Origin of the sequence: Paenibacillus eucommiae (genome assembly GCF_017874215.1) — a bacterium.
Taxonomy (GTDB): Bacteria; Bacillota; Bacilli; order Paenibacillales; family NBRC-103111; genus Paenibacillus_AI; species Paenibacillus_AI eucommiae.
Genome location: NZ_JAGGLB010000010.1, coordinates 173,014 through 230,684, shown reverse-complemented (window position 1 = coordinate 230,684; position 57,671 = coordinate 173,014). Strand labels below are relative to the sequence as shown.

Here is a 57,671-nt window from a genome sequence, read left to right as displayed (position 1 = left end):
CGTCCTTGCAGCTAAGGTATGCCACGCTAACGAAGCAGAAGCCATTGTTCGATCAGGTCTGGGCGCTAGCCAAAGAGACGTTTGACCTAAAAACCGGATTCAGCTACCGCTACAGCCCAAAGCAGGACAAAACCTACACGGTTAATGCGGCTGTAGATGATTTACGTATCATACGTGCTCTGTATGAAGCGGGACAAGCATTTGCTAACTCGGCTTACACGAAGAAAGCTGACAAATACGGCAAACGTTTCTACAGCAACAATGTGAAGGATGGATACGTCCACGATTTCTATGACGAAGCTTATCGTATGGCAAATTCATCAATCACTTTATGCTATATCGACTTGAAAACGTTAGGGATGCTGCCGGTTTCTAACGGTAAACGACAAAAAATGCTGGAGCAAATGAGAACCATTGTACAAAACGGATATATATCTGATGAGTTTCCTTTTTATGAAGCTCGCTTTCACTATGATACGGACGATTATGCTTCAGGCCCCATCCATACCGTAGAGTCATTGCTTACGATTCTGCATCTGGCAGAGGTGAAGCAAGCGAAGCCGGAAAGTATTAGCTACTTGAAGGAGCACGTGCAGGCGGGAACACTGTTCGGCCAATATACGAAAGAAGGAGTTCCGGCCAATTCGATTCAATCGACGGCCATTTATGCCATCACGGCTATGATAGGCTCCGAGATCGGAGATTACTCGCTATATGAGCAAAGTATTCAACGAATGAATGCTTTTCAAGTTGAGCAGTCCGATAGCCCCTTCTATGGAGGATTCGGAGATACAGACAGGAATCAGGCCTATTCTTTCGATAACTTGATGGCATTGCTCGCATATTCGTATTAATGAAACGAAGGTGGACACCGAGATGACAGAGAAGTGGAAAGCTCAATGGTTGCGCAGCATATGGATCCGGGCCAGTCGCTATATTTCCCCATCGATGTTTGCTGCGATTGGTGTTTTATTGATTACTGGGTTCGCCTTGTTCGTTCCCCCCTATGTAGGGATGGCTGACAACGGAGATTTCTTTCGGATCATATACAGCAATGGGCTTTACTTCAATGAACCGGATTATGACAATTTGCGCTTTGGGTACTTTGTGAAGCAGTATGGCATTTTTCAATACTTTAATGAGAATCCAACGGTTGTTGTTTCTTCCCAGTCCTTATTTATTAAAGCTGCTATTTTCCTGAATAAACTCCTCTTTAGCTCGGTAGTGTTCGATATCCGCTTTCAGGCTATGATGTTTACGCTGCTGCTCGTGATTGCGGTCTATCTCTTGATCGAAGCTGTCACCTGGAAGGTCCCGAAGAAACGTGGCTATGTGATAGCTGCTGTGGCGATATTCATATTCGGTGATACGGCCTACACAGCGTATTTCAATTCTTTTTATGGGGAAAGTATCGTCTATATCATGGTGCTGCTCATGGCAGCGTCTTGGCTGCTGATGTACCGGAACAGGTATAATGACTATGTCATGCTGGGCGTATTTGTCATCAGTACCCTTGTACTGACAATGTCCAAGCAACAAAATGCGCCTGTTGGCATTATTGCAGCCTTGATGGGACTGGCGCTGATTTTTATCCGCAAAGGAAAAAGCTATCGTCTATGGACATCATTCTCGCTCGTTCTTCTATTTCTTTCAGGGATTGTCGCTTACACGATGATATCTAAGGAATTTGTGTATATCAACCAATACCACGCAATGACCCGCGGTGTACTTATGCAGTCAGCCAATCCCGAGGATGCGATGAAATCCTTTGACATCAACGAACAGTACGCCATATTAAAAGGTGCGATATACTATGAGCCTTTCAGTACTGTAGATGTTAACTCTAAAAAGCTGGAGGAGCATTTCTACAGCAAGTACAGCTTCACATCGATATTAGCCTATTACTTGGTTCATCCTGATCAGTTAGGCTCCATTTTTCAAATAGCTGCAAAAAATTCTTTTACAATCCGGCCCGATGCAATGGGTAATTACGAAGCTATAGCTGGGAAGGAGTTTGGGGAGCACACTGGCTTTTTCTCCATCTACAGCTGGTTCAAGCAAGCAGCCACACCAAAAACGTTAGGCTTTATCGTGATCTGGAGCCTTATTGTGGCAGGTTTGTACACGCCGTCCTTCCTTAGAGCTGTAAGAGAGAAAAATCCTCGAAGGGTGCAGAGACTGATTTTGTTGGTGACTATGATTCTGACCGGCATCTCAGGTATTATTGTTTCCATTATTGGTGCTGGAGATGCAGATTTGGCGAAGCATTTGTTTTTATTTACATTAGCTTTTGATGTGGTATCGTTCTTGACCTTCGCGGACATTGTTAGCAGGCGGTTGTTCCACGATGAGGAGGAAGCCGTAGAGCAAGAAACCCGCATCTCTCCGGGTAACAAGGGGGTGAGCCCGCTTGCAGCGCAAAAAAGTGTATAAAATCGGGGTGCTGCTGCTTTGCTGGATGCTCCTGCTGCCTTCTTCTTTGGGTCATGCAGCTGAGCGGCAGCCTACCCGGGTACTTCTTCTCTATGACAGCTTGGGAATTGGAACATCCCGGGAGGGAAACGTGGCGGTTCTCCAACGATTATTGGCTTCGTATCGAACCCAGGTCTCGATCATGAGTGCGGATCATTATAAAAAAGGGAGCATGCAGTCTTATGAGAAAGTTATTCTCGTGATTAATGCTTCCGATTTGGAGATAACGAACACGGGAATTCATGAGGATATAGAAATATTTAAAGGCAGCTATATGCATATAGGCAGCAATCTTCTGAAGCGCGAGCCGGATGCTTATGTCCCTTCTTTTGAGAAGGGAATTGCTCAAGAACTTGCCCTAGCCGATGCTTTAAAGGAATGGCTGGGAATTGAGTTGCCAGGTCAATCGTATGTCGTGATTAAGGAGCTTTATCCGTTCTCGGATTTGCAGCTTCTGACTGAAATGGCCGATCGGTTATATGAAGCCGGCATTCCTTTTATCGCAAGTATCCGCCCTGTTTTTGATAATACCGAATTTCCGGCCATGAAGCGGTATTTGAATGTGTTGAAATATGTTCAGTCCAGAAATGGCAGCATATTTGTCCACGCACCCGCGGTGCTGGATGGCGTTAGCCGAAACGGAGACATGCTTGGAACGAAAATGTCCGGATTTATTTCCATGCTGGCCGGCGAGGGAGTAGCCCCTTTGGGTATAGGTACGGAATTGTTTTGGTCGTATGACTTGCAGTATGCAGAGCATGGTTTGTCTTTTTTTGATTCAGCAGTACTATTTCCCGACAAGCTGCCTCTTTATATGGAGAAGACCGAAACCTCCATGCCGTTTTCTTCCTCCTTGTACAGCATACCTATAAGTGATCTGCCGAAGCTGGAACAGAAGTCAGGTCAGTCTGAGGCTTTTCCTATGGATACAGCCGTAACGCTTGATTTCATTGACGACAAAGAACAGCTTGCTGCTGCTGTGCAAGTATTAATAGATTCCCGAATTCATTATGCCGACTTTAAGGAGTCCAGTCATGAAGTGCGTAACACTCAGGATGTAATCTCTTCATCTAATGGGGTTGTATGGATTAACGACAAGATGCTTCATTTAGACCCTAACCCTAACCCGGATGATGTCGGAGATGATTATAAGTATCAGCCCGAGGTTCAACAAAGCTTGACAGGCCTTTTTATGATTCAGAATTTGATTTATATTGTCATTATTATTGTATCCCTAGTAGTCTTCGGAGCTTTGTTGGTCGTCGGTCGTCGCTTGTACAAAAGAAAATACATGAAATAGAGGTGCCTTCCCTTGACGCTTGCTGACTATTTGATGGCTATAGCCGTCATCTGCATCTGGTTCCTTCTGCTCGTGAATATCGTGCTTATTATTGCCGGATACTTGTATTATATAGAAGAAGAGGGGAAGTCCCCTCCGGAAATTATCGGAGAAGAGCCGTTCGTTACGATTATGGTGCCTGCTCACAATGAAGGCAGGGTGATCGGGAAAACGGTAGAGGCGCTCTTGGCTCTCGACTATCCCCATAACCGGTATGAAATTATAGTCATTAACGATAACTCATCCGACAATAGCGCTGAGCTTCTAGCCAATATCCAGTCCAGATATTTCACAAGGAATCTAATCATTATCAACACGGATGCGAAGACAGGGGGCAAAGGAAAGTCCAATGCGCTGAACATCGGCTTTGCCCAAAGCAAGGGAGAATTGATAGCGATTTATGATGCGGACAATACACCGGAGAGAATGGCACTGCGTTATCTTGTGGCCGAGATTACTCAAGATTCGACGCTCGGAGCTGTTATTGGAAAGTTTCGCACCCGAAACCGGGATGTCAATTTGCTGACACGTTTTATTAATATAGAAACATTGTCGTTTCAATGGATGGCGCAGGCAGGACGATGGAAGCTGTTCAAGCTGTGCACGATACCTGGCACGAATTTTATTATGCGGCGGCATATTGTGGAAAGCATTGGTGGTTGGGATGTCAAGGCAATTGCTGAAGATACCGAAATCAGCTTCCGCATTTATATGATGGGGTACCGGATTAAATTTCAGCCTCGGGCAGTCACTTGGGAGCAGGAGCCACAAACCGTCAAAGTCTGGTTCAAGCAGCGCACGCGTTGGGCGAAAGGGAATATTTACGTTATTGTGAAAAATAGTATGTTATTATTTCACCCGTCTGCCAAGGCTATCCGATTTGATATTATTTATTACATCTCGATTTATTTTATGCTGCTAATATCGCTTGTGACGTCTGATCTGCTGCTTGTTCTTCATGCTCTGGGTTACGTCCATACGACGATTGCCAGTCTCAGTACGTTCCTTTGGTTTCTTGCCATCTTGCTATTCGTTGTAGGCATCTTCGTCACCTTGACGACCGAAAAAGGGGAGATGACCTTCTCCAATCTGGCGATCATCTTGCTTATGTATGTATCCTACTGTCAAATGTGGCTTGCCGTGGTCGTGTATGGTATGTATCACTACGTGAAAGACGTGATATTTAACCGGGAAGTCAAATGGTATAAAACCGAACGCTTCTAACCTGAGAACGTTCGAAATGATAACAGCCGACGGGAGAATGAAATCATGATAAAGAAAATCACAATTGTGCTCCTTCTTCTCGCTTTGGGTATAACCCACAACGGGCAAGAAGCTGCCGCGGCTCCTGACATCGACGGATCGCGGATGATCAAGTCCATCTTCACGGAAACGGGGACATCTTTTTCCGGCACGTTAAGTTCGAAGCAAAAGAGTTTTCAACTGCTCAATTACTGGGATGTTCAGGAAGTCAACCTGAATCTGGATTATGTCGTCACCCCGTTATCCCAAGAATGGATTACAAGTGTTACATTACTGATCAATGACAAACCGTTTCATTCCTTCCGGCCCTCCCTTACGGAAACTAAGAAGCAGCATCTCTCTATCACCGTTCCTAAGGAGTGGCTCAAAAAGGGAGACAACAAAATTGATATCCAAGGCTACATCAGCACCGTAGCTGAACAGGCCTGTTCGAGGGACAAGGTTCCCGACCAATGGCTTCAGTTGTATAACACATCGAGCGTTGATGTGAAGTTTACGACGCAGCCTCTGAAAGGAACGATTGCAGATTTCCATCAACGATTTGCCGGGGCAGATGCGGTGAATTCGGGAAGTAGCATCATAACTGTACCTGACCAGAGCGATCCTGCCGAATTGGAAGCGGCTGTGTATGTGCTATCCGGATTTGCCAAAGCTATTACAGCGGATGACATAGAGCTTCCACTGCTTCCTTACAAGCCTGACTATTTGAAGAATAAAAAGCTTGTCGTGCTGGTAGGGCTGTATGACCGTTTGCCAGCTGATGTCAAGGCCAAGCTGGGCTATTCGGAAACCAGTACCAAGGCCTGGATACAGCTGCTGAATGTCGGTGAACAGCCGACCCTTGTCGTAACTTCCCAGAATCCGGAGCTGCTTGCAAAAGCCGGCCGCCTGGTAGCCAATCCAGATCTGATGGTTCAATTAGGAAGTGATACAAAGGTGCTGGATGCGAACACGAATGTGGACACGCCGAAGCCATCCTTCGAAACCAGTGTGCAATTCACCGAGAACGGGGATGAGCTGAAAGGTCCTTATTATCAGGAGCAAACGTATTATATCGCCATGCCTTCTAACCGTTCCATTGCGAATTCAGGTCGTATAACACTGGATTACAGGTATGCCCAGAACCTGGACTTTAACCGTTCTCTCGTTACGGTATCCGTTAATGAAATGCCTGTCGGCAGTAAACGTTTGACGAAAGAAATGTCCAATGGTGACAGCGTAACATTCCCGATTCCGAGTGATCTGAATGTTTCCGGAAACTACTCGGTTAAGGTAGCCTTTGATCTGCAGCTTATCGATGCAGTCTGTACGCCAAATCAAGAACAGACGCCTTGGGCGTTCATCACTAATAAGTCCATGATTGATTTCAGAACGAAGGATCGGACTGACCTGTTTTTCAACCATTATCCTTATCCGTTCTTGCGTGATGGCGTTTATAACCATGTTGCGGTGGTACTTCCTCAAGAGCGCGATGATTTAACGTACCGGACGTTCTCCAATCTGTTTAATTTGCTCGGGCGGCATGTAAATGGCAACACAGGTGATGTGAAAATTTATTCAGACACAGCCGGGGCCGAGGAGCTGAAGGATCGGAATATTGTAGCTGTCGGAACCTACAAAGATAATAAGCTGATCCGGGATCACAATAAGAGCCTTTTCTTCCAGTACGATGAGACAGGGCAAAGCATGCTATCGAATGAAAAGATGAGTATCGAGACGGAGTATGGCAATCACATCGGCACTCTGCAGCTTATGGAGTCACCGTTCGCATCTGGAAACGGGCTGCTCGCTGTAACCGGAGCCAGTTCGGAAAATTACTATTTAGCCTCGAAACTGCTCGCCAATGAGCAGGCCAAATGGCGCATCCATGGCGACGGAGTCGTGACAGATAAAGACGGAAATATTAATGCTTTTCGTTTCAAAAAGCAAACCGGGGAAAGAACAGATACAGTCCTGACTGATGTTATGAAACGAAGCGATGTGCTCGGGTTTATGACAGTGGCTGGTTTAACCGCGTTATTAATCCTTGTATCGCTCATCCTGTTCATTCGCAAGTATCGGAAGAAAAGAGGTGGAACCGGTGAAGGTAAATCGTAATAGCCTGATATCGGATATTGCTTTCTTGCTATTTCTTGTGCTTTGTATGATCTGTATAGCTTTTACAGCAAGTGATCCCAACTCTTATGTCCAGCAGCTTATTTTCCTGAATGTGGCGTTCCTTATTGTGATTGTTACTTATTTTACGACAGTGACGACAGGGCTTGTTCTGAATGTAATGTTCATATTCGGCTATGGCATGTTTATAATGTATCAAACAGTATCGAGGGGAGACACCATCGGGCTGCCTACGTATTTCTGGATGATCATGACACCGCTTCTTACCATAACGATCTGGGTGTTTACGATGGCGAGCCAAAAGCTTCAAACCGAGAATGAAATGCTGCGCGGCCAAACAGCGAGGCTCGCTACTTTGGATGAAAGCACGGATCTCAAAAACGTGATCTCGTTCACCCGGGATATGGACGTATTCGCTGGCATCTCGACCCGCTATAAGATTCCGCTCACTCTGCTCGTAATCAAGGTCAAGTATTGGAAGGAAATCAGACTGATGATTTCCGACGAAGAATTGCCTGATGCGATTCGCGATATTTCCCGCATTGGCCAGTCCAGCATTAGGACCAATGATACCTTGTACTTACTCGATAAAGAAGATGCTACTTGGGGATTGCTGCTTTTTACTGATCAGGATGGTGTGAAAACAGTTATGGAGAGGATTCGGCAGAACCTTAAGGAATTCAATATGCATGAATTTGCGAATAAGTACAAAGTGGATTTAAATCTTAAGATGGGATCCTTGGAATATAACCACGAAACAGTCGAATCCGCCTTCGATTATATCGTGCAGGCAAAGAAGCAGCTTGAATATGATGTTTAATGGTGTTTAATGTAGGAAGACTGAATAGGCCTCCCGGCTAGGGAGGCTTATTTCCGATGAACTTGCATGGAAGGTATATCTATGGTGGAAGCCTGTAGCGAATAAGCAATCCAGGTTGAAAGAGCAATCCCGTAGCAGATATAGCAAATGTAGCAGCCCGCCTTCCCCGAATGGAGCGTGTGCTTGACTTAACGATGTTTTTCATCGTTAAAGGAAGAATTCCCAGTCAATCAGTCACGTTAACGATGATTTTCATCGTTAAAAGAGGCCGGATGGCCTTTCTGGGTGTATAAAAGGTACTTTAACGATGTTTTTCATCGTTAAAGTACCTATGTGGACATGCCCACCTGCCTTTAGCGATGAAAAACATCCCTAAAGTGCAGTTCATCTCGCACTCTTCATCCCCAGAGCCTGCAACTGCCAGGAAATCCCCTCTAATCAAGAGAAAACCTTGATTGCAGTCCGTTTGAGCTTTCGGCTACGAACATCATGGATGGTTTTTCACCAAAGGAAGCATACCGTCTCTACATACAATAACCCATTAGCACAGACATAATTTGGGGTCAGAGTCTCTAGCAAATTGAGCATTTCGTTGATATACTAGATTTGCGTCTGACGCTCCTTTTTGTTGTTTGGTAATACTTACAACGATACTTTTTTTGTATTTTCTTACATTTTCAAGCTGTAAAACGACATTTTTTTGGCTTTCAAAAGGAGATGAAAATAAAGTTGGCAATTGTGAAAGCTGGAATGCACAAGTGGCAATTGAGTCTTATAGCTTTGCTGCTGGTTTTCTTTTTAACGGGCTGCAGTATTTTACAGGGTGGCAAGGATGTAGAGAAAAGCGGGCCTGCGGTCACAGCGGAGGAGGGAGCTGGAGGAGAGGTATATGCGGGGGAGAAAAGCAAGGCGGTTTCTTTCGTATATACGGCCCAGAAGGTTTTGACGCTCACCTTTAATGGTATGGGAGATGACAAAACCATGAATGAGCTGCTGGACGAGCTGGATAAGTATCACATCAAGGCTACATTCTTTCTTCCAGGAAACAGGGTTGCGGAAGAGCCGGAAATTGCCAGAGAAATTGTTGCCAGAGGCCATGATGTAGAGAATAATACATTAAATAGAGCAGATTTGACCCAGGTCAGCTATCAAGAGGCTCACAAAAAAATTCAAAGAACCAGCCAGATTATTGAAAAAGAAACAGGAGTTAAGCCCAGATATGTAAGAACGAGATCCGGTGCTTTTAACGATGATATTCGCCTTGCTGCTGCGCAATGCGGACTAGAGGCTGTTATTTCATATAGCTTGAATCTTCAGGACTGGCATAAAGACAGCTCGCAGGTGGTAAGCGGCTTTGTGAGAAAGCATGTAACCCGTGGCGGCATTATCGCTTTAAATACGGAGGATAACCCACAGGTGGTAGCAGATATTGCGATTATAGCTAAAGCCGTCTCCGAAGTCGGATACAAGCTTATACCGCTAAGCAAGCTGGTGGCAATCGGAAGCGAGCGAAAGCCTTTGGAAACGATACCTGGATATGATGCTGCACAAATCAACCCGGATTTTAAGAAAGCGGAATACGATCTTGTGTATAAAGGAAATGGCGACAAAAAAGAGATTTCCCTCACATTTGACGATTGGGGTACAGATTATACGGTAACGAAGATATTGGATATTTTAGAGCAGTACAGCATTAAATCCTCGTTTTTTTTACGGGCTAACGGTCCTGAGAAAAATCCTAATTTGGCAAGGGCCATTTTGGAAGCGGGACATGAGGTCGCCAATCATACTTACAGTCATCCCGTCATAACGACTTTAACTCCTGAGCAGCTTCAGGACGAGGTAGTTAAGGCTCATCAGATCATTACGGAAGCTATTCAGCAGAAGCCTGCTATGCTGTTCAGACCGCCAACGGGCGCTTTTGACGAAGCATCCGCGCAAGCCGTTGCTGCGACGGGCTACCGGACTATTGCCATGTACGATGTGACGACCTATGACTGGGACACAAGCAAGAAGGCAGAGGACATCGTTAGAGAGATTATTGAAAACACAGAAAACGGGAGTGTAATCCTGCTTCACATGCTGGATGATATCCACACCATAGAGGCGCTGCCCGCTGCAATTGAAGGCTTGAAAAGCAAAGGGTATACCTTTGTGACGATGTCGAAGCTGCTAGGTATGGAGCCGTAAATCAGAGGGCGGAGCTGAAGGATTGTGAATGTATACCAAAGATTAGTAGACAAGCAGGATAAGCTGGCTGTAATCGGCATGGGGTACGTGGGACTTCCCTTGGCTGCAGCCTTTTCCAAAAAGGTTAAGGTCATAGGCTTTGATGTCAACAGCAAAAAGCTGGAAGGATATAAACGGGGGATAGATCCATTTGGGGATGATTCCTTAAGAGACTGTACTGTAGCATTTACTTCTGATGAAGCCAGGTTAATGGAAGCCATTTTTTTCATCATAGCCGTCCCTACGCCTGTCCAGCCCGACAAGGTGCCGGATTTGCAATTTGTAATAAATGCCAGCAGGAGCGTTGGGAAAAGCTTACGCAAGGGTGCTGTGGTGGTATACGAATCGACCGTTTATCCAGGGGTTACGGAGGACATCTGTGTGCCTATTCTGGAGGCGGAATCAGGACTGAAATGCGGAAGCGACTTCAAAGTCGGCTATTCTCCTGAAAGGATCAATCCGGGTGATCAAGTACATCGCCTGGAAAATATCGTTAAAATCGTCTCTGCCATAGATGAGGAAACACTTGAGATTATAGCCAGTCTGTACGAGCTGATCATCGAGGCGGGCGTACACAGAGCTGAGAGTATCAAGATTGCTGAAGCTGCCAAGGTCATTGAGAATGCACAGCGGGATATCAATATTGCTTTTATGAACGAGCTGTCCATGCTGTTTAACAATATGGGGATAGATACCAAGGCCGTTTTGCGGGCAGCAGGCACCAAATGGAACTTCCTGAATTTCACACCCGGGCTTGTGGGAGGGCACTGCATCGGCATTGACCCTTACTATCTGACTTATAAAGCGGAGAATACCGGATATCATTCCAAAATAATTCTTGCAGGCCGGCATATTAACGATGGCATGGGCAAGTATGTTGCCCAGCAGATTATCAAAAGCGTCTTTAAACTGAAAGAAGACATTAAGAATGTCAAAATTGGCTTCCTGGGCCTTTCATATAAAGAAAATTGTGCAGATTTCCGAAACACTAAGGTGACTGATATTATATACGAGCTAAGGGATTATGGAATTACTACACTCGTAGCTGATCCTGTAGTGAATGCTGAGCAGGTTTACGAAGAGTATGGGATAGAGCTTTCTGAATTATCGTCTCTGAAGGACTTGAGTGTAGTTGTTGTCGCAGTTCCCCATAGCCGTTTCACTGAGATGGGTGTTGAGGATTTCGATAAGCTTTATAGTAGACATAGTAAAAATAGCATTAAAATTATGATAGATATTAAAGGAATCTACAGTAGGTCCGAATTTGAGAATAACGGGTATTATTACTGGAGCCTGTAATCATAGAATGGAGACTACAGCCGTGGCAAAAGAAAAGAAGAAGATAGAAGAGGTGCTGTCCAGCTTAAGGAAGGATAGACGTACACTTTCCAATGTGCCGGATCCCGAGCAAATCAGGATGACGGCCGACCGAAGAGGAATTAAAGGCATAGAGCCAGATAAAGCCGAAGCAGATTTGGAATATCTTCAAAACATGCAGATGCTCAGCTTAAGGTATGTGGCCGATTTTGACGTATGGCTCGTAGGGATGAGAGCGTCGAAAAAGTCCGAGATCAAAGGAAGAGCTGTTGATATATCCTCGACGGGGATCTTGGTTGAGCTTGAACATAACGATAGCAGCAGCTTCAAAGCAGGGCTGCAGTATCATATCAGGTTTGAAATTCCCTCCGGCACGATGCCGGAAGGATTTGAGTCTAAGGTGAAGATAGACGGTACCTTGGTCCGGGCCTTCACCCGTCAAAGTGAAGACAGTGAAAAGCTGATGGTGGCTTTCGAATTTGAAAAATCCCTCCCCAGCTATTTTCAGAAAAAACGCTGGGGCTATTCCGTATACATGGCAAGCAGTCTGCTGCTTGTGGCGGTTGCGATTATTATGCTTATGCGCGTTGAGAGTGTGATCTACTTTAAGTATAATTCGCTCTTATATTTATACAGTATTACAGCTGCTGCATTCTTGCTGTCCCGTTATTTGTACGGGGCTTTGTATAGAGATGTGCCTGTGAATCCCGACTACACGCCCGGTGTGACTATTATTATCCCATGCTTCAATGAGGAAGAGTGGATTCATAGAACGGTACTCAGCTGTATGAATCAGGATTACCCGTTAGACAAGCTGGAAGTTATTGTGGTGGATGACCGCTCAACAGATAAATCTGTAGAGCAAATAGAAAAGGTGATGGCGCTGCTGCATAATGAGGCAGAACGATTTTCCACCAAGGAACGTTTGCGCATGTATGTACTGCCGGAAAATGGCGGGAAGCGGGTAGCTTTGGTCAAAGGGGTGGAGATGGCCAAGCATGATTTGGTGGTTTTCGTCGATTCTGACAGCTTCCTGGAGCCTACAGCGATCAAGCATCTTGTACAGCCCTTTCAGGATCCGCTCATGGGTGGCGTGGCAGGACGCACTGATGTTGAGAATAAATATACGAATTCGATAACAAAGCTGCAGACGGTCCGCTATTATATTGCATTTCGAATTATGAAGGCGGCGGAATCGTGGTTTGATAGTGTGACCTGCTTGTCAGGGCCCTTGTCCTGCTATCGTAAGGATTTAGTGCTAAAGCATGCCCAGGCATGGCTGGACCAGAAGTTCCTCGGACAGCCTGCGACCTTCGGCGATGACCGGAGTATGACGAACTTTATTTTGAAAACCCATCGTACGGGCTATCAGGATGCGGCGATTTGCTCCACTATTGTACCTTCACGCCTTGACGTTTTCTTAAAGCAGCAGATGAGATGGAAGCGTTCCTGGCTTCGGGAATCGTTAAGGGCAGGAGCTTTTATATGGCGTAAAGAGCCCTTCATGGCCCTATACTTTTATATTGGTCTCATTGTTCCCATTGCTGCTCCAATAGTCGTGCTATACAATCTGGTCTATGTTCCTTTGGTATACCATATATTTCCGGGCACTTTTTTGATGGGGCTTTTATTGATGTCAATGCTTATGAGCCTGGCCCATCTGTTGTTTCGCAAGAGCAAGCTGTGGATATTTGGTATGGTGTTCTGCGTGTTCTATGAGGCAGTGCTGCTGTGGCAAATGCCTGTAGCCTGGGTAACCTTCTGGAAGTCGACTTGGGGGACGAGAGATACGCCGCAGGATATAGAGGCACAGAACAAAAAGACACAAAGAAAGCAAAAAAAGCAAAAAAACAAAATAGGACTGCCTTTTTGAGATCAACGATCTGCCGGAGGGTGAGGGATGGCTGAATGAGGAACAAAAAGCGGAGCACCGCCCTTGATTATCATGTGAAAAATTTTAATAAAAAAATCAAAACCGTTGTGCAGAGTGTGGTTCTGTTTGTTTTGGCGGTGCTTGTTTTTCTAGCTGTATTTGACATTAAAAAATATGAGGAGCCAGACAAAGCGCAGTGGGATAACAGGCAAGGCTTTATTGCCGTATCCTACTTCGGCGTGGGTCTATCCGGAACTCCCCGATTAATAGCCAAAAATCAGCTCAGGCAGCATCTTAAGGCTCTTCATAATCAGGGATATCGAACTATTTCTCAACAGGATATTTTGAATTTCTACAATAGTCGACAAGCACTTCCGGAAAAAGCGCTCTTTCTATCCTTCGAGGATGGCCGCAATGATTCCAGTCTGTTTGCTCAGCCGATCTTGGAGAAATATAACTATAAGGCAACTATTCTTTCCTATGCCAACAAGCTGGGCAACACCAGGGAGTCCAAATTCCTGCAGCCGAAGGAACTATTGAAAATGATCAAAAACGGCTACTGGGAGCTGGGGAGCAACGGGTATCGACTGACTTACATTAATATTTTCGACAAAAACAATGCTTTTATTGGAGTGAAGGATGAGGCTGAATTTCAGGACAAAGATAGCGCAGCCTCCTATAACCACTATTTGATGGATTTTATCCGGGATGAAGATAAGGTACCCTCAGAAAACCGTACTGAGATGGAGGCTCGGGTAAACGGGGATTATGCGATGATGAGGGACATCTACACCCAGAAGCTGGGGTTTGTCCCGCCGGTCTACATGATTATGCATGCAAACTCGCTAAATGATGGGATGCCCCGCCTGGTTGCCGATGTGAATAACCGAAACATACAGGATATGTTCAAGATCCATTTTAACCGTGATAAGAATGCCTTTAATGACAGTGAGCAGAACTTGTATGATCTGACCAGGGTTCAGGCGGCGCCCTATTGGTACACCAATCACCTGCTGATGAAAATAGGGAAAGATACTGGCGAGCTGATGAAATTTGTGGTTGGCAATAGGAAGAATGCCGGGAAATGGGCTCTGATGGACGGCGCGGCGGAGTTTATAGATAATAAAATCGTCCTGACATCTCCATCTTCCGACAATGGCCTGCTGTACCTTAAAGATAGTGACGCCTATACCGATATGAAGCTTAGCGCGAAGTTAAGCGGCAATGTGGTGGGAAAACAGTCGGTATACGTTCGCTATGATACCCGGCAGGATTCCTTCCTAAGGGTTTCCCTCCTGAATAATGAGATCATCGTTGAACAAAAAACGCCTGGAAATCAAGTTGAGACCCTATTTTCGCAGGAATTAAATGCACTTGAAGGCCAGACCGAAGAGGGCACGTATCCCATCAATATTCAGCAGACCAGGAACTTGGAAATGGTTGTGAAGGGGAATCAATTTACGCTTCGGGTGGATAAGGCTGTATGGATGGAAAATTCGCCAATAGCAGATTCGCTGACAGCCGGTGGAGTGGCGCTGGAATCTGCGTACAGTGAAATGAATCCTAAAGATGATATCTATGATGGTGTGTTTGCTGATATTAAGATTGAATCTATAGACCAGGCAGGAGGTAAAGAAGCCCTGTTGTATAATAATGGCTACAATGCGTTCCAATGGACTGTCAGTAAAGTGAGGGAAATGATCAATTCAACGATCAACAGGGCGATAGAGCTGTTCTAGTCTATCCTTGAAGGAATTGAGGAGGATTAATAAAGTGAACAGGTCTGAAACGCATAAGTCCAAAAGGCAAGGCAAAACGTCCGGAAAAGAAAAAGCTGTGCTTGCCGTTGCTGCCGTTCTCGTCCTCATTTGTGTGATCGTATATGGCATTAAATTTTACGCTGGGGATCAGGGAAATGGGAGGGGGAAGGACAAGGAGCCCATGGCGCCGGTGGAGCTTTCGGCCTGGCTAGTTGACTGGCAGTGGCAGACTGGTCTTGAAGATCTCCAGGCGATCTATCCAAGCCTGAACAGCCTGCAGGTGTTTGCGGCCTATTTTGATCATACGGACAGTCTTTATTTCACAGAGGCATTTAATCAGGCGCAGCCTTTGATTTCAGAGACGCGCAGCCAAATGGGAGCTGCCAAGCGCTATCTGACTCTTGTAAACGACAGGTATGATCAGAATGGCAAAGCGGTTCAGAAGGATTCAGCGTTAATAACCAGGCTGATGTCTACAACCGAGAGCCGCAAAAGGCATATCGATGAAATTCTGGCCAGGGCTGACACGGACGGATATGATGGGATTGAAATCGATTATGAAAAGATAGCGGATGACGATTGGGAGCAGGTGCTGCTCTTTTATGCTGAATTGTATCAAAGACTCGATGTGATCGGTAAATCGCTCCGGATTGTGTTGGAGCCGCGGACTCCTATTAACAAGTTATCACTGCCCGAAGGACCTTCGTATGTGATGATGGCCTACAATCTGTACGGGACTCACAGTGGTCCAGGACCGAAAGCGGATCATGCTTTTATTGCTGAACTGGCTGACAGAATGGACCCCATACCCGGAGAGCCTTACATAGCTTTTGCTTTGGGAGGCTTCGAATGGAATAAGGATGGCAAGGCCGCGGCACTGACAGAAAAGCAGGCAGCCGAGCTGTCGCAGAAAAGCTTAGACAGTCCACAGCGGGATACAGCAAGCGGCAGTGTCCGTTTCAGTTACATGGCAGAAGACAAGAGCAAGCATACGGTCTGGTACGCAGATGACATCACTCTAGCCGGGTGGATTGAAACTGCCCGGCAGGCAGGATACAGTAATATTGCCCTATGGAGGCTTGGGGGTATGCAGGACGGAATGCTTGAATATTTAAAGCGTTTGGAGTAATAGCTTATTGAACTAATAGCTTTTTGAACTAATAAAGCTTCAAGTGATACAACAAATCAAATAGCTGCACTAAAAACTTGGAGTAGTCGAAATGTTCTTGTTCTTCCTGTTCTTTTTGTTTTTCCTGTTCTTCCTGTTTTAAAAGTAAGACCATCTGTTGAACATTTTTCCATGTAGCTTTCATTTCAGGATTGCTGATATTATTTTCATGCTTCATAATTTGCTTCAATTGTTCTAAATGATTTTGAATAAGCCGGTCATACGTAATGGATTCGTTTCTTGCTGCCGGTTTGGCCTGTTGGGAAGGAGTCTGAATATAGTCAGATTTTCTTCTCTGCTGGATTATTTTTTCGAATTTTTTTTCTTTGCGTATTCGTATCAAATCGTGTTTGAAAAGCCGTTCGATTTTTTTCATCTGTGCTTTAGAAAGAGGCAAGCCAATGTGTACTTGTTTTTGAAAAGGTTCAGGTAATACTAGCCCTTCATAATCTGTTGGATAGGTCCATTCTTGCGCATATTTGATGAGAATGTCATCACGTTCCAGATCAATTTTATGAAACCCCTTCGTAATATCTTGGATCAGATCAGAGGAGAGCATTGTGTAATTTTCGAGACATGTCTCACCCAAACGGTACATTTTGTTCTCTGCACGATGACGTACAATATAACAGAAACGAAGTGGCATCCCACACTCACATTTATAGGGGCGCAGTCCGTATCCTCCGTCTAAGACGTCTTCTAATTCCCAGTCATTCAATGTATTCCACGCATCTTCAATAGATAGGTCCTTTTGCAGGACATATCCTTTTTTCTTTGCTAAATTTTCCAGCCACTTGCTCTTTTTGCTTTGTTTCATGTAATTCTCAAGATATTTGCGCTGCTCGTCAGTCAATAATTGAAGTAACTGATTGACTTCTTTTTCTGTTAAAGGGTTCGCCATAAGCCATCTTTCCTTTTTCAGATACTGCGTATTTTAAAACTAGCTTATACTATTAGAGGATAAATTTCCATTTAAACAAATGAGCGAATTGAGAAATGAAATTGTCTTGATAAAATAAGAATAAATTGGTAAAATGATAATAAATGGGAGTTACGGTGTGCTTCACTTAACGATGAAAATCATCGTTAAAGTTAGTTTTTCAGGTCGATCGGTCATGTTAATGATGTTTTTCATCGTTAAAGAAGGATGTGGAGAAAAGCTGGTGCTTTTAGCGATGAAAAACATCGTTAAAGTAGCAGACCCTTTCGGTTAAGTGCACTGGTGGGCCGCTCTTCATCCGCAGCGCCTTTGTCCCACAGGAAATCCCCTCCATCAAGAGAAAAAACCTTGCTGGCTGTCCGTATGAGCTTGGTGTTCGGGCGATTGTAGCTGAGAGGGAATGGCTGTGGGTGAGGAGCGATAGCGTCCGCATTTTAAGAAAGGTTCCTACCGCTTAAGTCTAATCAGGGAACCTATCTTTAACAGCGGCTGGAGCCCACAACGATTCCCTCCCTATGTACTGCCGTCACGAACACGCAACTCAAAGGTACGCGGAAGGGATTTTTGCTTAAATTTTTTATTATTGACAGGATATAAGAATCATGATACTTTTACAAATATAAACCAACTATTCTTATAGGGATTGTTTTTATTTTTTGTACAGTACTGACTGACTAGTCAATCAAGAGAAAAGAGGGGAATACTCATTAAATCAGAAGAGAGTTCTAATGAACAAGATTCAGGCAGGCGCAAGCAATTGATGGATGTTGCTCTGAAATTATTTGCCCAAAAGGGGTATCCCAATACGAAAATTTCCGAAATCGTTGCGGCTGCTAATGTCGCTCAGGGAACTTTCTATTGGTATTTCAAAAGCAAACAGGAAATTGTCATCCAGTTGATTGCTGAGGGTCAGGAAAGTTTACTGAAAGTGATCAGTCAAGGGTATCGTAAACAAGGTGGTACTGTGGAGGACATGGTTCAGGCATCTACGCAATTAATGAATGATTTGCTCAATTTTGCTGAATCGAACCGGCATCTTATGGCGCTTCTTTTCATAGAAGGAAAAAGTGGCGACGAAGCAATCCGCAAGGCTACTACAGAAGTCCTGGTGGCGATTGAGCAGGCATTCCGCCGCAATATTGAGCGGGCAGTTGAATTGAACATGCTGCCGAATACGATTGATATCCCCCTGCGGGCATCCATTCTGGCGATTCTAATCGAAGGTATGATTTCGCGATGGTTGTTCGGTACGGGGTATGATTTAAATCATCTGCCGACACGGCCGGCGGGTGAAATGGCGGCTGAAGTGGCGCGTTTCGAGTTTTACGGTTTGCTGGGCTCATAAAAAAACAGAGGTGAACAACATGATAGTAGCAGAATGGAAGTCTGGTCAAAATTATAATATTCGCAATGAGAACGGTTTTTCTACCTATGGTGTAACGGCCCCGGATGCGGAAGGGATGACGCCGATCGAGCTTTTATCAAGCTCCCTGGCACTCTGCGTGTCCATATCTTTGGTCAAGCTTATGGAAAGAGACGGGGTTGATCCAGGGCAGCTGTCGATTTCAATAGAGGCGGAGAAAGCGGCGGATAGTCCATCCCGTGTCGAACGTTTTGTATTGGATATTCAATTGCCGGAATTGCTCGATCCCGCTTACCGGAACAAGCTGATCAAGTCCGCTGAGCGTGCATGTACAATCGGCAACACCTTGCGCCGCGGGGCAGAAATAGAAATTAAAGCACACCCGCTATGACGGGATAATAGGGATCAAATGAGAGGAGCTTAAGGGAATGAATGCAAATGCAGAGCAGCTTACAACGGTTAACATAAAGACGGAGGATTATGCTGTACAGTCCGTCCCTCAAGATCAGCGGCGTTCTTTGTTGAACGTAAGTATTACAAGCTGCGCGTGGATTATCTCCTTGTCCACACTGTTTACAGGCGGCGCGCTGGCCGCAGGCTTACCGTTTGGAAAAGTGATCGCCGCAGGTTTTATCGGTATGTTGATTGTAGCTGTTTATGGTTTTTTTCAGGGAGTGATGGGGGCCAAATACGGCGTATCTACAACTGTGCTGGCCCGGCAAGCTTTTGGGCGTCAGGGAGCTGGGTTGTTCGGCATTATGCTGGCAGTTACCCTTGGAATTGGATGGTTTGCTTGGCAGGTTGCCTTCTTCGGAATTACAATGTCGGAAATGTTCCCTGGTCAATGGTTCGCCGAACCGAAGGTAGCGATGGTATGGGGCGGTATTCTTATGATGCTGACAGCTTTTATCGGTTATCGGGGACTTGCAGCCATTAGTTTTATCGCAGTTCCGCTTGTAGGGATATTAAGCATTTGGGGAATTGTTGCTGCGGTTAACAGCTCAGGAAGCTGGAGTGCGTTAATGGATGCAGTACCGGTCGGAGACCCGATTACCTTGTTTGCCGGGATCACAATTGTAGTGGGCAACTGTGCACTTGGTGCGGTTGTGTTTCCCGATATTACGCGATTTGGAAAATCTCCTGTAAAAGGTGGTTTTGGCGCCTCTTCCGGTTACTTCCTTGGTGGTTTGTTCTGTATTGTTGCCGGGGCGGCTATGGCGATTGCTGCCAATGTACCCCAATTCGGCTCAACACCTAACATTCCCGCCGCAATGGCCAAGCTGGGCCTCGGCTTCTTTGCCTTCCTAATTCTTGTATTTGCCCAGTGGACGACAAACGACAATAATCTATATTCCGGGGCGCTTGGTCTGCGCAACGCGGTGAAGGTGCCGAAGAGTATCCTCGTTGTGACGATGGGAATTATCGGTCTGATCATTGCACTGAGTGGCCTGGAAAACAGCTTCGTTCCTTTCTTGACGATGCTCGGTAATTTCGTTCCTCCAATCGCTGGAGTGATGATTGCAGATCATTGGTTTGTTAAGCCAAGACTGCAGGGGAAATCATACCAATTCGGTCCAGGTACAACGTATGCCAAGTGGAACATAGCAGCCTTGGTCGCTACGGTAGGAGGCGGGTTTGTTGGTTCGAGGCTCGACTTCGGTATTGGTCCGATTAATGCTATATTGATTGCTTTTATTGGCTATTCCTTGCTGGCGTTTGTATTGAAAAAGATGAGTGTATCCTACGAGTTAGGGGTATCAATTGAAGAGCGGTCCGGATTTTAATCACATTAAAGATATAAATAGGCTTTAGGAGGTTTCTGAGTATATGGAAAAAGCACAACAGCAAGCACGCTGGTTACTGGGAGTGGACGTCGGTGGAACATTTACCGATCTGGTCGCTACGAACGAGGACGGTGTGCTGGTCGCTGTAAAAACACCTTCAACACCAGATCAGTCGGAAGGGATGATCAACGGAATCTTTAAAGTGGCTGATCGGATCGGCATCGATCCTGCTGTTTTGCTGGCCCAATGCCCGCTGATTGTGCATGGTACGACTGTTGCTACGAACACACTGCTTGAATATCGTGGAGCGACCGTCGGATTGCTGACGACACAAGGGTTCCGCGATGAAATAGAATTCCGCAGAGGCTATAAAGAGAGTGTGTTCTCGCCAAGGCTTGAAGCACCTTATCAGCTCGTTCCCAGGCGTCTACGCCACGGTATTCCGGAAAGACTAGACGCTGCAGGCGCAGTTATTGTTCCACTGGATGAAGCAGCAGTGTTGAATTCGGTTCGTGAGCTTGTGGCAGAAGGGGTTCAATCCATTGCGGTTTGTTTCCTGTTCAGCTTCGTAAATCCGGCACATGAGCTTCGTGTCCGCGAGCTGATTAAAGAGGAGTTTCCTGAAATCTCGATCTCCTTGTCTTGCGAGGTACTGCCGCAGATTCGCGAGTTCGAGAGAGTTAGCACGACGATCGTCAATGCCTATACAGGCCCGTCGATGCAGCTTTATTTGGACAAGCTGGAGAATCGGCTGCGTGAGCAAGGATTTGCCGGTGAGCTGTTCGTCATGCAGTCTGGCGGTGGCGTACAGAGCGTGGAACAAAGCGGCCGATTCTCGGCAGGCTGCCTGCTGTCGGGACCGGCAGGAGGCGTAACGGCAGCTGCCTTCATCGGGGAAAAAGCAGGCTATCCGAATATGATTACAGTCGATATGGGCGGGACGAGCTATGATGTTGCTGTTATCGAGCAGCTGCAGCCGACGGTGACAACGGAAAATTGGATCAGCCGCTATCGCGTCGCCTTACCGATGCTGGACATTCATACGGTTGGCGCCGGTGGGGGCAGTATCGCCTGGATCGACAGCGGTGGCGCACTGCAAGTTGGTCCGCGCAGCGCAGGCTCCAATCCCGGTCCGGCTTGCTATGGAAAGGGCGGAACGGAACCGACGATCACCGACGTCAATGTGGTGCTTGGATACTTGAACCCGGACCATTTCCTGGGTGGAGAGATGAAGCTTGATCGCGGCCTTGCGGAACAAGCGGTTGCCCGGCATATTGCGGAGCCGCTTGGCATATCCACCGTTGATGCAGCTTACGCGATTTCGCAAATCATTAACAGCAACATGTCGAACGCAATTCACTATGTTACGACACAACGGGGCTTCGATCCGCGGCAGTTTGCGTTGGTGGCGGTCGGCGGAGCGGGTGCAGTTCATGCCGGTAAGCAGGCGGAGGACCTCGGCATTAATACAGTCATCGTGCCTTCACTGGCCCCCGTATTCTGTGCGCTTGGCGATGTAGCTGCTAACCTGAAAGTAACGGAGCTGCGCACCCGATTCCAACGGGTGGATCAAGTTGATCTGGATGGAGTCAACGCCGATTTCGACAAGATGGAAGCCTCTGCCCGTACCAAGCTTGGCAAACAGGATGTGGCACGCCACTACGAAACTAGACGCTATTTTGACATGAGATATGTTGGTGAGGTACATGAGGTAACGATACCGGTACGTTCTCGAACACGGAAAGTAACGGCGCTTAACCTGGAAGCAACCCTTGCCGATTTTCATACCTTGCATGAACGTTTGTATGCTCACAAGGATGCTTCCCAGCAGGTTGAGATTCTCAATCTGCGATTGGATTTGATCGGTGTCCGCGACCGCTTGCGGTTCGATGAGCAGCCGTTCGACGGAGAAGATCCTCTGGAGGCGCAAACAGGGTCACGTCCGGTTTATTTTGATGGCTCTCCACAGGACACACCGGTGTACGATGGGGAGCAATTAATGCCGGGAAATTTAGTTGTCGGCCCTGCCATTATTGAGCAATGGGGAACAACGATTGTCGTCTATCCCGGGCATGAAGCGCTGATTGATGCATATCGCAATTGTGTCATCGAAGTAAAGCGTGAAACCGGCAAGGGGTGGGGCGCATGATTGAGGCGCAAATTTTGTACGGAAAGCTGAAGGCGATATGCCAGGAAATGGGCAATAATCTGTTTCGCAATTCGCGATCAGCACTGCTTGCGCGGGATCGCTCTTATGCGGTGGGGCTTTTGACAGGGGATCTTGAGTTGGCTGTACAGATTCAATATGATCCTGAGCATCTGTTTGCCCTGAGGGAAAGTACAAGGAGCATGTTTGACTATTTCTCCTATGATATCGCTGAGGGTGATGTGCTGCTGATTGCTGATCCGTATCAAGGCGGCACACAGGGACAGACGATTACGATGGCTGCGCCTTATTTTCACGATGGTGAGCTGATGCTGTTTCCTGTTATTCGCGCTCAAATGAGTGATATGGCTGGTGAATATCCAGGGGGCTACCATGCTGAAGCCTTCGAGGTTTGGCAGGAGAGCCTGCGGCTGAGTCCTATTAAGCTGTACAAAGGTGGAGTATTGCAGCGGGATGTGATGCGGTTTCTACTTGCCAACAGCCGGGTATCCACGTTGTTTGCATCTGATCTGCTGGCGATGTATGCCTGCGGTCAGGCGGCTCATCAGCAAATCCAGGCTTTGCTCAAGCAAATTAGGCCAGAAATGATAAAGGAATATGTTTCACTTATGTTCGATTATAACGCCAAACGTGTGTACAAGCACATACAGAGCTTTTCAACTGTTTCGGGGCAGGGCAAGGCTGTGTTTACGGCTGGAGCAGCAGGACAAGTGGAGATTACCGTGACCGTCCGGCGGGAGGAGAATGAACTTGTTCTTGATTTCACAGGAACAGGAAGTGAGGTTGCAGGTCCATATAACTCACCGCCAGCGATGACAGCAGCATACGCTGTGTGGCCGGTGCTTGCACCTGTCTTTGAGGATATTTCGATTAACGAGGGGACGTTAAGAGCATTTCGTGTGAAGGCTGATGAGGGAAGTCTCGTCCACCCGAATTTCCCTGCGGCAACGGCTTTCTCAGGTAAAGTGACGGGACATTTCATTGCCCAAGCAGTGTCGCAGGCACTGAAAGGCAGCTTCGCGGCTAGCGATGGTGGAAGTGACATTCACGGACCTGGCCCGCAGGCGATTCTGTATGAACCGGTTGGATTGAGCCCGGAGACTGAGCTGTTATTCCTCACACCCGGCTTTCCTACGGCTGCTAACGGCTGGGGTCCTCCGGGGCTGAACGGCGACCGGCTGCTTGTCTCCGCGGAGGAGCTGGAGATGCACCACGGTTTTCAATTGTGGAAGCGGGAACGGGAGGATGAAGCCCAGGGAGGGATGATCGTGACTATGATCAACGGCCAAGAGGCGCTGCAGATGAATGTCATCGTGCCGGAAGGCGAAGCAGGATCCATTGGCTGCATTACAGTTGGAGAAACAGCGTACAGGCGATCTGCCAATGCAGTCACTTTGCAGAAGGGCGATCAGCTTGTGTTTCATTATCCGGGTGCAAGGTCCGGGGAAAGCGGGGGAACAGCATGAAGCATTCGGATACGATACTTTCGCAGGTGATCGGGGGATCTCTCGATTCGATCGCCAGGGAGATGAGCGCTACTGTAACCCGGACAGCGCGTTCTCCTCTGTTTAATGAGGCGCATGATTTTACAACGGGAATTTTCGATTTATCCAGCAAAAAAGCGCGGCTCATAGCACAGGCTCCAGGCTGCACGCTGCATCTGTATGCCATTGTCGGGGCGGTAGACCACCTGCTGGATGCTTTCCGTTACGATTTGCATCCGGGCGACATCCTGCTCGTAAACGATCCGTACTACGGAGGCTCGCACAGCCTGGACTGGACGATCGTTATGCCTGTTTTCCATGAACGCAAGCCTATCTTACTGCCGTCCGTGCGCAGCCATATGGGAGACAACGGTGGTCCCGTTGCCGGGGGCTATAACCCGAAATCACGGGATATTTGGCAGGACGGTCTGCGCATTCCCCCTATAAAAATATATGAACGGGGCGAAAAACGCCGAGATGTCTTCGATATGATTGTCGCCAACAATCGGTTGGCACATTGGCTGGAAGGCGATCTGGACGCGATGATCGGCGCATGCCGGCTGGCCGCTGAACGGATGGAGGGAATGCTCGCCCGATATGGCGCTGACGGTGTTACGAGTGCGATTCAACAAAGAATCGATTATACAGAACGGCGGGTGAGGGAGGAAATCTCTAGCTGGCCGGATGGGTCTTATACCGCATCAACGTATGCAGACCATGATTTTCAAGGCAACCGGGATATTAAGGTTCAGGCAACGGTAACCGTATCGGGAAGCGATCTGCATATCGATTTTTCCGGCTCTTCGCCGCAAATGGCCGGGTTCGTTAACAGCCCGCTGTCGAATACGACTTCGTTCGCTTTTGTGGCGATATCGACGTGCTGTGATGAGAATATTCCGATTAATGAAGGATACATGAATCCGGTCATCGTTACGGCACCGTCAGGAACGGTTGTTAATCCGCAACTGCCTGCGCCATGCGGTCATTCCACTGCTTGTGTCGGTGCGGAAATAGCTGAAGCCGTGCTGCTGGCACTGTCCCAATGCGCTCCAAAGCGTGTTGGCGCTAATGTTCACAAGCTCCCGCTTGCCTACACGCACGGTAAATATGAGGATGGGCGACCTTGGGTAAACTTGAATTTCTACGGGTACACTGGAGGAGCGGGAGCAGCTTATGAAACAGATGGATGGGGGTTATACCCTCCAGTTATGACTGGTGTTATTTTACCGTCTATAGAAATGAATGAAGTCCAGTACCCTTGTCGTGTGCTTAAACATGAATATATGGCAGATTTCACTGGGACCGGGCAATATCGGGGAACACCAGGGCTGGATGTACAGATTGAGTATTTGGAGGAAAGTCATTCAAGTGTGATGATGGCGGGAGTGCGCAACACAGCGCAGGGCTACTGCGGTGCCCCGGCAGGTCCCGGAAATAAGATCATTCTTAATTGCGACAGTACGGAAGCGATGGAAATTCCCGAGACGGCATTTGGCATCCCGATGCAGGCAGGGGGGATCATTCAATTTTACCGGGCAGGCGGAGGCGGGTGGGGACATCCTTTTGACCGCGATTCGGAAGTCGTGCTGACGGATGTACGCAATGGTTACGTAACTGTCGAAGGAGCGCGCCGCGATTATGGCGTCATTATGGACGCGGCTGGCACTGTGGTCGATGGGGAAGCGACGCAAAAAGAGCGTCAGGTAAGGCGTACCCGCCCGCAGTAGGGTCATTGAAGTAAAACGGAACCTTCCGTTCTTATACGGAGGGTTCCCTTTTAATCTTCATGAAATTCAATAATCGGTTTAATAATTTGCGAAATTAATTTGATTTTCTCTGCCGAGCAGCCTTCCAGCATCATCATGATTTCGTTGCGCAGATAATCTCCAGTTGAACTATTAGTTCCACTCAGAATATATTCTGTAGATTTCTCAAGAATTGCACATAGCTCAGATAACCGTTGTAAGTTGATGGGTGTCTTTCCACGCTCAATTTTGCTTATGTATGCATTGGAGACATCTAGCTGCTCTGCCAGCTTCTCTTGTGTAATTCCATGATCTTCTCTAGCCTTTCTGATTCTTTTTCCAATCAGCGAATAATCATAGCTCATTTCTATCACCCACTAAAACTATAGCAAATGAAAGGGGTAGCTTTACATGCATACTTATTTAAATTGAACCTATAGGTTAATAGTGCTAAACTGGAAAGTATGAGGCTTACTTGTGACTTATGGATTTAATTGGATTTCAATTGGATTCCAAATACATTTAATTGCGCTAATATTTAATTCGTGGAATGGATCTTTGATCTTTAAAATGTGTGTTCAAGGAGTGCTCAGCTATGATGCCAGAATATGACCTTCAACAAAATGACGTCTTGACAAATAAAACTTTATCTATTTCATATTGGTGTGAGATGTCCCTGAAATATTTGCAAATGGGCGAGCACTTTTGGGAGTATGGTTTGTTTAAACCGTGCATTTCTAACAGTAATATGGCTATAAGGTCGATCCTCAAAGCGGTATATACGTATGAAAATGGCATACATCCGCCAGCTCTGGTTACCCTAACCGAGTTGATCGGCTGTGCCCGCAAGCTTCGCAGCTTTGATTTAAGCAGCGAGCTTTTCATTCATAAGGTATGCCTGCTGGCTAGTGATTACGAAAGTATCCTTGTCCGGCCGCCTGTACTGGAGGATTTGTTAAAACTAATGCAGAAGATCAGGGACCTGGTCAGCCGGGTTTCATTAGCTTTGAATGTGGGATAAAACAGCGATTCTAATAGTTGAAAAGGAAACAAAAAAAGACGATCCACAAAGACCGTCTTCCTTAAAATAAAAGGGATCAACCGAACATTTCAATAATGCTTTGAATTAGAAGAAATGGCAGTGCTGCAAATCCAAATAGACCATAAAGCATACCCGTTGCAACGGCTTTGACATTCTTCATGCCTGCTCATCTCCCAGTTGAGTCGGAATTTATAAATAATATAGCTATTGTATGAAAATTCAGACTATTAGTCAATGGCAGCGAAGAAGTTTTTCGTTGGTAACCCAGTTTCACCAAAGTTTCTATTGGCTCTTCATCCCCGTGTAAATAAGCACAGCATCTCTTAAAAACTCCGCTGATCCAGGCTGCACCTTATCATAATAAGCGGTGAACCTCTCATCATCCACATACATCTGGGCAACTCCCGCATGGGCTTCTTTGGTGTAGCTATCCCAATAAAAGCTTAGCCATTGCCGATGCAAATCAGCAGCTTTCTGAGCAAGCTCACCTGCAGGATCTCCTGTTGCGAAAGCTTCTGCAAGTGCGGCATGCACGTCAGCGCCAAGCTGCTCAATTTCCGCATACTGTGCCTCGGTCATATTTTTAATTTTCCGGTTGGATTTGTCAACTTGCTCGTCGCCGTATTTGGCTCTGATTTCTTGGCCATATTTGCTTTCATTATCATCCAGCATTTTTTGTTTAAAACCTTCGAATTTTTCCTTGTTAGTCATGATCATTCTCCCTTCTGCCTGAGCTAGTGTCTTTTCGACATTGGCTATTAGCAGGTCTAATTGCTCGCGTTTTTCCAGAAGCTTCTCGCGATGCTCCCTCAGTGCATGTTTACCATCAAAAGACGGTGCAGTCACAATATCCTTTATACGATCCAAGCTAAGGCCCAACTCTCTGTAAAAAAGTATTTGCTGCAGCCTATCGACCTCGGATTGACCGTAAATGCGATATCCCGATGAATTGATTCTTGCCGGCCTAAGAATTCCTAATTCATCGTAATATCTTAAGGCTCTTGTACTAACACCTGCCAAGGATCCCAGCTTTTGCACGGTGTATTCCATGGTGTCACCTCCTGACAAATTAAGTTTACACCTTTACGTAACGTTAATGTCAACTGATTTTCGGAAAAAAATTCGCTTATTTAGAGGCGGTGCGATTAACACGAATGTGCAAAAAAAACGGAAAAAATGATAAAGATCGATTCGTGGGTTGGTTCTATCATGATATTAGAGACCAAAAAAAGGGAGAGAAGGGAGGGGGAGGATAAGAATCCTGTGAACGTCAACTGTTCTGTTAGCGCTTCTTAGTCAATCATTTATAAAAAAAATGAGGAGGGAAATGCAATGAAGAATCAGTTTCATTCGTTTGAAGGGCAAGAGGGTAAAGAGGGTCTAGAGGTTCAAATGGACCAAATGGACCAAATGGACCAAATGGACCAAATGGACCAAGGAGATCGGCAATCAGGTGGGACGGCTGGCATAATCAGCAGAAGAAAACTGCTATCTTCCATCGGTATCGCAGGACTGGGTATGGCGGCCGGAACTTTGCTAAACAGCGGGATTGGATTCGCTAAATCGGGAGGCAGTGTTACGGAAACAGTATACGGACCGTCTGAATCCAGTGAGGCGGACATCCTCGGGCAAGGATTGAAACTGAAAGTCAAAAGCTGCGTTGACGAAAGCTGTGTGATTCTGGCGACTATTGCAGAGCTAAGAGCTATGGCGACTCCCGTTTCGGGCAGTGTTTATTATGTAACCGATATCATGCAGGAAGGGCCTTTCTACTACGATGCAGCTGACTCTGTTTCGCTGGATAATACGGGCCTGGTGCTGGTCAGTACTTCCGGTAAAAGGTTCAAGCGGATTTATGAAGGTCCTGTCAATGTCAAATGGTTCGGGGCAAAAGGAGACGGGAGCACAGACGATACCGCAGCTATACAGGCCGCAATCAATAGCCAAACAAGCGGCGGTGTTGTGTTCCTGCCATCATCGACCTATATTGTCAGCTCGACTCTCAGCATTCCCTATAATAACGTTAAGATCATGGGAAGCGGGAGCTCAACAGTGATCAAATCGGCGAACACATCCAACTACGAAGCGATGATTTGGGCAAGCGAGTTGAGCGGGATCGAGGTTGCGGATATGGTCGTGGATGCCAATCAGGCGAATCGGCTCAGCTTGACGGTTCGAACGGTAGCGATATATATGGTGAGCTGCACCGATTCGATCGTCGACAATTGCATTGTGCAAAATACGATTGGAGGGGGCGGCATACCAGGAGTCGGCATTGGGATCGGCGGAGGCTCGGTGCGCTGCAAAATAACCGGCTGCACACTGAAAGATTGTGGTGTCGCAGGTAAAGCTGCTGACGGTGTGTTTACAAGCGGTACGCAAAATTTGATTATGAACTGCATCGCCCTGAATTGTACGGATACGGGATTTGTTATTGAAAGCTCCAATCTATCGGGCATTATCGGCTGCACGGCTAAAAAATGTGGTGCTGGGGCCGCCATTACGAATGCTTTGACGACAGACGTTACAGGAAACTTCATCGATGGCCTTACGATTAATGACTGGAGCGCATCAAATACGGGTGGCATTCAGATCGGCACCCCAATCGCCAGACCCGGGGCTTTGCTGAATACCAGGGTGTCCAATGTGACGATGGAACGGATAGCGGGCTCAGGCCCGTCGATATATGCCAGACAAATGGGCGGGAAGATTATCGGGTTGACTCTGGAAAACATACGGATCAATGGGGCCGGAACGCAAGGGATCTTGTTTACTGCAACCGATATATTGATAGCGAATTGCCACGTTTACAATACGACCAATGCGGGGATACAATCACTGGGCGTTTGCGAGCGGGTTATCATTGAAGGCTGTTATATATACGGCGGTACGTTCGGGGTTGCTCTCAACGGTGACCTCTCGGATTGTCATTTAGTTGGAAATGTGATTATCGGGAAAACGGGTCAAACTAATTATGGCATTTATTGCTTCGGAACGGAAACGAACATCAACTTCATCATGAACAGCATTGAGAACGTAATCATTAAAAAAATCGGCTATGACGCAGGAACGACGCCGAATATTTTCTCCACGACGAATGCAAGCATCAGTACGAATGGAACGCAGACTGCCAGTACGCTCGGAGCCGTTTCGAGAAAGCTGCAAGTCTTTGACAAGGATGGCAGCTCCATTGGATTTATACCAATCTACAATGCGATCACCTAAGTGTGAGCATTCTTTTCGAAAGTGATCTACTCTTCCAAAGCAGTCAGAAGCAGTACCAATAGCTGCCCGATAGAAATAAATATCGCTTTATCTGTTTCGATCGGGCAAGGGGGTGGCAGCATGGGAAGCATTCAATTTAAACATGTCTATAAAAACTACAAGGGAGAAGCCCAACCCTCAGTTAATGATTTCGATCTATCGGTGGATGATGGAGAGTTTCTGGTGCTGGTCGGTCCGTCCGGATGCGGCAAATCGACGACGCTGCGCATGCTTGCCGGCTTGGAGGATATCACGCAGGGCGAACTGTACATAGATGACAAATACATGAATTACGTCTCTCCCAAAAACCGCGATATCGCCATGGTGTTCCAGAACTACGCCCTATACCCTAATTTATCCGTATATGAAAATATGGCGCTCGGTTTAAAGCTGCGCAAGACGGCCAAGCATGAAATCGAGCTGAAGGTATCCCGCGCGGCGCGCATATTGGAAATATCGCATTTGCTCGACAAAAAGCCAAATCAGCTGTCCGGAGGACAAAAACAGCGGGTTGCACTGGGCAGAGCCATTGTCAGGGAGCCGAAAGTGTTTCTGATGGATGAACCCTTATCCAACCTCGATGCGAAGCTGCGTGCGCAGACTCGGGCAGAGCTGATTAAGCTGCATGCTGCGCTGCAAACGACGACCGTTTATGTGACGCACGATCAGGTGGAAGCCATGACCATGGGTACCCGGATTGTCGTCATGAAGGACGGGATCATCCAGCAGGTGTCACCTCCACATGAGCTGTATGAATGCCCTGTAAATTTATTTGTGGCAGGCTTTATCGGATCGCCGCAAATGAATTTCATCGAAGGCGGCATTATCAAGAGGGATGGGGATTATTATTTCGAAAATAGCAGGTTGAAGCTGCTGGTACCCAAAGCGTATACAGATATTTTAAATAACAGCTCCACCCATTTGCGGCAAGTTGTGCTTGGTATAAGACCGGAGCAGGTGACGCTGGTCGAACCAGAGGCGATGGCGGAAAAAGAGGAATGGACGGTACCCGCCATTGTCGACATGATTGAGTTAATGGGAGCGGATTCTTATGTTTACCTGAATATCGGGGATTACGGCATCATTTCAAGAGCCGGAACGCATGTCCCGGTACGAAAAGGCGATCATGTCCACCTTACATTCAATATGCATAAAGCCCATTATTTTGATAAAAAAACATCGGAATCCATTGGGTATCGGGGAGCTGGGCAGAAATGAAGCGAACGTACCGCAAAATGATCATCCTTACGGCGGTAGTGGTCCTGCTGGTGACAGTCATCCGGCTCTTTTACTGGGAGGAGCAGATCACGTATGCACGAAATGTAAGCGCTGCCGATCTATTTTCGTTTGAGCCGCAAGCAGGCACAGTACCTTCATATGCCATGCTTTATAAAGGTACTGGTGCCCAACCTGGCACTGATCCAAGCATCGGTCCAAGCACTGGTGAAGCCACCCATAATGCTATGCATGCTTTTAATATTAACGCAGTTAACTATTCTGACGCTTCGCCGGATGCCTCCCTTGAAGTGCGGACGGAACCATCCGGTGAGAAGGCGTTGTATTGGCTGAGCGAGAGCGGGTGGGTGGAATGGGAGGTTGACGTTCCGGAAACGGGTGCTTACCGGCTGGAAATTGCTTATTTACCAGTAAAGGGGAGCTACTCGAACATCGTTCGCGGGCTGATGATTGACGGCAGCCTTCCCTTCAAGGAAGCAGAGCAAATCACGCTGGAGCGATACTGGAAAGACGCTAAATTTCCTTACGATAAAAATGCGATCGGCCAGGAGGTCCGCCCTGTACAGATGGAAATCGAGGGCATGAAAAGCACATTTGTCACCAGCTACGACGTATCATCCACACCGCTTGAGTTTCAGCTTACGAAGGGCATTCATACGATCCGGCTCATTGGCGGCAAAGAGCCGGTTGCGCTGACAAGCCTGCGCTGGGCGGCTCCGGAGACGATACCGGCTTACAACGAGTATAAGCAAGCCCATCCCGACACCGCAGCGCAAACGTGGTACGAAGTGATCGAAGCGGAACGGTACTTGCAAAAATCGAATATAGCGGTGCAAACGAATTATTTTTCCGAGCCGTATATTTCCCCTGATCCGAAGGGCAGGATCGTCTACAACGTACTGGGTGGAGAACGGTGGCGTACTCCTGGGGATTGGGTAGAGTGGACGATTGAGGTGCCTGATGACGGCTGGTACAACCTCGATCTGAAGTTTTATCAGGGTTTCCGGAGGGGGCTGCAAGCTTATCGAACGCTGATGCTCGACGGTCAAGTGCCTTTTCGGGAAATGCTCCATTATGCGATTCCTGCTAACGACAACTTCCAGATTCGTACGCTTCAGGATGAGAACGGCATTCCGTTTCAATTTTATTTAACGAAAGGCAAACATACCGTGCGTCTCATAGCGGACGCTTCTTTGACAAAGCCGGCCGTGATCGCTTTGCAGCATGCCCTCCAGCAGATGGATGCCCTGGATAGATCAATCCGCCTTATCACTGGTAATTACGGCCAAGGCGCTGGTGCTACGACGCAAAATCTGGATACGCTGCGTACCTGGAATTTGCAGAAATCCGATCCTGGCATCGAAGACAAGCTGCGGTCGATTATCGGGCAGTTTCAACAAATAGCCGCATTTGTGGATGGATTGAACCAGAATAAATCCGATCTAACGACCGTCCTTGATGTAGCCATTGAAAACTTGCAGACGATGGCCGCCTACGTGAACGATATCCCGAACCGGATGACGGATTTTGCGAAGATCCAGAGCAATATCGTCACATGGCTGCCGACGCTCAGCAACCAGTCCGTGCTGCTCGATTATATCGTCGTGCGTACGCCGGATGCCCAAACAGGCCTCAAAGAACCGAATGAGCTTAACCGCATTCCTTATGCGCTTGGCAATTTTGCTCGTACGTTCTATATGTCCTACGATACGAGAAAGCTGAACAAGCAGGAAGCGATTACGGTATGGGTACAGCGAGGACGGGATTATGCCGACTTGCTGCGGGAAATGGTCGATCGCGATTTTACGCCAAACACCGGAATTGAAGTCAATATCAATCTGATGCCCAATCCGAACCAGCTTATTCTGAGCAATGCTTCCGGTGAACAGCCAGACGTGGCGCTGGGTGTATCGATGGAAACGCCAGTTGATTATGCGATGCGCGGCGCGGTTGCTGATTTGACGAAATTTCCCGGCTTCGAAGAGGTCTACGAGCGGTTCAACCCTGGGGCGATGCGTTCTTTCGCCTACGATGGCGGTACTTATGCGCTTCCCGAGGTTCAGAACTTCCAGGTGTTGTTTTACCGGACGGATATATTTGACCGGTTGAAGCTGAAGGTGCCCGATACGTGGGATGACGTGTATGAACTGCTGCCCACCTTGCAAGAAAATGGGATGACTATGTACGTACCGACTAAAAACTTCCTGCCGTACATGTTTCAGAACGGGGCTGAGCTGTATGCGCCTGAGGGGCTCAAAAACAATCTTGGCAGCGAAAAAGCGCTGGAAGGCTTTGAGCAATGGACAAATTTATATTCAAAATATTATTTGCCTTTGGAGGCGCCAGCTTTCCTGAATCACTTTCGTGACGGCGATATGCCGGTTGGCATAGCTGATTTCAACCTGTATGTGCAGCTGATGGTAGCAGCTCCCGAAATTACGGGTCATTGGCAAATAGCACTTGTTCCCGGAATCAAACAGAAGAATGGAGAAATTGTGCGTTGGACCGATCAGTCGGTTTCCGGTGCGATCATCATGGAGAAGAGCGGCAAACAGAAGCAAGCATGGGAATTTCTCCAATGGTGGACCTCGAAGCAGACCCAAGTTCAATACGGGAACGACATCGAGTCTTTGTACGGCTTGGAATATCGCTGGAATACGGCCAATTTGCAAGCCATGGCATCACTCTCGTGGCCGGTAAAGGATTTGCAGACGATCATGGAGCAGGGACGATGGGTGAAAAATGTGCCTTATGTGCCGGGATACTACTTTTTGACGAGGGAAATGGACTTTGCCTGGAACTCCGTAGTGTTGAAAGGCAAGCCGCCCAAGGAGGCGCTGGAGTCGGCGGAAGTTTCCTTGCAGCGTGAGATGATGCGGAGGCAGGAGGATTTTGGCATCTCAGGGGATGCAAACCTGCAGGTTCCCGCTATCGAGCATCCATTTGACAGGGAGGTGAAGGGACAATGACACCAGGCAGGCAAGTCTCCTTGAACAAGGGTACTGCCGCGCAAGCCCCCTTGTTTGCCAAAAGGCTGCGGCAATTTGTGAGCGAATGCTGGCGGGATCGGATCTGCTACTTATTTTTGGCCCCATTCCTGCTAGTGTTCACGCTGTTTATTATCATACCCGTATGTATGGCAGGCTTATTAAGCTTTACCTCGTTCGACGGGTTCACGCTTCCTACCTTTATCGGCTTTAAAAATTACATCGTCCTGCTGACACAGGATATCGTATTTCTGAAGCACGCGCTGCCCCATACGTTCAAATTTGCGTTGATTGTTGGTCCGGGGGGCTACCTGTTATCGTTTCTGTTTGCGTGGCTCATTCATCAGCTGCCGAAAAAAATGCGCGACTACTATACACTAGCGTTTTATGCTCCGTCGATGGCAGGCGGCGTCGCGCTTTCCGTCGTATGGATCGCCACATTCAGCGGAGACCGGGTCGGTTATCTCAATAACTTCCTGATCGACATGGGGTGGATCGATTTGCCCCGCGTCTGGCTGCAGGATTCGCGCTATTTGCTCGACATCATGATACTCGTTTCCTTGTGGATCAGCTTTAGCGTTGGCTTCCTGGCGATGCTTGCCGGCTTGCAGACCGTCAACACCGAGCTTTATGAAGCAGGCCGAATCGACGGCATCAAGAACAGGTTGCAGGAGGTTTTCTATATTACGATACCGTCGATGAAGCCGCAGATGCTGTTCAGCGCCGTCATGACGATTGTATCGACTTTGAAGGCGGGGAGTATATCCGTACAGCTGACCGGGATGGCGATTACGCCGCAGTACATCGGTCACCTGATCAGTAATCATATCGACGATTACGCCTTCATCCGCTTCCAAATCGGGTACGCTTCTGCTGTCTCCGTGGTGCTGCTTGTTATCTCGTTTTTCGTGATGAGATTCGCATACCGTCTGTTCGGAACGAAGGGAGATGTCTAGATCGTGCCCATCATGCCAATCGTGCCAATGAGGCAAACAAGACAAATAAGGAAGCGGCTTCGCCGCATTCAGCCCTTTGATATCTTACTCGCCGCAGGATTAACCGCGCTAGCGCTGTTCATGCTGCTGCCCATCGTGTTTATTATTAGCCAGGCATTCAAGCCGATGAACGAACTGTTTTTGTTCCCGCCGACCTTCTTGGTCAAGCATCCGACGATGCGCAGCTTCGAATTGTTGTTTCTGCATGCGAACAGCGATGTTGTACCGTTCACCAGGTATTTGTTCAACACGGTTATTGTTGCCTCCATTACGTTGGCTTCAGTTATTATCGTTAGCACGCTGGCTGCTTATGTACTGGCCAAACGCAGCTTTCATTTTAAGGCGCTGACGATGGCCATGATTATGGTGTCCCTTATGTTTGCGCCGGAAACCGTACAAATTCCGCGATTTTTAATCGTTAGCGGCATCGGAATCACAAATACATATTGGGCTCATATCGTGCCTCATTTAGCATCGCCGGTTGCCGTATTTTTGCTAATCGGGTTTATTTCACAAATTCCTAACGAGCTGGTGGAAGCTGCCAAGCTGGACGGGGCATCGGAATTTGGCATTTTTGCCAGGCTGATCGTTCCCTTATCGACTCCAGCTATTGCAACTATTTCGATTTTTACATTTCAAGGTGTTTGGGGGGATACCGAAACATCCTCATTGTACGTACAGGATGAAACTCTGCGTACCTTGGCGTTTTACGTCAACAGTTTGGCGGGCGGACTGCACAACAGCGTAGCTGGACAAACGATGGCGGCAGCTGCCGGCCTTTTGATCTTTTTACCCAATCTGATCATATTTCTTTTGTTTCAGAAGAGGGTATTGTCCACGATGCTTCATTCCGGGGTGAAATAGCCCATGAAAATAAAGGATAACTTAAGAATGAACATACGAATCCCGATGATCGTGCTTGTGGTCTGCTGCTTGCTTGCGCTTCTTCCGCTTCCCGTCCATGCGGGCTTGCCTTACGACTCCTATTATATGGACAGCAACTCGGATACATGGCGCCAAAGTCAGGCTGTATATGTCCCTGATCAGGTCATCCAGCTGTCGTTCATGGAGCCGGTGGATCTGTACATCGACGATCGGGACCTTGCTTATGTCGTGGATCGGGCGGCCAATCAGATTGTCGTGATGAATCGGGACGGCAATAAGCTCCTCACCGTCGGGGATACCGAAGGTCAAGGTGCGTTGAATGCGCCTGAGGGAGTTTTTGTGACAGGTGACGGTACGATTTATGTGGCCGATTCCGGCAATAGGCGGATTGCTTTATTTTCGGATGAGGGGAAGTTTCTGCGGGCGTATATGAAGCCCGATTCCTCGTATCTTACCGAAGAAGATTATTTTGTTCCGTCCAAGCTTGTCGTCGATAAGCGCGGGGTTATGTATATCGTGCTCAGCGGGGATAACAGGGGATTGTTTCGAATGGACGGCGAAGGCCGGTATACGGGTTATTTTGGCGCGAACAAGGCGGAGCAATCGTATACGAACTGGGTTAAGCGTCTAGTGCTTAATAAGGAACAGCTTGAGAAGGAAGAGGCCAACCTGCCGCAACCGATTGTGAATGCAGCGATGGATGCGTTCGGATTTTTGTACACGGCAACTCCGATGGCCAAGAGCGGCATCAAAAAGCTGAATGCAGGGGGAGTTGACGCTTTCCATAACCGTCATACCTGGCACTCGGTGAAAATAATTGATCTTGCGGTCGATCGGGATGGCTTCCTATACGGAATTGATTTCGATTCCGGTACGGTTACCATTTACGATCCTTACGGCAGCGCCTTGTTTGCATTCGGGGGTATTGATGCGGGGACTCAGCAAAAAGGGATATTCGGCTATCCGACTGGCATTGCCCTGAGCTCCCGGCATGACATTTGGGTAACTGACAGCAAAACGAAGCAGGTACTGATATTCGTCCGTACCGGGTTCGGTCAAGATGTGCTGACAGGCACCAAACTGTATATGCAGGGCAGGTACGAGGAAAGCAAGCCCTATTGGGAGAAGGTACGGATGCAAAACGGCATGCTGAGCTCCATCTTTCAAGGATTAGGCAAAGTGGATTTGGCGGAGAGCAAGTACGCCCAGGCGATGGACCATTTCAAAGAGGCCTATGATGTGGACGGTTATTCGCAGGCATTCTGGGAAGTCCGGCTGCAATGGCTGCAGCGGTATTTGATCGCATTGTTGGCTGCTTTGGTGATCTTCATTTTAGCAGTGAGGTACACGTTAAACAGATTTTCCCGCTATGCAGCAAAGCGGCAGTGGCCGCCGAAGCTTGTCAGGTACACCAAGGAGTTAAAAGATATGGGCAGCGTCCTCATTCATCCGTATAACGGCTTTTACAAAATGAAGGAGCGGAAGGTTTCATTCGTCGTCATGCTGTTCATCCTGCTGTTTGCTGTACTTGTGAAAATCATGCGCACGTATGGGACGGGATTTATCTTCAACCCGGTGGATATCAGCATGATCAATGTCTTCTCGGAGCTTGCCTTTTTCACTGCACCCTGGGTTACTTGGGTTATAGCCAACTACCTCGTCTGCAGCGTCAAAAATGGCGAAGGACGTTTTCACGAGGTGCTTCAGGCAAGCGTTTATGCGCTGGTCCCGTATTTATTTTTCTCAATTCCGATATTGATCTTATCCAATGTTGTTGTGCTGGAGGAGCAAGTGCTCGTCACTTCGCTGGAGCAAATCATGGTGATCTGGCTTTGCGTGCTGTTCTTTGTTATGACGCAGGTCATCCATAATTTCGAGTTTGTCGAAACGTTAAAAAATTCGCTCATAACGGTATTTACCGTTCTTATTATCTGGTTTTTCCTGTTTGTCGCCTCCGGGCTGACCTACAATGTATACGATTTTCTGTACCAACTGCAGCGGGAGGTGGCGCAATATGTTTAGCATCCGCCTGAAGCGAAAGCAGGGGATCGTACTGATTCTCCTCTTAGCCGCTGCTGCCTGCTGCTTGTTCGTTTATCGTGCGGCGAGCGGCAGCGGCATGCCTTCTTTGAAGCAGATGAATATGACGATGGAGCAGGCGCCTAACATGCCTGTGTATGAAGGAGAGCCGTGGAACCCGGGAAGCACAGATGCGGAAGGGTTCGTGACCGCGCTCGAAAACAGCAATTTTGTGCTCCGCATCGATCCTTTAACGACGCAAACGATCGTGAGCATCAAACGCACGGGGTATGAATGGCGGAGCAATCCGCCAAAGCAGCAGCTGCAAGCCGAGACGGTGAAAGGCTTGCTATTGTCCAATTTGCAATCGCCATTTATCCTGGAATATTTCCAGGCATCCGGCGATGACAAGGCAAGGCGGGGCATTACGAACGCGGCGGATATAAAGCTGAAGAAATCATTCGTCAAATATGACAATGACAAGGGGCTGCAGGTCACTTACTTTTTCGAGGATACGGGGATCGGCTTTTCGCTTCAATATGAATTGACCGGGTATGGGCTGGAAGTTCATGTGCCAACCAAGGGGATCGAAGAAAAAGGCGAGTATGCCTTATTCTCCCTGGAAGTGCTGCCTTACTTCGGAGCCGCGCAAGCGGGGGAGGACGGGTACTTGTTCGTCCCTGACGGCCCCGGAGGATTAATTCGTTTCGATGCAGACCGTTCGGTTACGGGGCAAGGATACATGCATCCAATCTACGGCAGTGAGGTGTCCAACGTCCAGCCCAGCTTGAAAGGAGCTGCCCGCCAAACGAAACGAGAAACGATCGCTTATCCGGTATTCGGTGTTAAACGCCAGGATGAGGCGTACGTTGCGATCGTCAAGGAAGGCGAATATGCGGCGAATATACAGGCGCTGCCGCCCGGTCTGAAATCAACACTATACAGTGTGGATGCCAAATTCCAATACCGCGAGGAATATTTGCACAAGATGAGCCGCTTGACAACACCAGTCAAAACAGTTGAAAAAGACCGGGTACCGCTCGACCGTTCGATCGAATACCGCTTTCTGAATGGTGATCAGGCGAATTATGTCGGGATGGCCCAAACTTACCGGCAGTACTTGGCGGATTCCAAACGGCTGCCGCAGCAGCTCCAGACGACAGCCCACATTCCGCTGCAGTTAAGCGTGATCGGAGGCAATGCCCAGGAGGCGTTCAACAGCTCAAGATATGTCGCAGCGACGACCTTTGCCCAAGCGACGGAGATGGTGAAGCAGCTGAAGGACAGTGGGGTCGAGAGCATGCGGATCATTTATTACGGCTGGCAGAATGGCGGGGATTTCGATGCGACAAAGCGCTTTCCGATCGAAAGCAAACTGGGCGGGCAAGCGGCAGCCAAGTCATTCGTCGATGCCATGCATGAGATGAATCTGCAAGTCATGTTTGAGGATAATTTCGTCTATGTGGACGAACGCTCCTCGCTTTCCGCCAAATCTAACGGGATTCGGGGTATTGACGGTACGGTATTTATGGACCAGAATAACGAGTTTATTCTAAAACCGGAGCTTACAGCAGGTTATGCGGTGCAGACGATTGCCCGGCTGAAGGACATCGGCGTCGACGGTATTCATTACAATTGGCTCGGCGAATTGATTTTCCGCGATTATGAGCCGAAACCTACAGAGCGGAAACAGGCAGCAGATGTTTACCGGCAGCTGCTTGCCTATACGCGGGAAGAGCTTGGGGAAACGGGGATTTACCAAGGGAATGATTATTTGCTTGGTGAAGCCGGCTATATCAGCCATTTTACGCTGGATTCGAGCTACGATTTTATGATTGACGAGACTGTGCCCTTCTATCCCATAGTGCTGCATGGCTTCGTCCCGTATGCTTCAACGCCGGCTAATTTCCGTAATGATTATACGGCGGAATTTCTCAAAGCCATCGAATATGGCGCTGTGCCTTCCTTCTATGTCACTTACGAATCATCACAGGTGCTGAAAAATACACCGTCCGAATACCTGTACAGCAGCGAGTTCGCGCTTTGGAAGGAACGGATTGTGCAGGAATACCGGGATTTCGACAAGCTGTCGCTGCTGTATAACCGGAGGATCGTCAACCATGAGAAGAAATCGGACGGCATATACGTGACGACGTATGAAGGCGGTACACAGGTCATCGTTGATTATGGGAAGAAAACCTTTGCGGTGACGGGAGGAGGAGCCGAATGAAGCTGCCGCTGCCTCAACGCAACAAAGGCTACTTCCATTACAAATGGAAGCAGTACGGGGTTGGCTATTTGTTCATGCTTCCCTGGCTGATCGGCTTTCTTGCACTCATTGCGTTTCCGATTGTATGGTCACTGTTTCTAAGCTTTAACAAGGTGACGCTGACGGCAAAAGGATTCATATATACATGGGCAGGTATGCAAAATTTCAAGGATGCATTCATCGTCGATAACGAATTTCCCGTCCAGCTTATTTTATACATGCAGCAAATGCTATTGATCATTCCGATTATTGTCATTTTCGCGCTGCTCGTTTCGCTGCTGCTCAATCAGAAATTCCCTGGACGTTTTGTGTATCGGGCAATCTTTTTTCTTCCGGTTATTTTCGCCACCGGACAGGTGCTAACCGAGCTATTCGCGCAAGGTGCCGGGGAAATTCCGTTCATGGAGCAATACAATATCGACTCGTTAGTTCAGAACAATGTCGGCGGGCAGTTCGTCGGTCCCGTTGTGGAGGTACTTAAGCGAACAGTTATCATTTTATGGTATTCCGGAGTGCAAATTCTTATTTTTATCGCGGGCTTCCAGACGATTTCGAAATCAGTTTATGAAGCGGTCCGGATTGATGGCGCATCTCCATGGGATAGCTTCTGGAAAATTACGCTGCCCGGCATCGTGCCTTTTATCAGCTTGAACCTGCTTTACACGATTGTCGATTTGTTTACATTCCCGTTAAATCCGGTGCTGGAGCTCGTGCGCAAAAACATGTTTAATCCTGCTACTGGTTATGGGTATGCGAGTGCGCTGGCCTGGATTTATTTTGCGATCATCTTCGTCCTGCTGGCGGTCGTCTCGTGGATGTTCGGAAGAAGCGCGAAACGAAAGGGGGGAAGAGCGTGAACATGATCAAAAGCTACCAGCATGCGACGCAAACCGTAAGCCGGTTCATATGGAGCAGAAGGATGCAGAGAGTGAAGATGCTGGCGCTTGGCAGGCATGTCAACGATGGGTGGATAGCCAAGGTGGTCATTTTTTATTTGCTTTCCATCCTGGCTTACCTGTACTTGCAGCCGTTACTGTACGTTGTCAGCACTATGTTCAAAGATGTGCATGATTTGCTCGACCCGACTGTCAAGTGGTTCCCGCGTCAGCTCGAATGGGGAAATCTGGAGAAAGCCTGGGTTGGTTTGAAATATCCGGAAGCGCTGGCGAACACATTTACGATTGCGCTAGTTTGCTCGGTCATTCAGGTGCTGGTTTGCTCGCTTTCAGGGTATGCGCTGGCTAAGCTGTATTTTCCGGGCAGAGGCCTGGTTACGTTCTGCGTCATTCTCACTTTCCTTATCCCGCCGCAAATCATCATCATCCCACTCTATGCCATTTACAGCAAGCTGGGATTGTTGAATACGCCGTTTGTGTTCATCGTTCCGGCATTGTTCGGCCAAGGGCTGCGAAGCGCGTTGTTTATCTTGATCTTTCGCCAGTTTTTCAAATCGCAGCCAGTTACGCTGGAGGAAGCGGCCAAGCTGGACGGAGCCTCCACGTTCCGCCTTTTCTTCACCATTATGCTTCCGCTTGCGCGTTCTGCTTGTCTCGTCGTTTTTCTGTTTTCGTTCATTTGGTACTGGAACATGTATTACGAGCCGTCTTTTTTCCTGACCAACAAGTACATTCCGCTGTCGATCAGCCTGAATCGGATGAATGAAGTGCTGACCGGCACACCTTCCTCTTACTACTCTTTATTCGGCAGCGAATCGATCAACGAAGGCGCCAAAATGGCCGCGGCGTTTCTGATTATGTTTCCGCCCCTTGTCATCTACATGTTTCTGCAGCGGTGGTTCGTGGAAAGTATAGAAAGATCCGGGCTTGTGGAATAAGTGATGTTTTGAAGGGAGGTGGTTTGGCAGACGACAAGCATGCAGCAAGCATGAACCAATGCATGAATCAAGCATCATGGACTACGTACGCTCAGCCGCAACTAAGAGAGGCAGCTATGGAGAGTTTTTTTCATTCGCATCTACTAAGGGAGGTATAAGGAATGACAGCAAAATGGTCAGCAAAACGGTATTTTGTTTTAGTGGTTGGCATAATCCTTGTGTTATCGGTGTTTTTGTCGGCGTGCTCGTCAGAGAAAGAACCTGAGGGAAGCACTGGGCCTATAGCGGTGGCTCCTAGTGACGGAGGAGGGAAGAAAGAGGCTGCTGAGACCGTCAAGCCTGAGGAGAAGCACGAGCCAGTAACGTTAAAATTGGTTACTTGGAACAATACGTACGATGATCTGTACAAAAAATTTACCGCCAAATACCCATGGATCACCATTGAACCGATCTACCCGGCAAATGGCCTGGATACGAGCATCATAGAGAAAATTGCCGCTCTGCAGGCTGCCGGAACACCAGCGGATCTGACTTGGCTGACCGACTTAAGCCAATATACAAAGGGAGGCTTGCTTGAAGATTTAAAGCCTTACATTGAGAAAGACGAATCGCTCAAAAGTAAGAAGCTTCCGCAAGGATTCTTCGAATCATTCGATAATGCCCAAGGACAGCGTTATGCCATTCCGTTCGTAGACGTGCCGATGTGGGTCATGGTGAACATGGACCTGCTTGCTAAATACGGCTTGGAAATGCCGGGTAATGATTGGACCTACGATAAATTCCGCGAGCTTGCTAAAGCGGCCACAGACCCTGCGGCAGGTGAATATGGCTTGACGAACAGTGGTATTTTCGCTCAATATTTCCTGTCTGCGATGTCGGTTGCTAACGGAAACTCCCCTAATCTGTGGTATATGAATGAAGATCTGACGCAGAGCGTGCTGGATAAACCGGAAGCGATGAACGATGTGAAATGGATACAGGAGTTTATGACCAAAGACGGTTCCTTGCCGGGCAACAATAAGACGAAGGAGCTTGGCGGCTCTGTCGGCAACTTTATTAATGGCAAAACATTGTTCATGATCGGCGGGGACTTTATTCTGGAACCGCTGCAAAAAGAAGCAAAATTCAAATTCGATGTCTTACCGTTCCCGAAAGGCAAAGTAACGCAGGTTACTCATCATATTTATGGTCCAATTGGTCTGTTGTCCAGCTCGAAGCATAAGGAAGAGGCGTGGAAGTGGATCAGCTTCCAATTCGAGGCTGAAGCGCAGAAATGGAAAATTGATCATGGTTCCAACGCTTTCGTCATTGACGACGAGTTGAAGGCCTATATCGACGAGTCACCTTTGTGGCAGGGTAAAAATACGGAAGCTGTCAAAATGACCAAGGATATGTGCTGTATCGGTCCTGGTCCGACCATTCCGGTATTCCAGGAAAATCCATTTTTGAGTGTGGCCGATATTATACTGTCGGGTGGCGATTTAAATTCGCTCAAGCCCAGAATCGAAGCCTGGAATAAAAAGACGCTGGAGTTAAGGAAGGCGGTTTCAGGCCAATAAGCGTCACTTAAAGGATTTGAGAGCTGATGTCACATTGAAGGAACTATGTAACTAAAGGAGAACAAAAGAATGGGTAAAATTCGATTAGGTCTGATCGGAACCGGGGGAGTTGCGGGTCTGCATGCCCGTCAGTTGCAGGAACTTCATGAAGAAGTGGCAATTACGGCTATTGCTGATACTAGCGCGCAAAGCAGGGAAACCTTCACGGCAAACTTCGGCCTGCAGGACGTGGCAAGCTTCTCCGACTACCAGATAATGATTAACGAGACCGAACTTGATGCAGTTGTGATTTGTTCGCCGCATACGCTTCATTACCGACAAGCGTCGGATGTACTGAATAAAGGGCTGCATGTGTTGATTGAGAAGCCGATGACTTGCTCCTCTGCGGAGGCTGGGCAGCTGCTTGCCATTGCGAAACAATCCGGTAAAGTTATGCAGGTATCGTACCAGCGCCATTTTCAACCTGAGTTTATTTATATTCGCGAAGCCATTGCCAGGGGCGAGATCGGGAAGCTAACTTCGATCACCGCGTCGCTGTATCAGGGGTGGCAGCAGGCAACTGCAGGTACATGGCGGCAAAATCCAGCGTTATCCGGCGGCGGCTTCCTAATGGATTCCGGGAGTCACATTATTGATGTGCTGCTGTGGACTACGGGACTAACACCGGTTGAGGTGAAGTCGCAGTTGTCCCAGCAAGGCTCAGATGTGGAAATGGACTCGTTCAGCTCGATTCGTTTCGAAGAGGGACCGGTTGCCGGATTAAATCTTGTTGGCAACTCCCCATGCTGGCATGAGACCTATGTCTTCTGCGGTGATCATGGAGGTATTTTCTACGACAATGGAAAGATTACGCTGAGCCGCTTTCATCAGGAAACGGTGGTGCCCGATCTGCCGAAGCAGGTAAGCAACTCGGACAAAAGCTTTGTTGAAGCTATTTTGGGTCGTCAGGAAGTCCAGGTGCCCGGAGCATTTGCACTGAAGGTGGTGCAACTGTCGGAGATGGTTTACGGCGCAGCAGGTTATAAGCCGTTCTGAAGGAGAGGCAGGGGAATATGAATTTTAAAATTGGCATGAGGATTCCACCCTTGATCGGAGCAGAAGGCATAGAGAAGACAGCAGCCTGGGCGGCGGGAGCGGGCCTGGATATTCTTGATGTGCCGCAGCTGACAGCAGAGGTTAAAGCAGCCTGCGATGCAGCGGGACTCGGAATCGGTTCCGTCGACGCAGTAGGAATAGGCCGGCTGCTCAGCAGGGATGAAGCCAGCCGTGCGGCGGCGGCGGGGAACCTGCTCTGGCAAATGGACGGCATTGCGGAGCTTGGCGGCAAGGTACTGTTCGCGTGCCTGCTGCCTGAGGACTTTACCCTGTCCCGCAAAGAAGGGTTCGAGATCTGGAAAGATGTTTTTCCAGACATTGTCCTTCATGCGGAAAAAACGGGCCTATTTATCGCCATCGAGGGCTGGCCGGGGCCTGCGCCGCATTATCCGACGCTCGGCTGCACGCCGGAGATGTGGAGTGCGATGTTAGAAGCGATCCCATCCAAGCATTTTGGACTGACCTATGATCCTTCCCATTTGGTCAGGCTTGGCATCGATTACTTGCGGGCGCTTACGGAATTCGGAGACCGGATTGTTCATTGTCACGGTAAGGATACGGAGATTCTGCATGATGAATTGTACGAGTGTGGTGTGCTGCCTGCGACCTTTGGTGCCAGATATGGTTTCTCCGAAGGCTCATGGCGGTACACGATTCCCGGACATGGCGAGGTGGATTGGAGCAAGGTAGCCGTTCGTCTGGACAGGTTGGGCTATCAGGGGGCAATCAGCATCGAATTGGAGGATCACCGGTTTTGTGGCTCGTTGGAGGCTGAGCGGCAGGGAATTGTAAAGGCCGCGGAGCATCTCTCCACTTATTTCAAATAAGGAAATACTATACCGGTAAATTAAAAAAACTGCCCTAATTCCTGATGAAATTTCCTTGAGAGAAATTTCTGGGGAACTGGAGGCAGTTTTTTTGGAGATGAGTCTTGCAATCTGAAAGAGGGAAGGGATGTGGGGAGGATGGGCGTTAGGCGTTAGTAGCATTATAGTAGCAGCCCGCCCTCCGCCGAAATGAGCGTGTATTGGTGCTGTGTGCTCCAGTTCAGGTCCTTCTCAGCTGCGCACTGGCGCCCGACAGCCGCGGGTCCTCTTCATCCCCAGCGCTTGCACCAGCTAGTAAAACTCCTCCAATCAAGAGAAAAACCCTTGCTGGCTGTCCGTTTGAGCTTGTTTCTGCGATTCGTGCGATTGTAGTCGATTGTAGCTGAGAAGAGGAGGTGGCTGTAGGTGGAAGGGCGGCCCCGCCCGCCTCTAAAGATTTGTTCCAACCCCCACATCGATTCCGTTAAAGGGAACAAATCTTTAACAGCGGCTGGAGCCCACAGCCATTCCCTCCGCAACGCACCCAAGTCACGAAAACGCACATCAAAGGACGCGGCAAGGCGTTTACCATTTACTCCGGAATTGGTAAGCCAAGTCCCTCCGCAACACGCCGCCCATATTCAGGATCGGCTTTAAAGAAATGTCCGATTTGCCGCAGCTTGATTTCGTCCTTTTCAACAGGTGTCATAGCTCCGACGATATTTTTAACTAGACGTGCACGTTCTTCTTCGGTTAACAGACGGTACAAGTCACCAGCTTGGGTATAGTGGTCATGATGGTCATAGGCGACACTATCGGCTAAACCGGATACCGGGTAGGCAGCCTGCTTATCCTGAGGGGATTCTGTCGGACCGCCATAGCTGTTGGGCTCGTAGTAAACGGAGCCTCCGCCGTTATTGTCTGGGCGCATCTGGCCATCCCGCTGATAGTTGTTCACTTGATTATGCGGCTTATTAATCGGCAGTGACTGATGGTTGGCTCCAACGCGATAGCGATGGGCATCGGCGTATGCGAACAGGCGGCCTTGAAGCATTTTATCCGGTGATACATCAATCCCAGGCACGAGTGTTCCCGGCGAGAACGTAGCTTGTTCAACCTCCGCAAAGTAGTTTTCAGGGTTCCGATCAAGCACCATACGTCCTACTTCAATTAAAGGATAATCTTTCTGGGACCATACTTTCGTTACATCAAATGGATCAAAACGATACGTATCCGCATCCTGAAGCGGCATGATTTGCACGTAAACCTTCCATGCCGGGAAATCGCCATTTTTAATAGCATTAAATAAATCCTCGGTATGATGATCCGGGTTTTCCCCAGCAATCCGGGTGCCTACTTCTTCCGTGAGGTTTTTGATGCCTTGTTCTGTTTTGAAATGGTATTTAATCCAGACGCCAGTCCCTTCCGAGTTCACCCATTTGAACGTATGGCTTCCGAAGCCATGCATATGGCGGAAAGTAGCGGGGATGCCGCGGTCCGACATAAGGATCGTTACCTGATGCAAGGATTCAGGGGATAAGGACCAGAAATCCCAGACAGCATTAGGGTTTTTCAGATGTGTGGCCGGATGGCGCTTTTGTGTATGAATGAAATCAGGAAATTTAATTGCATCGCGAATGAAGAAAACAGGCGTGTTGTTGCCGACCAGATCATAATTGCCTTCTTCTGTATAAAATTTAAGAGCGAATCCACGGGGGTCACGCACCGAATCGGCGGAGCCATTCTCGCCAGCAACCGTAGAGAAGCGGGCGAACATAGGCGTACGTTTGCCTACTTCGGATAAAAATTTAGCTTTTGTATATGTCGATACATCGTTCGTTACTTCGAAATAACCATGTGCGCCAGCTCCCTTGGCATGGACGACACGTTCAGGAACACGTTCTCTGTTGAAATGAGCCAATTTTTCCAGTAGGTGAACATCCTGAATTAAAGTTGGACCACGTGAACCGGCTGTCATCGAATTTTGGTTATCCCCGACTGGAGCTCCTGAGCTGGTAGTAAGCTTGTTCTGTTCTGTACTCATAATAGAATCACCTCATAAGATTAGTGTATTACTATTGCTATACTATTTATTATGTGTTTCATATAAGTACTATGATAAAGGTTTTTAGATCGGTGTGTCAACCTTATTTATAATAATTATAAATAAGGAACGATTATAAAGTAATGGAAGAAGAGGCCATCCCACTAAAACTATAATTTGGGGACGGCCTCATTCTATTTATTTGTGCTTTCGGATGCTAACGACCTCACTTTTTTCCATTCTGCGAGATGCTTCTCAAGGTTCTCTATAAGTGCGTCAACACCGCTTAAGAAGTGATCTCTATCGTTGCCATTAATTTCTTCATAGGAATTTATATTATCGGCTGACAAGTCATTATTTTCGGGTAGGGAGGCGAGTAAACGCTGCAGTTTGGTTTCGATGGGCGTTGCCATAGTCGGTAGAGCAGCTATATTTGCTGTGGTTGTCATGTTTGCCATGTTTGCCGGATTTACCGAGTTTACCGTGCTTACCGCATTTACAATATTAACAGTGTTAACATTGTCTGCTATGCTTCCTGTTGGAGCTGGAGCTGTTGTGGCGATCGCACTTTCCGTACCGCCCGTACTTGTTGTCATTGCTGCAGGTGAAGGGTCAGTCTTCTTTGGCTTTTCGCTTTTTGTGGCTGCCTTTGGCTGCGCGGCTTTAGCCCTCTCGGCTTTATTTTGTTCGTATACGGACCATGTTTCCAGCAGCTCATGCCCCGATTTGTACAGCAGCTTGTCCTTGGTGCCGGAGGAGATATCTTTATCTTTGAATAGGCGGGCGATCTTTTTAACATCACTTACGGGCATCTCATCTTTGGCGATAATTAAAGCGAGTGAATCGCGATGCTCCATCGGCAGGTCTTTAAGGGGCAGCAGTTGATCTTCCGTCAGCTTATCTTTTCTTATCTCTGTACCGCCTACGATTCGTTTTTTTACAGCGTTACTGAACTTTAGCAGGTCGCATTTGTTCTTGATATAGGCTTCCGGTTTGCCGAGCTTGCTGGAAAGGTATTTGGTGGAGCTGCTGAACTTCGGGTCGTTCATAAGCTTGTGGAAGGCTTCGGCTTCTTCAATCGGGGAAAAGCCTTCTCTCGTCAAGTTCTCCGCTATTTGCTCCAGGTAGATCTCCAGCTCATCGGTTGCAGTGGATACGATGCAGGGGATCGCTTTGCGCCCCAGCGCTTTACAGGCTTTGTACCTGCGGTTTCCGTAAATGATTTTATAGCGGCCGTTACTCGTAGTTCTTACTTTGATCGGGGATAGCAAGCCCAGCTCCTCGACACTTTTCATAAGTTCCTGCAGCGATTCCTCGTCAAAATAATTTCTCGGCTGATCTGTATCTTCATCAATTAAATCCGTCATAATTTCAATAATGTCCATATAAGTTCTCCTATCATTCAAGTCATTCGTCTGATTAACGCCGTTAGCAGCGGCATATGTATATGTCTGCTTATCTACTATAACATAGTGAGAGGCGTGAAAAAGCTTCCTTAGGGGTAAATCGTCCAACTTTAACAAAGAATTCGATAACCGTTTCAGAAAATCCTTTTCTCAGAGCCTGAAAGCAATCTCTTATCGTAATGTGGTATTATCACAGTAAGGCAAGAAGGATTGTGTGTACATTACGATAGCTGGGAGACGCAAGCCATGGATCATCCAATTCCACCTGTTCCGCCCATTCAACCGATTCAACCCGTTCATTCTACCTATGAAATCGCTCAAGTATGTTTATTAGCCGGAAAAATCATGCTGGAAAACGGTGGAGAAACGTACCGTGTTGAGGATACAATGACCCGCGTAGCTGATGCTTTTGGTTTGCTGAATTCGCACTGCTTTGTGACTCCGACGGGGATTATGTTCGCTATAGACGGGCCTGAGCAGACAACCCGCTTGATTCGTATATCTGAACGCTCAACAGATTTACGCAAGGTTGCGGTAGTGAACGACGTATCCAGAAGAATCAGCCGCGGGGAGCTATCGGTGACAGAAGCTTACCGGCTGCTGGAAGAAATCGATGCGGCCAGCCCCGGGTACCCTATTTGGTTCAAAATTGTTGCGGCAGCTCTGGCAAGCGGCTGTTTCTTAATTATGTTTGATGGCATATGGGATGACTTTATTCCTGCTTTTATAGTCGGGGGGGCAGGTTATTCCTTCCTGATTTATTTTCATCGGCTGGTCCCGATTAAATTTTTTGCTGAGTTTTTAGCCGCTTTTGTTATTGGCACGTTGGCCTATTTATTTTTGCAAACAGGGCTTGGTCATAATTTGGATAAAATCATTATTGGTTCCGTCATGCCTCTGGTGCCAGGACTGTTGATCACCAATGCCGTGCGGGATTTAATGGCTGGCCATTTTGTTTCAGGGCTTTCGAAAGGGGCAGAAGCACTGCTAACCTCCTTCGCTATTGGGGCTGGCATTGCCTTTGTTCTTTCCTTCTACAGCGGGGAGGGGATCCTATGATCATCGAACAGCTTTGTCTAAGCTTTGTTGCCTCTGCAGCATTTGCAATCCTCTTCAATGTTCCTAAGGGCACACTGCTGCAGTGCGGGTTTGTTGGCATGCTGGGCTGGGGGTTGTACATATCTTTTCTGAAGGTTCCTGTTGATCCAATACTGGCCACGATGATTGCTTCTTGCTTCGTTGCAGTGACCAGCCAGATTTTTGCCAAAATTTATAAAACTCCCATTATTGTGTTCAGCGTGTCGGGCATCATTCCTTTAGTTCCTGGAGGATTAGCCTATAATGCCATGAGGCAGGTCGTTGAAAATCATTATGATCAGGCTGTGCAGCTTGCTGCCAAAGCTTTTATGCTATCAGGTGCGATTGCCATTGGGCTTGTTTTTTCGGAAGTTATCCATCATGTGATCATAGGGATTAAAAAGTCGCGACTCTAAATCTTTATACCCAAACTGGGAGAAATCGCCTATTCAATTTCCGTTATTTGGATATAAAAGGTGGATGGAGATTGCTGTTCCCTGCCTCTGGGCATAAAAGTTTGAATCATTTGAACCATGGTGATCAATGGTAATTTATGAAATAATTGAATTAATGAGGCATGGAAATCCACTCAGCGTTTGTTGAGTGGATTATTTATTGCCGTAGAGGGCATTGCAGCTAAATATAGCTTAGCAAAAGCTCAGCAAAATAAAAATATTTTAACCGTTTAGAAATTTTTTTCTGGGGTAATAGATAAAGGATATGTCGTGGGGCCAGTTATTAAAATGTTAATTTATCTGATTACTGCTTTATTCATTCGTTAGTTATAGTAAATTTCGCCTGGCTACAAAAGGATGGAATTTGCTTGCTAAATAAATAGAGAGAAATACTAGGAGGAAGCTATCTTGAAAAAATGGACAGTTATGGTATCAGCAATTATTTTGGTAATGGTAATCTCAGCATGTGGGAACAATGTGAAGGATGGGGAATCAGGAGCAACAATTAAGCCAACAGACAACAAGGTTGAATCGAAAGGAGTACCTACAGTCGAAGAATTAATTAAAAAGACAACTGAGGCAAGCCAAGGTTTCAAGAGCTATTCAATGGACATTAAAATGGATCAGAACATGTCCATAGACGCAAACGGTACTAAGCAGGATCAAAAAGTTAACATGGAAATCAAAACGGATATGATCAAAGAACCGTTGGCCATGTATCAGGAAATTAAAACGAATGTACCGGGCCTGCCAGAAGCTCAGGAGATCAAACAATATATTACACAAGAGGGCATATATACCCAAACACAAGGGACCTGGATGAAGCTTCCTGATGAGACTAAGGATCAATTGATGGCAAGCATCAATGCCCAGGGAAGCCCGGAGAAGCAGTTGGAGCAATTCAACTCCATTACGAAGGATACGAAGGTTACTGAAGATGGAGACAATTATGTGATGAGTGCAGAGGTTTCTGGTGACAGTGTTAAAGAGCTTGCCAAGAAGCTAATGTCCGGCTCGGGAAGTCCGAATCCGCAATTAGAAGCCATGATGGGAAGCATGAACATTACACATATGAAGCTTACTTATGTGATCAATAAAAAAGAATACTTACCAGTTAGTATGAATGTAGAAATGAACATGGATATGGATCAAGAAGGACAAAAGATTGGCATGGAAATGAAGATGGACAGCAGCTTCTCAAACTATAACGAAGTAAAAGAAATTAAAGTGCCTCAAGAAGCATTGGATAGTGCGAAATAAGATATAGCATGTAAAAAGGGAGGTGTCATGATGATGACACCTCCCTTTTTGATCTTTTAGGGAAGAGCAATCCCGCAGCAGCTCTGGTCGCAGCCTCGTAATAGCCTCATAGCACCCTCATAGCACCCTCATAGCACCAGCATAGCACCAACATAGCACCCTCAAAGTAGTCTCATGGCTGTCCGCATCCCCGAAATTGAGAGTGTGGCTTCACTTAACGATGTTTTTCATCGTTAAAGTAAGTTTTCCAGGTCGATCCGTCACGTTAATGATGTTTTTCATCGTTAAAAGTGAACGGAAGGCCCCTTCTGGAGGATAAAAGTGATTCTAACGATGTTTTTCATCATTAAAGCAAGGTTGTGGAGACGCCCCCTTGCTTTTAACGATGAAAAACATCGCTAAAATAGCATCGTGAGCGGTGCGCGCTCAATGTTGTCAGGTTAACATGCAAGTGGAGCTTTGGCTTCCCCCAATTAGAAGGCATGCCCCATCTAAAGCAGCAGAATGTAGGCGAAAATCCGCACACAATGGGTTTGCGCGGCAGAATGTAGGCGAAAAACCGCACACATTGGGCTTGCTCGTGGCCGAAGCGGCAGAATGTAGGTGAAAAACCACACACCTTGGGCTTGCTCGTGGCCAAAGCAGCAGAATGTAGGTGAAAAACCACGCACATTGGGCTTGCTCGTGGCAAAGCGGCAGAATATAGGCGGAAACTGCACACATTTGGCTGGCTTAACCTGACAACGTTGCGGCGCGCTATTCATCCCCTACGCCTTGCGGCTAGGAAATCTTATCTAATTTCTCCGATAAAGAGAAAAAAACTAGCTAGTTGTTGGTTTAAGTTGTTGTTCGTGCAAAGGTAGCTGGAAAGTGGGGATAGTTGTGGGCGGAAGAGTGTTGAAGAGTGTAGAAGAGCATTAGCGTGCACTAGCTCCAGGAACATGCTCATTTTGATTCATTATATCCCAGTCTGTCTAGTCCCTTCCGTATTCTAATTCATTAAGTGGCTGAAACCACTCTGCAGACTCTTTTTGCTGCGAAAAATGGTATAATCTAATAAGAGAACTCAAGAGAAATTTGCGGTCATTAGATCGGCCTGGTTGACATTAGAGAATATGAGGAGGAGCTTATGGACTATTCAATCCCAAATCAGTCGCTTTATAACATTCCATTCCGCCATGACGAATTTAACGGTATGCCCTTTCGCAGCTTGGGAGCATCAGGCTTACGTGTGCCCAATGTTGGCCTCGGCACCTGGAAGATTGGTTACCCGGAGACGGGGGATGGCTCCAGAGTAGATGAACAGACAGCTTTTCAAATATTTGATAGAGCTGTGGAATTAGGTGTGACTTTCTGGGATACGGCTAACCGATATAATGCGGCGTCCGGTAACTCTGAGAGAGTTATTGGCAATTGGTTCAACGCTAACCCCGGCCAAAGACGCAATGTAGTTATTGCTACGAAAATGTTCGGGGCTATGGATGGGGTAACACCTAATCACAGTGGACTTTCCAGAGGGAATATCATCGATTCGGTGTATGCCAGCCTGGGAAGAATGAGGATTGATTATATCGATGTATTGTACTTTCACGGTTTTGATGGGAATACCCCCATTGAAGAGAGCTTGGCTGCTGTAGAGGATTTGGTTAGGCAAAATCTGATCCGTTATTTCGCTGTTTCTAATTTCTCGGTAGAGCAGCTTGCTGCGTATCAAAAAGTGGAGCAAGCTATGTCGGTGCGATGCCGGGTGCTTGCTGTGCAGAATCAATACGATATTCTCGCCGGAGAGCGCCTGCAAGGTGTGCTTGATCACGCGAAAGGAACGGGCGTGTCCTTTATACCATGGAGTCCCATGGCAAGAGGGCTGTTGACCAGCCGGTATCTGGATCCGGCGAAGATAGGCTCTGGAGATCGCTTGCACGATGAGGGAGATGCAGCGCAGCCGGAGGCTGTCATGAGCATTTTGCGTCAATTGGCGGAGTTGGCTCAGGATTGGGATATGGAGCTCAGTCAATTGGTCATAGCGTATATGCTTACCATTCCGGGAATGGGGACGATCATTCCTTCTTCGTCTAATCTGAAGCAGTTGGAATCGAATGCTGCCGCGGGCCGGATTGTGCTTAGCGGGGAGCAGCAGCTTCGAACTGCCGATGTACTGAAGGAGCTTCGTAATCTGAAGTAAATGGAAAGGGTGTTACTTTTGGCACTGCCTCACATAGAGCATGTTGTGGAAACAAAAAATAAAGAGCTTATCGTAATTCTGCAGCCGAATGGCGGGTTTGAGCTTGATTGGCAAGCAATTGTGGGTAAGATGGACAGCAGCCAGCTAGCCTTGCAAGAAGCCATGTATACGAGGTCTATGAACAATTCTGCGGAATTCCTTTTGTTTTTGGGTTTTTCGCAGAAGTCTGCAGCTCATTCTGAATCTTTTGGCTATTTAATAGCTATCGCAGCTGCATTCGTAAAGAAGCTATCGCTGAATCCTGATGTTGAAGTACTGCGGGAGCAGACGGTTATTGCCATTGAGGATGATGATGTTGAACTTCTTTTGCAGCAGGCGCCTTTTATTAATGGGGCTGAATATTTAGATCAAAGCTGGATCGAACAACTATGGGAAAAGCTGAATGCATCCTTTAGCCAGACGATCCAAAGCTACGAGGGCACTGTAGAGCAATTTTTTGCTGCTATGAACCCTCAGCTTCAGCTTGTTGGACGTGTTTTTTTCCACTTGGTGGAGAGCAAGAAGGAGGAGTATCCCTTTTCCTTTCTGGCGACATACGCCGCGGAGGTTTCCAAGGAAGGCAAATCCAGACATCTGCCACTTAAAAATGCGCTTGTGGAATATGGAGAAAACAGCAGGAAACTGCTGGAGCTGCTCTCCACCGTGAATAAGGCCTCTGAGAGTAGTGCTTTTATTGCTGAGCTGGTGGAGTCGGGGGATATATTTCATCCGATTGGCCTGACAACTGAAGAAGCCTATACGTTTCTTAAGGAAATTTATTTGTATGAGGAAGCGGGAATATTTTGCCGCATACCAAAGTGGTGGAGAAGCAGAGCTAATTCTTTGAAGCTATCCGTTAGTGTTGGTGATAAACAGCCCTCTCGGCTTGGCTTTGATGCTCTTGTGGATTTCAACGCTGAGTTGTTTCTGGGCGGGGAGTCTCTTGCTGTCAGCGAAATTAAGCACTTGCTTGCAGAAGCAGAGGGGCTTGTATTTATTAAAGGCAAATGGGTTGAGGTCAATCACGAGAAGCTGAAGGAAGCGCTGAAGGCCTATGAACAGGCGCAAAAGCTAATGAAAAAGTCAGATATTAGCATCGTCGATGCCATGCGTTTTCAACTTAGTAGCGAGAGCATTCTTGATGTTTCGGAGGAAGCCTGTGAGCTTGAAGTAACGAATGGTGAATGGTTGAATTCGGTTATCAAGGGGCTTACGCATCCTGAGACCATAGAGCCTGTTGCGTCCGGAGATGATTTCCATGCCAGCTTAAGGACTTATCAGGAGCGGGGGGTAAGCTGGCTTCATTTTATGAAAAGTCTTGGGCTTGGAGCCTGCCTTGCTGATGATATGGGCCTGGGGAAAACCGTTCAGGTTATTGCCCTGCTTAATTTTATACGAACGAAAAAGCATGAAAAAACTTTACTCATAGTTCCTGCGTCACTGATTGGTAACTGGATGAGCGAAATTGCCAAGTTTGCCCCTTCACTGAAATGCTACGTCTATCACCCTTCTGAGAACAAGCAGATTGAGGCGCATGACAGTCGAGTTCTGGAGGAGCATGATCTTTTTATAACGACATATGGGATGCTGTTGAAATATACTTGGTTGAAGGATATAACGTGGGATTCCTTGATTTTGGACGAGGCTCAGGCTATCAAAAATCCAAATACGAAGCAAACCAAGCTGGTGAAGCAAGTAAAGGCCTCTTATAAAATTGCAATGACGGGGACACCGATTGAAAATCGCCTTGCTGATTTGTGGTCATTATTTGACTTTTTGAATAAGGGTCTTCTGGGGAGTGCGAAGGAGTTTAGCGGTTTCACCAAGAGGCTCAAGGAATCTCCAGATGGCTTTGCCAAGTTGAAGCAGGTAGTCGGTCCTTTTATTCTCCGCAGGTTAAAAACCGATAAAACGGTCATATCAGATTTGCCTGAAAAAATTGAAATGAAAACCTATGCTGCCCTAACCAAAAAACAGGTGGTGCTTTATAATAAGCTTGTCAATGATCTTAGGATCAAAATAGAGTCATCAGATGGAATAGAGCGCAAAGGGCTCGTGCTTGCCTCACTTATGAAGCTGAAGCAAATCTGCAATCATCCGGATCAATACCTGGGCCAGGGCTTCTATGCAGAGGAAGAAAGCGGGAAATATGCGCGGCTGCGGGAGATTTGTGAAACGATTTATGAGAAACGGGAACGGGTGCTGATTTTTACCCAGTTTAAGGAAATTACAGAGTCGCTGCATGCTTTTCTTGAGCAGATCTTTCAGCATAAGGGGCTTATCCTGCATGGAGAAACGCCTGTAAAGAAAAGGAAGGAGCTAGTAGCTGAATTCCAGGGACAAGCTTATGTGCCGTTTATGGTGCTGTCCATTAAAGCGGGTGGTGTCGGGCTGAATCTGACGTCTGCCAACCATGTTATCCATTTCGACAGGTGGTGGAATCCGGCCGTTGAGAATCAGGCTACAGACAGGGCATTCCGGATAGGCCAGAAGAAAAATGTGATCGTGCATAAATTTATTACTAAGGGTACAATTGAGGAGAAGATTGATCTGGTAATTGAGGACAAAACGAAGCTTTCCCAAGAAATCATGCCTGATGTTCAAGAAAGCTGGATTACGGAAATGGATAATAAGCAGCTTATGGATTTATTTAAGCTACAGGAGTGATGAAATGGCATTCTACGGTAGTTTTCCTGCATATGTTCCAGTAGCGGAACGAAAAGAGAGGGCACTTGCCAGTGTGGAGAAGCTAAGAAAGAAAAACCAGGATATTGCTCCAGTGATCATTACTGGCAAAAAAATAACGACAACCTGGTGGGGGAAATCCTGGTCGGATAATCTGGAGCGCTATTCAGATTATTCCAATCGGATCGGCAGGGGGCGCAGCTATGTCCGCAACGGAGCTGTGCTGGATCTGAAAATTATACAAGGCAGCATCACCGCACTTGTTCAGGGGAGCGAGTCCAAGCCTTACAAAGTTGATATTTCTATTAAACCGTTAGCCAAGAATATTTGGGAAAGCATCATCAAGGATTGTTCAGGGAAAATTGATTCGCTGCAAGAGCTTGTTGAGGGCAGGTTTCCCAAAGCGCTAGCAGACTTGTTCACAGCGCAGAAGAAAGGGCTGTTTCCCTCCCCGAAGGAAATTAATTTAAGCTGCAGCTGCCCCGATTCGGCGCGGATGTGCAAGCATGTAGCCGCAGCACTTTATGGGGTTGGAGCGCGGCTTGATGAGGATACTTCGCTATTTTTTGTGCTGCGGAATGTAAATGTGGATGACCTGATTTCAGAGAGCATTATGAAGAAATCCCAATCGCTGCTGGAAAAATCCAAAAGAAAAGGCCGCCGGGTCATTGAGGATGCCGATATCTCAGATAT

At 47.4% G+C, this 57,671-nt stretch carries 42 protein-coding genes (2 of these 42 only partly in view); 37 read left to right on the top strand and 5 right to left on the bottom strand.

The features are described from left to right. The 11 genes from J2Z66_RS16585 to J2Z66_RS16535 form a co-directional block, all read left to right on the top strand. On the top strand, positions 1-854 hold the 3' portion of the coding sequence (locus tag J2Z66_RS16585) for a hypothetical protein (protein ID WP_245375600.1). 220 nt of this gene lie to the left of the window's left edge; 854 of the gene's 1,074 nt are visible here — the last part of the coding sequence; the start codon falls outside the window, past its left edge; the stop codon is at positions 852-854. Positions 855-876: 22 nt separating this feature from the next. Then, positions 877-2,433: a glycan biosynthesis hexose transferase WsfD gene (wsfD, locus tag J2Z66_RS16580; RefSeq protein ID WP_209972553.1), complete on the top strand. Its 1,557-nt coding sequence runs from the start codon at positions 877-879 to the stop codon at positions 2,431-2,433. Further along, positions 2,411-3,772, top strand: a complete 1,362-nt coding sequence (locus J2Z66_RS16575) for a DUF2334 domain-containing protein (RefSeq protein ID WP_209972552.1) — start codon at positions 2,411-2,413, stop codon at positions 3,770-3,772. The genes wsfD and J2Z66_RS16575 overlap by 23 nt, the downstream gene beginning before the upstream one ends. 12 nt (positions 3,773-3,784) lie before the next feature. After that, on the top strand, positions 3,785-5,035 hold the full coding sequence (locus J2Z66_RS16570) for a glycosyltransferase family 2 protein (protein ID WP_209972551.1): 1,251 nt from the start codon (positions 3,785-3,787) through the stop codon (positions 5,033-5,035). Positions 5,036-5,080: 45 nt separating this feature from the next. After that, complete coding sequence (locus J2Z66_RS16565; protein WP_209972550.1) at positions 5,081-7,171, top strand: cellulose biosynthesis cyclic di-GMP-binding regulatory protein BcsB; 2,091 nt, start codon at positions 5,081-5,083, stop codon at positions 7,169-7,171. Beyond that, positions 7,155-8,009, top strand: coding sequence for a diguanylate cyclase domain-containing protein (locus tag J2Z66_RS16560; protein ID WP_209972549.1), 855 nt, complete (start codon positions 7,155-7,157; stop codon positions 8,007-8,009). The genes J2Z66_RS16565 and J2Z66_RS16560 overlap by 17 nt, the downstream gene beginning before the upstream one ends. Before the next feature lie 750 nt (positions 8,010-8,759). After that, positions 8,760-10,199 carry a polysaccharide deacetylase family protein gene (locus J2Z66_RS16555; RefSeq protein WP_209972601.1) on the top strand — a complete coding sequence of 480 codons (1,440 nt, stop codon included), beginning with the start codon at positions 8,760-8,762 and terminating at the stop codon, positions 10,197-10,199. 24 nt (positions 10,200-10,223) lie between these two features. After that, positions 10,224-11,537 carry a nucleotide sugar dehydrogenase gene (locus J2Z66_RS16550; RefSeq protein ID WP_209972548.1) on the top strand — a complete coding sequence of 438 codons (1,314 nt, stop codon included), beginning with the start codon at positions 10,224-10,226 and terminating at the stop codon, positions 11,535-11,537. 22 nt (positions 11,538-11,559) lie between these two features. Next, positions 11,560-13,428: a glycosyltransferase family 2 protein gene (locus J2Z66_RS16545; protein ID WP_312894600.1), complete on the top strand. Its 1,869-nt coding sequence runs from the start codon at positions 11,560-11,562 to the stop codon at positions 13,426-13,428. 35 nt (positions 13,429-13,463) lie between these two features. Next, the gene (locus tag J2Z66_RS16540; RefSeq protein ID WP_209972547.1) at positions 13,464-15,167 is read left to right on the top strand and encodes a polysaccharide deacetylase family protein; all 1,704 of its coding nucleotides are present in this window, start codon (positions 13,464-13,466) and stop codon (positions 15,165-15,167) included. 34 nt (positions 15,168-15,201) lie between these two features. Then, complete coding sequence (locus tag J2Z66_RS16535; protein WP_312894598.1) at positions 15,202-16,317, top strand: glycosyl hydrolase family 18 protein; 1,116 nt, start codon at positions 15,202-15,204, stop codon at positions 16,315-16,317. A 28-nt stretch (positions 16,318-16,345) separates the two neighbouring features. Here the strand turns inward: J2Z66_RS16535 and J2Z66_RS16530 are convergent, their stop codons facing one another. Further along, on the bottom strand, positions 16,346-17,257 hold the full coding sequence (locus J2Z66_RS16530; RefSeq protein ID WP_209972546.1) for a hypothetical protein: 912 nt from the start codon (positions 17,255-17,257) through the stop codon (positions 16,346-16,348). A 172-nt stretch (positions 17,258-17,429) separates the two neighbouring features. Here J2Z66_RS16530 and J2Z66_RS16525 point away from each other — a divergent pair, with 172 nt between their 5' ends. The 7 genes from J2Z66_RS16525 to J2Z66_RS16495 all read left to right on the top strand — a co-directional run bounded on the left by J2Z66_RS16525 (position 17,430) and on the right by J2Z66_RS16495 (position 25,821). Next, complete coding sequence (locus J2Z66_RS16525; RefSeq protein WP_209972545.1) at positions 17,430-17,570, top strand: hypothetical protein; 141 nt, start codon at positions 17,430-17,432, stop codon at positions 17,568-17,570. Between the two features lie 486 nt (positions 17,571-18,056). Beyond that, positions 18,057-18,641, top strand: a complete 585-nt coding sequence (locus J2Z66_RS16520) for a TetR/AcrR family transcriptional regulator (protein ID WP_209972598.1) — start codon at positions 18,057-18,059, stop codon at positions 18,639-18,641. 19 nt (positions 18,642-18,660) lie between these two features. Then, positions 18,661-19,050, top strand: coding sequence for an OsmC family protein (locus tag J2Z66_RS16515; RefSeq protein WP_209972544.1), 390 nt, complete (start codon positions 18,661-18,663; stop codon positions 19,048-19,050). A 37-nt stretch (positions 19,051-19,087) separates the two neighbouring features. After that, a complete protein-coding gene (locus J2Z66_RS16510; RefSeq protein WP_209972543.1) occupies positions 19,088-20,443 on the top strand; it encodes a purine-cytosine permease family protein in 1,356 nt (451 codons plus the stop codon). Positions 20,444-20,486: 43 nt separating this feature from the next. Further along, positions 20,487-22,592, top strand: a complete 2,106-nt coding sequence (locus J2Z66_RS16505; RefSeq protein WP_209972542.1) for a hydantoinase/oxoprolinase family protein — start codon at positions 20,487-20,489, stop codon at positions 22,590-22,592. Beyond that, positions 22,589-24,076, top strand: coding sequence for a hydantoinase B/oxoprolinase family protein (locus J2Z66_RS16500; RefSeq protein ID WP_209972541.1), 1,488 nt, complete (start codon positions 22,589-22,591; stop codon positions 24,074-24,076). The genes J2Z66_RS16505 and J2Z66_RS16500 overlap by 4 nt, the downstream gene beginning before the upstream one ends. Beyond that, on the top strand, positions 24,073-25,821 hold the full coding sequence (locus tag J2Z66_RS16495) for a hydantoinase B/oxoprolinase family protein (protein ID WP_209972540.1): 1,749 nt from the start codon (positions 24,073-24,075) through the stop codon (positions 25,819-25,821). The genes J2Z66_RS16500 and J2Z66_RS16495 overlap by 4 nt, the downstream gene beginning before the upstream one ends. Positions 25,822-25,871: 50 nt before the next feature. Here the strand turns inward: J2Z66_RS16495 and J2Z66_RS16490 are convergent, their stop codons facing one another. Next, positions 25,872-26,204 (bottom strand): helix-turn-helix domain-containing protein, encoded by a 333-nt coding sequence (locus J2Z66_RS16490; RefSeq protein WP_209972539.1) that lies wholly within the window; start codon positions 26,202-26,204, stop codon positions 25,872-25,874. Positions 26,205-26,434: 230 nt separating this feature from the next. Here J2Z66_RS16490 and J2Z66_RS16485 point away from each other — a divergent pair, with 230 nt between their 5' ends. Next, positions 26,435-26,860, top strand: a complete 426-nt coding sequence (locus J2Z66_RS16485; RefSeq protein WP_209972538.1) for a HEPN domain-containing protein — start codon at positions 26,435-26,437, stop codon at positions 26,858-26,860. A 303-nt stretch (positions 26,861-27,163) separates the two neighbouring features. Here the strand turns inward: J2Z66_RS16485 and J2Z66_RS16480 are convergent, their stop codons facing one another. Continuing rightward, positions 27,164-27,931 carry a MerR family transcriptional regulator gene (locus J2Z66_RS16480; RefSeq protein ID WP_209972537.1) on the bottom strand — a complete coding sequence of 256 codons (768 nt, stop codon included), beginning with the start codon at positions 27,929-27,931 and terminating at the stop codon, positions 27,164-27,166. A 282-nt stretch (positions 27,932-28,213) separates the two neighbouring features. Here J2Z66_RS16480 and J2Z66_RS16475 point away from each other — a divergent pair, with 282 nt between their 5' ends. The 12 genes from J2Z66_RS16475 (at position 28,214) to J2Z66_RS16420 (ending at position 45,851) form a co-directional block, all read left to right on the top strand. Then, positions 28,214-30,106, top strand: a complete 1,893-nt coding sequence (locus tag J2Z66_RS16475; RefSeq protein WP_209972536.1) for a glycosyl hydrolase family 28-related protein — start codon at positions 28,214-28,216, stop codon at positions 30,104-30,106. Positions 30,107-30,226: 120 nt separating this feature from the next. Next, positions 30,227-31,363, top strand: a complete 1,137-nt coding sequence (locus J2Z66_RS16470; protein ID WP_209972535.1) for an ABC transporter ATP-binding protein — start codon at positions 30,227-30,229, stop codon at positions 31,361-31,363. Further along, positions 31,360-34,350 carry an extracellular solute-binding protein gene (locus tag J2Z66_RS16465; RefSeq protein ID WP_209972534.1) on the top strand — a complete coding sequence of 997 codons (2,991 nt, stop codon included), beginning with the start codon at positions 31,360-31,362 and terminating at the stop codon, positions 34,348-34,350. The genes J2Z66_RS16470 and J2Z66_RS16465 overlap by 4 nt, the downstream gene beginning before the upstream one ends. Next, positions 34,347-35,324, top strand: coding sequence for a carbohydrate ABC transporter permease (locus tag J2Z66_RS16460; protein WP_209972533.1), 978 nt, complete (start codon positions 34,347-34,349; stop codon positions 35,322-35,324). Before J2Z66_RS16465 ends, J2Z66_RS16460 begins: the two co-directional genes overlap by 4 nt. Positions 35,325-35,336: 12 nt before the next feature. After that, the gene (locus tag J2Z66_RS16455) at positions 35,337-36,227 is read left to right on the top strand and encodes a carbohydrate ABC transporter permease (RefSeq protein ID WP_245375614.1); all 891 of its coding nucleotides are present in this window, start codon (positions 35,337-35,339) and stop codon (positions 36,225-36,227) included. Between the two features lie 27 nt (positions 36,228-36,254). Continuing rightward, entirely contained in the window at positions 36,255-38,270 is a 2,016-nt protein-coding gene (locus tag J2Z66_RS16450) for a YIP1 family protein (protein WP_209972532.1), read from the top strand. Then, positions 38,263-40,497, top strand: coding sequence for a DUF5696 domain-containing protein (locus J2Z66_RS16445; protein ID WP_209972531.1), 2,235 nt, complete (start codon positions 38,263-38,265; stop codon positions 40,495-40,497). Before J2Z66_RS16450 ends, J2Z66_RS16445 begins: the two co-directional genes overlap by 8 nt. After that, positions 40,494-41,393 carry a carbohydrate ABC transporter permease gene (locus J2Z66_RS16440; RefSeq protein WP_209972530.1) on the top strand — a complete coding sequence of 300 codons (900 nt, stop codon included), beginning with the start codon at positions 40,494-40,496 and terminating at the stop codon, positions 41,391-41,393. The genes J2Z66_RS16445 and J2Z66_RS16440 overlap by 4 nt, the downstream gene beginning before the upstream one ends. A gap of 2 nt (positions 41,394-41,395) precedes the next feature. Continuing rightward, positions 41,396-42,370, top strand: coding sequence for a carbohydrate ABC transporter permease (locus J2Z66_RS16435; RefSeq protein ID WP_245375613.1), 975 nt, complete (start codon positions 41,396-41,398; stop codon positions 42,368-42,370). 161 nt (positions 42,371-42,531) lie between these two features. After that, positions 42,532-43,929, top strand: coding sequence for an ABC transporter substrate-binding protein (locus J2Z66_RS16430; protein WP_209972528.1), 1,398 nt, complete (start codon positions 42,532-42,534; stop codon positions 43,927-43,929). A gap of 69 nt (positions 43,930-43,998) precedes the next feature. Further along, positions 43,999-44,964: a Gfo/Idh/MocA family protein gene (locus tag J2Z66_RS16425; RefSeq protein WP_209972527.1), complete on the top strand. Its 966-nt coding sequence runs from the start codon at positions 43,999-44,001 to the stop codon at positions 44,962-44,964. A gap of 17 nt (positions 44,965-44,981) precedes the next feature. Beyond that, on the top strand, positions 44,982-45,851 hold the full coding sequence (locus tag J2Z66_RS16420) for a sugar phosphate isomerase/epimerase family protein (RefSeq protein WP_209972526.1): 870 nt from the start codon (positions 44,982-44,984) through the stop codon (positions 45,849-45,851). Positions 45,852-46,422: 571 nt separating this feature from the next. Here the strand turns inward: J2Z66_RS16420 and katA are convergent. Then, entirely contained in the window at positions 46,423-47,874 is a 1,452-nt protein-coding gene (gene katA, locus J2Z66_RS16415) for a catalase KatA (RefSeq protein WP_209972525.1), read from the bottom strand. 194 nt (positions 47,875-48,068) lie between these two features. Beyond that, positions 48,069-49,259: a ParB/RepB/Spo0J family partition protein gene (locus J2Z66_RS16410; protein ID WP_209972524.1), complete on the bottom strand. Its 1,191-nt coding sequence runs from the start codon at positions 49,257-49,259 to the stop codon at positions 48,069-48,071. A gap of 267 nt (positions 49,260-49,526) precedes the next feature. Here J2Z66_RS16410 and J2Z66_RS16405 point away from each other — a divergent pair, with 267 nt between their 5' ends. From J2Z66_RS16405 to J2Z66_RS16380, 6 genes are all read left to right on the top strand, one after another. Beyond that, a complete protein-coding gene (locus J2Z66_RS16405; RefSeq protein ID WP_209972523.1) occupies positions 49,527-50,339 on the top strand; it encodes a threonine/serine exporter family protein in 813 nt (270 codons plus the stop codon). Then, positions 50,336-50,773 carry a threonine/serine exporter family protein gene (locus tag J2Z66_RS16400; RefSeq protein WP_209972522.1) on the top strand — a complete coding sequence of 146 codons (438 nt, stop codon included), beginning with the start codon at positions 50,336-50,338 and terminating at the stop codon, positions 50,771-50,773. The genes J2Z66_RS16405 and J2Z66_RS16400 overlap by 4 nt, the downstream gene beginning before the upstream one ends. 447 nt (positions 50,774-51,220) lie before the next feature. Further along, positions 51,221-52,072, top strand: coding sequence for a DUF6612 family protein (locus J2Z66_RS16395; RefSeq protein WP_209972521.1), 852 nt, complete (start codon positions 51,221-51,223; stop codon positions 52,070-52,072). 1,129 nt (positions 52,073-53,201) lie between these two features. Beyond that, positions 53,202-54,254: an aldo/keto reductase gene (locus J2Z66_RS16390; RefSeq protein ID WP_209972520.1), complete on the top strand. Its 1,053-nt coding sequence runs from the start codon at positions 53,202-53,204 to the stop codon at positions 54,252-54,254. Positions 54,255-54,272: 18 nt separating this feature from the next. Beyond that, the gene (locus tag J2Z66_RS16385; RefSeq protein WP_209972519.1) at positions 54,273-56,960 is read left to right on the top strand and encodes a DEAD/DEAH box helicase; all 2,688 of its coding nucleotides are present in this window, start codon (positions 54,273-54,275) and stop codon (positions 56,958-56,960) included. Between the two features lie 4 nt (positions 56,961-56,964). After that, positions 56,965-57,671, top strand: partial view of an SWIM zinc finger family protein gene (locus J2Z66_RS16380; protein WP_209972518.1) — the 5' portion only. It continues 22 nt past the right edge of the window; only the first 707 of its 729 coding nucleotides appear in the window; its start codon is at positions 56,965-56,967; its stop codon lies off the right edge, out of view.

Bases quoted from the DNA above. Each gene is read 5' to 3' on its own strand.
- J2Z66_RS16400 (WP_209972522.1), top strand. From the start codon at position 50,336: ATGATCATCGAACAGCTTTGTCTAAGCTTTGTTGCCTCTGCAGCATTT.
- J2Z66_RS16495 (WP_209972540.1), top strand. From the start codon at position 24,073: ATGAAGCATTCGGATACGATACTTTCGCAGGTGATCGGGGGATCTCTC.
- J2Z66_RS16445 (WP_209972531.1), top strand. From the start codon at position 38,263: ATGTTTAGCATCCGCCTGAAGCGAAAGCAGGGGATCGTACTGATTCTC.
- J2Z66_RS16450 (WP_209972532.1), top strand. From the start codon at position 36,255: ATGAACATACGAATCCCGATGATCGTGCTTGTGGTCTGCTGCTTGCTT.
- J2Z66_RS16455 (WP_245375614.1), top strand. From the start codon at position 35,337: ATGCCAATCGTGCCAATGAGGCAAACAAGACAAATAAGGAAGCGGCTT.
- J2Z66_RS16440 (WP_209972530.1), top strand. From the start codon at position 40,494: ATGAAGCTGCCGCTGCCTCAACGCAACAAAGGCTACTTCCATTACAAA.
- J2Z66_RS16540 (WP_209972547.1), top strand. From the start codon at position 13,464: ATGAGGAACAAAAAGCGGAGCACCGCCCTTGATTATCATGTGAAAAAT.
- wsfD (WP_209972553.1), top strand. From the start codon at position 877: ATGACAGAGAAGTGGAAAGCTCAATGGTTGCGCAGCATATGGATCCGG.
- J2Z66_RS16470 (WP_209972535.1), top strand. From the start codon at position 30,227: ATGGGAAGCATTCAATTTAAACATGTCTATAAAAACTACAAGGGAGAA.
- J2Z66_RS16460 (WP_209972533.1), top strand. From the start codon at position 34,347: ATGACACCAGGCAGGCAAGTCTCCTTGAACAAGGGTACTGCCGCGCAA.
- J2Z66_RS16555 (WP_209972601.1), top strand. From the start codon at position 8,760: ATGCACAAGTGGCAATTGAGTCTTATAGCTTTGCTGCTGGTTTTCTTT.
- J2Z66_RS16410 (WP_209972524.1), bottom strand. From the start codon at position 49,259: ATGGACATTATTGAAATTATGACGGATTTAATTGATGAAGATACAGAT.
- J2Z66_RS16465 (WP_209972534.1), top strand. From the start codon at position 31,360: ATGAAGCGAACGTACCGCAAAATGATCATCCTTACGGCGGTAGTGGTC.
- J2Z66_RS16500 (WP_209972541.1), top strand. From the start codon at position 22,589: ATGATTGAGGCGCAAATTTTGTACGGAAAGCTGAAGGCGATATGCCAG.
- J2Z66_RS16525 (WP_209972545.1), top strand. From the start codon at position 17,430: ATGAAAATCATCGTTAAAGTTAGTTTTTCAGGTCGATCGGTCATGTTA.
- J2Z66_RS16480 (WP_209972537.1), bottom strand. From the start codon at position 27,931: ATGGAATACACCGTGCAAAAGCTGGGATCCTTGGCAGGTGTTAGTACA.
- katA (WP_209972525.1), bottom strand. From the start codon at position 47,874: ATGAGTACAGAACAGAACAAGCTTACTACCAGCTCAGGAGCTCCAGTC.
- J2Z66_RS16520 (WP_209972598.1), top strand. From the start codon at position 18,057: ATGGATGTTGCTCTGAAATTATTTGCCCAAAAGGGGTATCCCAATACG.
- J2Z66_RS16430 (WP_209972528.1), top strand. From the start codon at position 42,532: ATGACAGCAAAATGGTCAGCAAAACGGTATTTTGTTTTAGTGGTTGGC.
- J2Z66_RS16435 (WP_245375613.1), top strand. From the start codon at position 41,396: ATGATCAAAAGCTACCAGCATGCGACGCAAACCGTAAGCCGGTTCATA.
- J2Z66_RS16530 (WP_209972546.1), bottom strand. From the start codon at position 17,257: ATGGCGAACCCTTTAACAGAAAAAGAAGTCAATCAGTTACTTCAATTA.
- J2Z66_RS16485 (WP_209972538.1), top strand. From the start codon at position 26,435: ATGATGCCAGAATATGACCTTCAACAAAATGACGTCTTGACAAATAAA.
- J2Z66_RS16390 (WP_209972520.1), top strand. From the start codon at position 53,202: ATGGACTATTCAATCCCAAATCAGTCGCTTTATAACATTCCATTCCGC.
- J2Z66_RS16565 (WP_209972550.1), top strand. From the start codon at position 5,081: ATGATAAAGAAAATCACAATTGTGCTCCTTCTTCTCGCTTTGGGTATA.
- J2Z66_RS16405 (WP_209972523.1), top strand. From the start codon at position 49,527: ATGGATCATCCAATTCCACCTGTTCCGCCCATTCAACCGATTCAACCC.
- J2Z66_RS16490 (WP_209972539.1), bottom strand. From the start codon at position 26,204: ATGAGCTATGATTATTCGCTGATTGGAAAAAGAATCAGAAAGGCTAGA.
- J2Z66_RS16425 (WP_209972527.1), top strand. From the start codon at position 43,999: ATGGGTAAAATTCGATTAGGTCTGATCGGAACCGGGGGAGTTGCGGGT.
- J2Z66_RS16510 (WP_209972543.1), top strand. From the start codon at position 19,088: ATGAATGCAAATGCAGAGCAGCTTACAACGGTTAACATAAAGACGGAG.
- J2Z66_RS16515 (WP_209972544.1), top strand. From the start codon at position 18,661: ATGATAGTAGCAGAATGGAAGTCTGGTCAAAATTATAATATTCGCAAT.
- J2Z66_RS16475 (WP_209972536.1), top strand. From the start codon at position 28,214: ATGAAGAATCAGTTTCATTCGTTTGAAGGGCAAGAGGGTAAAGAGGGT.
- J2Z66_RS16505 (WP_209972542.1), top strand. From the start codon at position 20,487: ATGGAAAAAGCACAACAGCAAGCACGCTGGTTACTGGGAGTGGACGTC.
- J2Z66_RS16420 (WP_209972526.1), top strand. From the start codon at position 44,982: ATGAATTTTAAAATTGGCATGAGGATTCCACCCTTGATCGGAGCAGAA.